The 41,185-nt window shown below is 69.4% G+C and carries 35 protein-coding genes and 1 pseudogene; 21 read left to right on the forward strand and 15 right to left on the reverse strand.

Annotation, left to right across the window (positions count from 1 at the left end):
- Window positions 1-125: 125 nt before the first annotated feature.
- From HCC78_RS23120 to HCC78_RS23145, 6 genes and pseudogenes are all read right to left on the reverse strand, one after another.
- Window positions 126-719, reverse strand: a pseudogene (locus HCC78_RS23120) (IS5 family transposase); the annotation flags it as partial.
- A 107-nt stretch (window positions 720-826) separates the two neighbouring features.
- The gene (locus tag HCC78_RS23125) at window positions 827-2,113 is read right to left on the reverse strand and encodes an NAD(P)-binding protein (protein WP_172331155.1); all 1,287 of its coding nucleotides are present in this window, start codon (window positions 2,111-2,113) and stop codon (window positions 827-829) included.
- Window positions 2,106-3,419: a radical SAM/SPASM domain-containing protein gene (locus tag HCC78_RS23130; protein WP_172331156.1), complete on the reverse strand. Its 1,314-nt coding sequence runs from the start codon at window positions 3,417-3,419 to the stop codon at window positions 2,106-2,108. The genes HCC78_RS23125 and HCC78_RS23130 overlap by 8 nt, the downstream gene beginning before the upstream one ends.
- Window positions 3,412-5,280, reverse strand: coding sequence for a ferritin-like domain-containing protein (locus HCC78_RS23135; protein WP_172331157.1), 1,869 nt, complete (start codon window positions 5,278-5,280; stop codon window positions 3,412-3,414). The genes HCC78_RS23130 and HCC78_RS23135 overlap by 8 nt, the downstream gene beginning before the upstream one ends.
- A complete protein-coding gene (locus tag HCC78_RS23140) occupies window positions 5,277-7,067 on the reverse strand; it encodes a hypothetical protein (protein WP_172331158.1) in 1,791 nt (596 codons plus the stop codon). Before HCC78_RS23140 ends, HCC78_RS23135 begins: the two co-directional genes overlap by 4 nt.
- Window positions 7,064-8,590: an FAD-binding oxidoreductase gene (locus tag HCC78_RS23145; protein ID WP_172331159.1), complete on the reverse strand. Its 1,527-nt coding sequence runs from the start codon at window positions 8,588-8,590 to the stop codon at window positions 7,064-7,066. The genes HCC78_RS23140 and HCC78_RS23145 overlap by 4 nt, the downstream gene beginning before the upstream one ends.
- Before the next feature lie 251 nt (window positions 8,591-8,841).
- On the opposite strand from HCC78_RS23145, the gene HCC78_RS23150 reads away from it, so the two are divergent.
- Window positions 8,842-9,834, forward strand: coding sequence for an MDR family oxidoreductase (locus HCC78_RS23150; RefSeq protein ID WP_172331160.1), 993 nt, complete (start codon window positions 8,842-8,844; stop codon window positions 9,832-9,834).
- A gap of 48 nt (window positions 9,835-9,882) precedes the next feature.
- Window positions 9,883-10,551: a dimethylsulfonioproprionate lyase family protein gene (locus tag HCC78_RS23155; RefSeq protein ID WP_172331161.1), complete on the forward strand. Its 669-nt coding sequence runs from the start codon at window positions 9,883-9,885 to the stop codon at window positions 10,549-10,551.
- Window positions 10,552-10,589: 38 nt separating this feature from the next.
- Here the strand turns inward: HCC78_RS23155 and HCC78_RS23160 are convergent, their stop codons facing one another.
- Window positions 10,590-12,029, reverse strand: a complete 1,440-nt coding sequence (locus HCC78_RS23160; RefSeq protein WP_172331162.1) for an acetamidase/formamidase family protein — start codon at window positions 12,027-12,029, stop codon at window positions 10,590-10,592.
- Window positions 12,030-12,340: 311 nt separating this feature from the next.
- Between HCC78_RS23160 and HCC78_RS23165 the strand changes: the two genes are divergently transcribed.
- Window positions 12,341-14,668, forward strand: coding sequence for an acetamidase/formamidase family protein (locus HCC78_RS23165; protein WP_172331163.1), 2,328 nt, complete (start codon window positions 12,341-12,343; stop codon window positions 14,666-14,668).
- Here HCC78_RS23165 and HCC78_RS23170 read toward each other — a convergent pair.
- On the reverse strand, window positions 14,659-15,561 hold the full coding sequence (locus HCC78_RS23170; protein ID WP_172331164.1) for a LysR family transcriptional regulator: 903 nt from the start codon (window positions 15,559-15,561) through the stop codon (window positions 14,659-14,661). The two genes, HCC78_RS23165 and HCC78_RS23170, sit on opposite strands and share 10 nt — an antisense overlap.
- 133 nt (window positions 15,562-15,694) lie before the next feature.
- Here HCC78_RS23170 and HCC78_RS23175 point away from each other — a divergent pair, with 133 nt between their 5' ends.
- Genes HCC78_RS23175 through HCC78_RS23210 form a run of 8 tightly spaced genes read left to right on the forward strand, consistent with a single transcriptional unit; the run spans window position 15,695 to window position 23,081 of the window.
- Window positions 15,695-16,807, forward strand: coding sequence for a BMP family ABC transporter substrate-binding protein (locus HCC78_RS23175; RefSeq protein ID WP_172331165.1), 1,113 nt, complete (start codon window positions 15,695-15,697; stop codon window positions 16,805-16,807).
- Between the two features lie 21 nt (window positions 16,808-16,828).
- Window positions 16,829-17,938, forward strand: a complete 1,110-nt coding sequence (locus HCC78_RS23180; protein WP_172331166.1) for an ABC transporter permease — start codon at window positions 16,829-16,831, stop codon at window positions 17,936-17,938.
- Window positions 17,938-18,861: an ABC transporter permease gene (locus HCC78_RS23185; protein WP_216671269.1), complete on the forward strand. Its 924-nt coding sequence runs from the start codon at window positions 17,938-17,940 to the stop codon at window positions 18,859-18,861. Before HCC78_RS23180 ends, HCC78_RS23185 begins: the two co-directional genes overlap by 1 nt.
- Before the next feature lie 12 nt (window positions 18,862-18,873).
- A complete protein-coding gene (locus HCC78_RS23190; protein ID WP_172331167.1) occupies window positions 18,874-19,890 on the forward strand; it encodes a formamidase in 1,017 nt (338 codons plus the stop codon).
- Window positions 19,887-20,564 carry a cysteine hydrolase family protein gene (locus HCC78_RS23195; RefSeq protein WP_172331168.1) on the forward strand — a complete coding sequence of 226 codons (678 nt, stop codon included), beginning with the start codon at window positions 19,887-19,889 and terminating at the stop codon, window positions 20,562-20,564. Before HCC78_RS23190 ends, HCC78_RS23195 begins: the two co-directional genes overlap by 4 nt.
- Window positions 20,561-22,084: an ABC transporter ATP-binding protein gene (locus HCC78_RS23200; protein ID WP_172331169.1), complete on the forward strand. Its 1,524-nt coding sequence runs from the start codon at window positions 20,561-20,563 to the stop codon at window positions 22,082-22,084. Before HCC78_RS23195 ends, HCC78_RS23200 begins: the two co-directional genes overlap by 4 nt.
- Window positions 22,081-22,749 carry a cysteine hydrolase family protein gene (locus HCC78_RS23205; protein WP_371743915.1) on the forward strand — a complete coding sequence of 223 codons (669 nt, stop codon included), beginning with the start codon at window positions 22,081-22,083 and terminating at the stop codon, window positions 22,747-22,749. Before HCC78_RS23200 ends, HCC78_RS23205 begins: the two co-directional genes overlap by 4 nt.
- Window positions 22,746-23,081 carry a cupin domain-containing protein gene (locus HCC78_RS23210; protein ID WP_172331170.1) on the forward strand — a complete coding sequence of 112 codons (336 nt, stop codon included), beginning with the start codon at window positions 22,746-22,748 and terminating at the stop codon, window positions 23,079-23,081. The genes HCC78_RS23205 and HCC78_RS23210 overlap by 4 nt, the downstream gene beginning before the upstream one ends.
- Before the next feature lie 14 nt (window positions 23,082-23,095).
- Here the strand turns inward: HCC78_RS23210 and HCC78_RS23215 are convergent, their stop codons facing one another.
- Complete coding sequence (locus tag HCC78_RS23215; RefSeq protein ID WP_172331171.1) at window positions 23,096-23,986, reverse strand: delta-class carbonic anhydrase; 891 nt, start codon at window positions 23,984-23,986, stop codon at window positions 23,096-23,098.
- Between the two features lie 149 nt (window positions 23,987-24,135).
- On the reverse strand, window positions 24,136-24,591 hold the full coding sequence (gene msrB / locus HCC78_RS23220) for a peptide-methionine (R)-S-oxide reductase MsrB (protein WP_172331172.1): 456 nt from the start codon (window positions 24,589-24,591) through the stop codon (window positions 24,136-24,138).
- A gap of 167 nt (window positions 24,592-24,758) precedes the next feature.
- Between msrB and HCC78_RS23225 the strand changes: the two genes are divergently transcribed.
- The 3 genes from HCC78_RS23225 (at window position 24,759) to HCC78_RS23235 (ending at window position 28,810) form a co-directional block, all read left to right on the forward strand.
- Window positions 24,759-25,940, forward strand: a complete 1,182-nt coding sequence (locus HCC78_RS23225) for a sodium:proton antiporter (protein WP_172331173.1) — start codon at window positions 24,759-24,761, stop codon at window positions 25,938-25,940.
- Complete coding sequence (locus HCC78_RS23230) at window positions 25,937-26,974, forward strand: AraC family transcriptional regulator (protein WP_172331174.1); 1,038 nt, start codon at window positions 25,937-25,939, stop codon at window positions 26,972-26,974. Before HCC78_RS23225 ends, HCC78_RS23230 begins: the two co-directional genes overlap by 4 nt.
- A 264-nt stretch (window positions 26,975-27,238) precedes the next feature.
- On the forward strand, window positions 27,239-28,810 hold the full coding sequence (locus HCC78_RS23235; RefSeq protein WP_172331175.1) for a hypothetical protein: 1,572 nt from the start codon (window positions 27,239-27,241) through the stop codon (window positions 28,808-28,810).
- A gap of 13 nt (window positions 28,811-28,823) precedes the next feature.
- Here HCC78_RS23235 and HCC78_RS23240 read toward each other — a convergent pair whose 3' ends face one another.
- Window positions 28,824-29,957 carry an alkylphosphonate utilization protein gene (locus HCC78_RS23240; RefSeq protein ID WP_172331176.1) on the reverse strand — a complete coding sequence of 378 codons (1,134 nt, stop codon included), beginning with the start codon at window positions 29,955-29,957 and terminating at the stop codon, window positions 28,824-28,826.
- A gap of 185 nt (window positions 29,958-30,142) precedes the next feature.
- Between HCC78_RS23240 and HCC78_RS23245 the strand changes: the two genes are divergently transcribed.
- Both HCC78_RS23245 and HCC78_RS23250 read left to right on the forward strand, forming a co-directional pair.
- On the forward strand, window positions 30,143-30,436 hold the full coding sequence (locus HCC78_RS23245) for a 4a-hydroxytetrahydrobiopterin dehydratase (RefSeq protein ID WP_172331177.1): 294 nt from the start codon (window positions 30,143-30,145) through the stop codon (window positions 30,434-30,436).
- A 75-nt stretch (window positions 30,437-30,511) separates the two neighbouring features.
- A complete protein-coding gene (locus tag HCC78_RS23250; RefSeq protein WP_172331178.1) occupies window positions 30,512-31,306 on the forward strand; it encodes an SseB family protein in 795 nt (264 codons plus the stop codon).
- A gap of 49 nt (window positions 31,307-31,355) precedes the next feature.
- Here HCC78_RS23250 and HCC78_RS23255 read toward each other — a convergent pair whose 3' ends face one another.
- The 3 genes from HCC78_RS23255 to HCC78_RS23265 form a co-directional block, all read right to left on the reverse strand.
- Complete coding sequence (locus tag HCC78_RS23255; RefSeq protein ID WP_172331179.1) at window positions 31,356-33,125, reverse strand: acyl-CoA dehydrogenase C-terminal domain-containing protein; 1,770 nt, start codon at window positions 33,123-33,125, stop codon at window positions 31,356-31,358.
- A gap of 88 nt (window positions 33,126-33,213) precedes the next feature.
- The gene (locus HCC78_RS23260; protein WP_172331180.1) at window positions 33,214-33,612 is read right to left on the reverse strand and encodes a MerR family DNA-binding transcriptional regulator; all 399 of its coding nucleotides are present in this window, start codon (window positions 33,610-33,612) and stop codon (window positions 33,214-33,216) included.
- A 155-nt stretch (window positions 33,613-33,767) separates the two neighbouring features.
- Window positions 33,768-34,169, reverse strand: coding sequence for a MerR family DNA-binding transcriptional regulator (locus HCC78_RS23265; RefSeq protein ID WP_172331181.1), 402 nt, complete (start codon window positions 34,167-34,169; stop codon window positions 33,768-33,770).
- A gap of 133 nt (window positions 34,170-34,302) precedes the next feature.
- Between HCC78_RS23265 and HCC78_RS23270 the strand changes: the two genes are divergently transcribed.
- The 3 genes from HCC78_RS23270 to HCC78_RS23280 are packed head-to-tail and all read left to right on the forward strand — an operon-like array spanning window position 34,303 to window position 36,564.
- The gene (locus tag HCC78_RS23270) at window positions 34,303-34,746 is read left to right on the forward strand and encodes a PaaI family thioesterase (protein WP_172331182.1); all 444 of its coding nucleotides are present in this window, start codon (window positions 34,303-34,305) and stop codon (window positions 34,744-34,746) included.
- Entirely contained in the window at window positions 34,743-35,243 is a 501-nt protein-coding gene (locus tag HCC78_RS23275; protein ID WP_172331183.1) for a PaaI family thioesterase, read from the forward strand. The genes HCC78_RS23270 and HCC78_RS23275 overlap by 4 nt, the downstream gene beginning before the upstream one ends.
- Complete coding sequence (locus tag HCC78_RS23280) at window positions 35,236-36,564, forward strand: MATE family efflux transporter (RefSeq protein ID WP_172331184.1); 1,329 nt, start codon at window positions 35,236-35,238, stop codon at window positions 36,562-36,564. Before HCC78_RS23275 ends, HCC78_RS23280 begins: the two co-directional genes overlap by 8 nt.
- 108 nt (window positions 36,565-36,672) lie before the next feature.
- Here the strand turns inward: HCC78_RS23280 and zapE are convergent, their stop codons facing one another.
- Window positions 36,673-37,812: a cell division protein ZapE gene (gene zapE, locus HCC78_RS23285; protein ID WP_172331185.1), complete on the reverse strand. Its 1,140-nt coding sequence runs from the start codon at window positions 37,810-37,812 to the stop codon at window positions 36,673-36,675.
- A 313-nt stretch (window positions 37,813-38,125) separates the two neighbouring features.
- Between zapE and lon the strand changes: the two genes are divergently transcribed.
- Window positions 38,126-40,534 carry an endopeptidase La gene (lon, locus tag HCC78_RS23290; protein ID WP_172331186.1) on the forward strand — a complete coding sequence of 803 codons (2,409 nt, stop codon included), beginning with the start codon at window positions 38,126-38,128 and terminating at the stop codon, window positions 40,532-40,534.
- A gap of 323 nt (window positions 40,535-40,857) precedes the next feature.
- On the forward strand, window positions 40,858-41,067 hold the full coding sequence (locus HCC78_RS23295; protein ID WP_172331187.1) for a hypothetical protein: 210 nt from the start codon (window positions 40,858-40,860) through the stop codon (window positions 41,065-41,067).
- Window positions 41,068-41,185 lie beyond the last annotated feature (118 nt).

The following is a 41,185-nucleotide window of genomic DNA, read 5'->3' on the forward strand; positions in this document are numbered from 1 at the left end:
ATGCCGCACGCCCGGGCAGGCAAGGATCGACATGTCCGCAAAGATGGGCGCATAGTGAACATCCGCCCAGTCCGGGAGCCGGGGGCAAGGTCATCGTGCTTTGTGCCAGTGTAACAGTCTGTCAGCTTGCGGCCCGGGATGCACGCGCGCATCCCCTGCCTCCAAGGCTTCCCGGAACCAATCAGCGTCGTAGCCGCGTTCCCCGGGCAGCCATTCGACATTGGGCAGGCGACGCGCCCGCGCTCCGATGCCGTCGCTGACCTGGCCGACCGCAATGATTAATTTGAGCGGTCGCCCCTCGCTGCCACAAGCGGCATGCAGCTTGGTGTTCATGCCGCCCTTGGTTCGAGAAATCAGTCGTCCACGACCGCAGTTAGATGTGCCTTCAGGTAGGTCGCGTCGATCATCGCAGTCTTCCCTCGCCGTGTCCGGCGGTCAATCCCGCCATGATCCGGGCCAAGACGGCCTTGCCGCTCCAACGTTTCCAACGGTTGCAGAGCGTCTCCGGGGATGTCGCGGCACCACTTGCGCCACGGTCCCCTTCAGCCATCAGGACCGTATTGCTGTGGAGCATCCCGCCAGCGCAATCCGCTGCGATTGATGAAGATAATGCGGTTCGGCACAGGGCGGTCATCGACCCGCGGCTTGCCATGGGACTTGGGGAAGCAGGGCTTCAGACGCGCCAACTGCGCATCGCTGAGCCCGAATAGATAAGACATGCCACCGGTACGGCGTTCGATCTTCAGCCGGAGAATCCTGGCACTTGGCTGACATCAATGGGTCCAGACCCAGGCTTCCGGGGGGCAATCCCGAACCGGCGGCCGCTTCAGGCCGGAACCAGCGCGCCCAGCCGCGCCAGCTCCGCAACTGCCGGAGCGGCGGCCTGCGACGGACCCAGCCGCGCCAGCCGGGCGGCAAACTCGTCCGCCGTGCCGGGCTGTGCCAGCGCGGCCAGCAGCGCCGCCGCCGGATACGGGCCGAGCCGCGCCAGTTGCGTCCCGTCCGTCCGAAGCTCCATGCCACGCGCCCATTGGATATGCCCGCCGGCCATCAGCGGGACCTGCGCCGCGACAGCGGCCAGGCGCAGCCGGCCGGGCGGCGGCGATGACGGCAGGGCAGGAGTCGCCGGCATCTCCTGCCAGAATGCCGTGCGGTGCCGCCCCTGCTCGGCATGGGAGGCTGCGGTTGCCGCCCGTGCCGCCGTGCAATCCGTCCGGTGCCGCAGCCGCAGGAACTGTTCTGCCGCGCCGCGCTCTGCCGGATGGCGCAGCCATGTGGCCGCCGCGGCTGCCCCCTGCGCGGCGCTGCGCAGCGCGTGGACCAGCCCGTGCGCCCCGACCGGATCGCGGGCCAGCGCCGCGTCGCCGATCCGGATGATCCCGGGCACGGCCAGCGGGTCCGCCGCCGCAAGCCCGGCCGGGACCGGCGTTCCTGTCTCGCAGGTTTCGGTTATTGGATGGCCGGATGCCCTGAGCCAGCCTTGCCGTCCGGCGGCATCCATCCCGGCCAGCGTGCCGGGCGCGGCAACGCGGAGTCCCTGCAGCTCTCCGGCGGCTGCGGCCCACCAGAGCCAGCCATCGGCCAGCGCGGCAAGTCCCATGCTGGGCTGCTCTCGGCGGGCGTTCCCTCGGAAGGGCAGGGCGGCGCGCGGCGGCCCTAGCGGCGCCAGGCCGCCTGCGGCGCGTCCCCTGGCGTCGAGGATGACCGCGGCCACGAGGACGGCACCGCTGCGGCAGGCGGCGCGGCCCGGCTCGAGCCTGTCGATGCGTTCCGCCGCGAGTTCCGCACCGGCGGCGAAGGCGGCGCGGCGCAGCGCGGCATGAAGGCGCGGCCGGGACAGCAGCAGCGGACCGGCATGGCCGAAACTGCGGATCTCGCTGTCGGGCCGCCAGGCAAGTTCGATGCGTTCCGCGGTCCCGAGGATGGCGTCCGACAGCGCCGGGGCCAGTCCCAGCTCGGCGGCCAGCCTCTGACCGGCGGCGGGCAGGCTCTCAATCCGCGGCGGGACGGGCGGGCAGGGATCGGCGAGCGTGACGCGGAAGCCCTGCCGCGCGAGGATTGCCGCCGCGGCGCAGCCGGCCGGCCCGGCCCCGGCGACCAGGATCTCAGCCATCGGCGAACCAGCCGGGCCGCGCCGCCATCAGCCGCCCATAGGCGCCGATCGCGAAATCCAGCCAGCCGCGCACGAAATCGCATGCCGGGCGCCCGGCATGCAGCACCTCGTGGTGGCAGCCGCCGCCGCAGAGCCGCCGGGCCCAGCAGGACGCGCAGTCCGCCTGTGCCTCGACCTGCCGCTCGGCGAGGAAGCGCTGCCGTGCCGCAACGTCCGGACCGCCCGAAAGATCGCCCATCCCGCCCAGCGGATCGTTCACGAACCGGTGGCAGGCGGCGTAGTTTCCCTCGGCATCGACCGCCAGGTAGTCGCGCACCGCGCCGCAGGAATGGCTGCGCGGGCGGCCGCGGTGCAGCTCGCCGAGCGCTGTGGCGAGATTGGCGAAGGCGTGGGGGCGGCCCGCGATCGTGGCTGCCAGCCAATCCTCCCCCGCGGCGGTCATGGCCTCGAGCAGCAGCGGGAATTCGGCTGCGCCGAGCGCGCCCGAGCCGGTGGGCGAGGCCAGCATCGGCGAGACCCCGACCGAGCCGAAGCCCAGATCCGACAAGGCCGCCACCGTGGCGGGGATGTCCAGGTTTTCCGGCGTCACCGTCACCCGTGCCGACAGCTTGATCCGGTCGGACCGTGCCGAGAGCGGACCCAGCCGCGCCGCCACCCGGTCGAAGCTGCCCGCCCCGCCGGCCATCGGCCGCAGCCTGTCATTTGCCGCCCGATCTCCGTCGAGGCTGACCGTCACGGCAAAGCGCTGTTCGGCCAGGAACTCGGCATCGGCCTCCCGCAGCAGCGTCGCATTGGTGGTCATGGCGAAGCCGACCTTCACCGCCCGCGCCCCGGCGCGGCGCCGGGCGAAGGCGACCGTGTCGCGGATCAGCCCGCTGGCCATCCAGGGCTCTCCGCCCATGAAGGCGATCTGGACCGTGCCGCCCGGAGGCGCATCGGCGACCAGCCGCTCCACCGCAGCCTTCGCGACCCCGGACGGCATCTGCCGCTGCGGCCCGCCGAAGGCGCCGCCTGCGGCATAGCAGTAGCCGCAGGCCATGTTGCACGCCTGGGACACGGTCAGCGCCAGCGCCCGGACCGGCGGCGGGGCGCCCTGTTCCGGCAGGGCAGGTTCCGCCGCATCGAGGCCGAGACGCGCCAGCATCGCCGCGGCGGCCCGGTCGCCCGACCGCAGGGCAGTTTCCATCTCCTCCGCCTGCGCGGGGGACAGCGCGTAGAGCGCGGCGCTTTCGGCATGCAGCAGGAGTGTCCCGGACAGATGTGCCAGGCGGCTCTGCAGGCGGGGAGGGGGGGCGCCGTCAGCCACCGCAGCCGCCCCGGAACGGCGCGAAGAACGGGATGCCGATGCGCTGCTTCGCCAGTTCCTCGCCCTTTTCCCAGAGCAGGTGCATGATGTCGCGCGCCTCGACGATCAGCGCCTCGGACGCCGCCCGGTCGGCATTGCTGCGGGCGGTTTCCGCCTCGGCGCGGTAGCCGTCCTGCAGTGCCGCCACCGCCGCTTCGAGCAGCTTGAGCGCGGGCGCCACCGCCGCGTCGCTTGGATCGGCAAGCGTCACCCCGCGCAGGTAGAGATGCTCCAGCTCCGAATAGGGGGCGAGGATCGCGTGGACATCGCGGAACTTGTGGTAGTGCTGCAGCCCGTCGCTGTCGATCCGCACCGCCAGCTGGAACAGCCCCGGCGGATAGCCGTCCTCCTCGCGCAGGTGCTTCACCAGCTGGGCATATTCGGTGTCGATGTCGCCGCCCGGCCGCTCCAGCGCGACGAACTGCTCGATGATCCCCGGCGTGGCCGGGTCGAGGCTCAGGCTGTGCTCCGGGTCGGCATGGCCGGATGTGGGACCGACCACGGGCCGGTAGGCCGGCAGCACGTCCGGGCGCAGGGCTGTCAGCGACCACAGCATCTGGTTGACCCAGCGCAGGTGGGTCATCTCGCTGATGGCAACCGACAGCAGGATCTGCCGCGCCGCGCGCAGGTCGTCGGCAAGACCCGGCCAGGCGGCGGCTTCGGCGGCGGTCACCTCCTCGGGCGCGCGGATCGAGAAGGTCGCGTAGAGATAGCGCAGCGCCAGGATGAATTCGAGCGGGCCCAGATTGTCCCGCAGGTCCGCGCAGATCGCCGGCAGCGAAGGACCGGCAACGTCCGGATCCGCGGCGGGAAGCTCGCCGTCGGGGGTGACATTCGCTTCCTGGCCCTGCAGCACGAAGTCGAGCTCCTGCCAGTGCAGGTTGATTTCGTAGGGGTCGTAGCGGTAGGGCCGCGCGCCGTCGATCGTGGTGGCTGCCTGCACGTCGGCGGCCGGATCCGTGCGGCGGCGCATCCAGTCCAGGAAGCTCACCGGCTGCAGCGGATCGGTCTCCGACGTGCGGTCGGGGATTTCCTGCCCGGATTGCATCCGGCCGCGGTCGTTCGGGTCGGGCACCTCGCCCAGCACGACGTCGGGGTGGTTCGAGGCCCAGTACTGGCAGGCGCAGTCGCGGAAATCATGCGTCCAGGGACTGCACATCGAGGCGGTCAGCTCGCCGGGATGGTAGACATCCGGGATCATCCCCTCGCCGTCCAGATAGGCGCGCCGCTTGCCGGTCAGCACCACCGGCACGCCCATGGGCTGGCCCTGCGGGTCGCGCTGGGTCAGCGCGATGGCCAGGTCGGCCTCGGCCGGATCGGCGCTGCGCTCGATCAGGCGGATGATCCACCAGGCGATCTCGCCCTCGTAGGGGGTGTAGAGCAGCGCGTTCTGCCAGACCGAGATGTCGTAGAGCTCGATCCGGCGGCCCTTCTGCTCGACATAGTGCAGGTACCACTGGCCGCTGCCCAGAGCCGAGCCCTCCGGTCCGTTCAGCTTCTGCGCGAGGTCCTGCACCCAGGGCCAGGCCTCGTCGAAAACCGGGTCGCCGGTGGTGTCGGCATAGACGAGCTGCGCCCCCTGCGTGCCGTCCGGCCCGTCCGGCGTCACGCCCGGAAAGGCGAAGACGAGGCCGGGGAAGAAGCGCACGTCGAGCTGGCGCAGGTCGAATTCCAGCCCCGGAAAGCAGTTGCCGACGCCGGAATCCATCAAGGTGGCGACGGAATTTCCCAGCACCGGCTCGGGATAGGCGGGCAGGTCCGGCTCGGCCTGGCGCGCGGCCATGTTCAGGGGGCGGATCTTGCGGTCGGGCGTGTCGGTCATGCCTCGTCTCCGGTCGGGGCTTCGGGCGCCGCGCGCCAGTCGGGATCGTGTTCGAGCTTGTCGAGATAGGCCATCAGCAGGTCGTATTGCCGCCGCGTGATGGACAGGGGCACGCCCATCGAGTGGCGCATGAAGGGCGGCATCCGCATGTCGTAGGAGGTGTCGGGCAGGGTGCGCGGATCGCGGAAGCGCAGAGGTTCCTTGCCGGCGCGGCCGGTTGCGGCCGGCACCTCGGCGGGCTTGGTCACGCCGGGCCGTGCGGGCAGTTCCGACACCCAGCCGAAGGGCGGGCGGACGATCTCGCGCACCCGGTCGGGACGGCGCGACAGGAAGGCGCGCAGCACCGGGCTGTCTGCCATCCGGACATGGACCTGCTGCACCACGGTCGTGTAGGGCAGCCGCTCCGACGCGCCGGACGCGGGGGCCAGCGTTGCGCCCTGTCCGGGCGTGTAGTCCGGCGTCAGATCGGCATAGGGCTTGTCGGCGCGGCGCATGCTTTCCGGACCGAGCCGCGGGCTGATGCCCTCGTCCCAGTTCGGATCGTTCTTGTTCCTCGCGCCGTGCATCCAGGCATTGCCCGACAGCGCCCAGTGCCGCCGCTGGTCCAGGTTGACGAGGCTCGCGGTCTCGAAGACGCGGCGGAAGAGGTCGAGGATCTCCAGCGGCGTGGTCTCGATGTCGAGCTTGGCGGGCGGTAGCTCGCGGTCCTCCAACTCGTCGCGGATCGAATACATCGGGCGGCGGTCCGGGGCGAAATCCGGCGGCCCGGCAAAGGCGCGGGCCTGCGCGACATGGAGCTGCCCGGCCACGGCCAGGCGCGCCTCCACCACCAGGTCGCATGTGTCGTCGATCAGCCCCCAGCTCTGGCCGGGATCGATCCGCGCACCGTCATAGCTGTCCATCGGCGTCGGCCATTTCGGCTTGCTGTCCGCGCCGAAGCTGTAGCCGAGCCAGGGCGAGCCGCTCGACAGGATGCGGTTCTCCGGCCGGGTCATGCGGTGGATGCGGCCGTACTCGGTGACATGCGGCACGAAATCTCCGGGGGCCAGCGGCGAGGCGACGGCCTCGGAGGCCTCGGGCGGGCCGAAGCTGTCCCCCTTGCCCGGGGTGAAGCGCAGCCGCACCTGGTCGAGCCGCGTGCGGCAGGACCAGTCCTCGTGGTTGGGCGCGAAGGTCTGGACATGGCCCAGCGGCAGCGGCGCGTCGGGGCGCACCAGCGGAACCTCGCCCTCGACATGCGGGCTGACCGCATCGAGCGGCTGCGGGTCGTAGTCGGTGGCGCGGAACACCGTGCGGGCGATGGCGGCATCGGCTGCCCGCTTGGTGCGCGCCTGCGCCTTGCGGTTCGCGGCGGTCACGGTGAATTGCAGCGCGCCGGGATCGGTCCGGTGCTCTGCCAGAAGCGCGGCAGTGACGGGCACGGCGGTGACCTTGCCCGAGCGCGCCTGCATCCGCGCCCAGAGCTCGAAGAACGGCGCGACCGGCTTCACCCGGTTCTCTCTGTCCTTGAAGGCGATCCGCTCCGGCAGCCGCACCTCCAGCTTCATCGGCGGATAGCCGGTGGTTTCCGTCGATACCGGCACCAGCGTCGGCGCGGGCTCGACCATGGTCTGCACGCCGCGATGCGGGTTCTCGTCGGTCTTCCAGCGGTAGGCGTCCAGCGGTTCCGGCGAAGCGCCCACGCGGGCGATGGCCATCGGCGGGTCGAAGAACAGTCCGATCATCCGCTCGCCCTCGGCGTCGCGGCTGCGCCAGGGCGCGCAGGGGCCGTCATGCGTGCAGGTCATGCCAATTCTCCGCAGGGCAGGTCGAGCGGAATGGACTGCTCGTATTCGAAGAGGTTGCCGGGATCGTGGCGGCGCTTTATCTCCACCAGCCGTTCGAGGTTCTCCCCGAAATACTGGCGCAGGAAGCCCGGATTTCCGCGGCGCGGATAGTTCTGGTAGCGGTGCCCGTCCGACATTGCCCCGGCGATCCGGCCGAATTCGTCGAGCCAGGCCGTGCTGGCCCCGCGGTGCGCGTCGAAGGTCCAGAACGCCCAGGAGAACAGGTCGAGGCTGGCATCGCGGTGGCGGTAGGCCATCTCGTCCGGGGCCGGCTCGTTGATTTCGCCGCCGTAGAATTCCGCGGCGATGAAGCAGGTCAGGTCGGGCGCCTTGAGGAAATGGTCGAGCATCTCGCGCCAGCGCTCGGCCGGATGCGATTTCGCGATGATCCGTCCGTCGACCAGCGGCTTGGTGTTCATCGAGACATTCGGCATGTCGATCCCCGGCGGGTCGACCGTGGCCAGCAGCGCCTCGTTGACCTCCAGGTAGCGTCCGGCGCGCCAGATCTCCAGCTGGCTCTTGCGGTCCTCCAGCTGTTCCAGGAGCGGCCCGATCGCCGCGGCGCATTCGGCCTCGGTGCCGTCATAGAGCCCGCGGATCAGCAGGAAGGGGAGCTGCGCGCCCGGCTGCTCCTTGGTCGGCAGGTACATCATCAGCGCCTGGTGGCCCATCTTCGCCGGTCCGGTGACCGCGTAATCGGCCTGCAGCTGCGCCATGACCCGCGCGGCGCGGGCGATCCCTGCCTCGTCGGAAAGCGGGAACTTCAGCCCGAAGGCCCAGACCTCCTCCAACGGGACAAGCCGGTACTCGATCTCGGTGAGCACGCCGAACTGGTTGCCGGTGCCGCCGCGCGCCGCCCAGAAGAGGTCGGCGTTTTCCTCCCGGTTGCAGCGCCGGATCTGCCCGTCGGGCGTCACCATGCGCAGCGACAGGACATTGTCGCAGTTCAGCCCGAAGATCCGCGAGGTGAAGCCGTAGCCGCCGCCCTGCATGTAGCCCGCGACCGCCACAGTTTCGCAGCCGCCGCCCGGAACGTGCAGCGAGTAGTGGTCGAGCACCCGGTTGAGCTTGTGGAAGATCGTCCCGGCGCCGACCCGTGCGGTGCGGTGCACCGGGTCGACCAGCACATGGTCGATCCGGCTGGTGTCGATCACGATCTGGTCGTTCGAGGAATAGCCGGCGGTGGAATGCCCGCCCGAGCGGGCGGTGACCTTCAGCTTCTGCGCCTGCGCGAAGTCGAGCGCGGCGATCACGTCGGTCTCGCAGGCGGCATGGATGATCAGCTGCGGATAGGCCTGGTAGCTGTGCATGAAGACCATGCGGTCGTCATTGTAGCCCGGATAGCCCGGCTGCTGCACGTCGCCGGCGAGCTTGGTTTCCAGCTCGGCAAGCGCTTCGGCGGAATAGGACAGGAGCCCGGTCTCCGTCCGCTGGTATTCGGTCCAGGGGGAGGGCCGTAGTTTTTTCTTTCGAAATCTGGTCATTGTCCTGCCAAGCGTCTCACGTCGGTCAATCAATGACCGGGACCCTAGCAGCGGGATCTTGGTTAATGAAAGGATAATTGACGTCCGGTCGCCGGGATTGTCGTCCGGGCCCGCCGCGCGGCGCCGGCCCGGCCACATTCCGGACGGCAGGGATCGACATCGCCGGAGGCAAGGTTCCATACTGCGCGCGGGGCAGGCCGGGGAAGGCGGGATTTTCCGGCGGCCCGTAGGAGCAAACGAAGGACGTCCAAATGTTCGATGCCATCCTGGTGGAGAAACCCGGCGACACCCAGACCGTGTCGCTGACGCAGGCGGAGGAGGCCCAGCTGCCCGAGGGCGACGTGACGGTCGACGTGGCCTGGTCGACCCTGAACTACAAGGACGCACTGGCGATCACCGGGCGCGCGCCGGTGGTGCGCAAGTTCCCGATGGTGCCGGGGATCGATTTCGCGGGCGTGGTCGCCGAAAGCTCCCATCCGGACTGGAAACCGGGCGACCGGGTCGTGCTGAACGGCTGGGGCGTGGGCGAGACCCATTGGGGCGGGCTGGCAACGAAGGCCCGCGTCAAGGGCGACTGGCTGGTGGCGCTGCCCGAAGGCTTGAGCATGCGCCAGGCGATGGAAATCGGCACGGCCGGCTACACCGCGATGCTCTGCGTGATGGCGCTGGAACGCCACGGTGTGCTGCCGGAGTCGGGCGAGATTGCGGTGACCGGCGCCGCGGGCGGGGTCGGCAGCGTCGCGACCGCGCTGCTTTCGAAGCGCGGCTACCAGGTGGCGGCCGTCACGGGGCGGGCCTCGGAGGCGGAGTACCTCAAGGGGCTGGGCGCCGCCTCCATCGTCGGCCGCGAGGAACTGTCGGGCAAGCCGCGGCCGCTGGGCAAGGAACGCTGGGCCGGCGGGGTGGATGTCGCGGGCAGCACGGTTCTGGCGAACCTGCTGTCGATGATCCGCTACGGCGGCACGGTGGCGGCCTGCGGCCTGGCGGCGGGGATGGATCTGCCCGCGACGGTGGCGCCCTTCATCCTGCGCGGCGTGACGCTGGCGGGCGTCGACAGCGTGATGTGCCCGATCGCCCGGCGCCGCGAGGCCTGGAGCCTGCTGGCGGCAGAACTGGACCTGGACAAGCTCTCGGCGCTGTCGGTGGAACTGCCCTTCGAGGCGGTGATCGAAACCGCGCCGAAATTCCTCGACGGCCAGATCCGCGGGCGCGTGGTCGTGCCCGTGGCGCCGGATCTCGGCTGAGGGCACGCGGTGGCGATCGCGGTTGCCGGCCCGGAGGAGATCGGGCAGATGCATCTCCAGGACTGTCCCGGCTGGTTCTACCTGCTGCGGGAATACGACATGCTCTACCGGCACGGCTCGTCGGGGGGCAGCCGGCTGATCCGGTCGCACCGCAAGCGGGTGCGCGACCGGCTGTCCCATGTCATCGACGCCAATCCCGCGATCCTGCCGCGGGCGCCGCAGGAAAAGCCGGTGACCGCGCATCTGCCGCGGGCGCTGGATCTGGGCGAACGCGGCGCGGTTGCGGGCATGGCACGCGCGCTGTCCCGCGTCGCGCCGCTGCTGACATGGGAATACGGCTACGAGAAGGTGCCGAAGGCGCTGGCCCGGAAATACGCCTACTGCGAAATCCTCGGCCCGCGCGGCCCGGTATTCTGCGACGGGCTGATCCTCGGCTTCGTGCTCTTCGCGCCGAAGACCACCTATCCGCAGCACAGCCACCGGGAGATCGAGGAAAGCTACGTCTCGGTCGCGGGCGCCTGGTCGGAGAACGATGCGGCCGTGCATGCGCCCGGATCGCTGATCCTCAACCGTCCGGACCAGGAGCACCGCATCACCACCGACGACCTCGCGCCCTGCCTCCTGGCCTATGCCTGGACCGGGCCCGAGACGCGGCTGCATGCGCCGGGGATGAAGCTGAGCGCGACCCGCAAGGCGCGGATCGCACAGGGCATCTGACAGCCGCCCCGGCGGCCGGACCGCCGTGGCGGCCATTCTCAGGCGCGGCCCGAGAACAGCTCCTTCTTGACGATGGCATGGACGCCCCAGTTGCCGTCCACCACCTGGGTGATGCCGAAATCGACGCCGACGGACATCAGCGAATGGGTCTCGTCCTCGGTCAGCCCCTTGGTGGTCATCAGGAACTTGCGCATCTTGCGGAAGGCGTCGCGCATGGCGTCGTCGATCGAGCTCTTGCCGTAGATGTCGGACTGCGCCGTCGCGCCGAGGGTCCCGAGGTAGTTCGGCACCGAGAAGCCGTGTACGACCCATTCCGACTGGGTTTCCAGCATCGGGTGGTCCATTTCCTCCAGCGGCGTGCCGGCGAGGTCAGCCTTCTTGTGCAGGATCAGCTGGAACGTGCCGGTCAGCGAGCATTCGATCGCGGTGCCGCAGAGCTCGCTGTCGCCCTGGCTGGCATGGGGGTCGCCGACCGACAGCAGCGCACCCTCGACCGAGACCGGGTAGTACATCACCGCGCCCTTGCCGATCCGCCAGTTGTCGACATTCCCCCCGGTATAGCTCGGCGGCACGGAATCGACGAAATCCGCCTCGGCGGGCGCGACGCCCAGCGTGCCGAAATGCGGCCGGATCGGGATGCGCACGCCCTTGAGCACGTCGTAGTTGCGGCTGGTGAGCCCATGGTCCACCGGCACGCCGGGATAGTCGATGGTCGGATGGGTCACGCCGAACGGATCGGTCTGCGGCACCCACTTGAAGTTGTAGACGGCTTCCGCCCAGTTGCGGTCGCCGCTGGCATCGACTTCGTAGATGGTGATGACCTCGCGCTTCGCGCCGTTCAGCATGTCATTGTAGTGGTATCCCCACCAGGCCGCCGCGTTCGAGCCGAAGCTCTTGCCGGTGAATTCGGGATTGGCGCAGGGGCGCGGCTTGCAGTCGAGGATGCGCACCTCCAGCACGTCGCCGGGCTCCGCGCCGCGGACGTAGACCGGGCCGGTGAGGATGTGCACGCCCTGGCCGTCGCCGGACCCGACCTTGTATACGGCCGGATCGGTCGAGCCCGCGCCGCGGCGGTCGACGCCTTTCTCGGTCGCGGTCCATTTGTAGACGCTCTCGGCCCCCTCGTCGCCCTGCACCATGCGCTCCAGGTCGTCGGCGGCATGGTGGGTCAGCGTTTCGATCGTCACGTAGTCGCCGCTGTCGACCTCGACCTTCGGGGCCAGCGTCTTCGAGAAATAGCCCCAGTGCACCGTGTCGGAATTTGCGGGCAGGTAGTGGTAGGACGGCGCCGCGGGCGCCTTGGCCGCGCTGGTCTGGGCCAGTGCCGGGGTCACCAGCGACAGCCCGCCCGCGGCGAAGCTGCCCGCGCCGATCAGTCCTGCCCCCAGGAAGCCGCGGCGGCCCGGGTTGATCTCCTCCTTGAACTGCCGGAAATGCGCCTCGAAATCGGGGCAGTTGACGTCGTCTCCCATGCACATGGCTGTCTCTCCTGTCGGTTTTTTCTGCTGTTGTTCCGCCAGTAGCGGGCCGCCGCGGCCGCGGGGCAAGCTTTGCCGCGGATGCCGGAATCGCCGGTGTCCGGGGCAGAAAGCTGCGCGGTGGCAAGGGCTTGCGCTGCGTCTCCGGGGCGGTGCCGGACAGGCGCTGCGTCCCGGGGCAAGGCTTTGTGCATCTGGCGGCAAGGCGCGGACCCGCCGCTGCACAAGAAAGCGGCAGGCCCGGCGGGGCAGGGCGCCAGGGCCACGATTGCAGGCGCGGGGCGGCGGATTCCGCGCTAGGCTCGGCTCCCATGGAGATGCTGACCGGCACCGATCACCTCGACCTCTCGACTCTTCCCGCAGCCGCACGGGCCGAGGGATGGCGGCTGCGCCTCGGTGCGCTCGGCCTCGCGCCCGCGGGCGAGGCGCCGCCAAGCGGCACGCTCAGCGTGCTGCGCGCCGCCAGCGGACTGCGGCTCGCCCGTCTGGTCGCGCCGCCCCAGGCCCTGCGCCCGCTGGCGCCGCGGCCGCGCCCGGCGCCCTTCCTGGTCATCCTGACGCTGCGCAGCCGCGGCGTGCTCTCGGCCGGGGAACATGTGCAGTACCTCGCGCAGAACGACCTGAGCGTCGCCGACCAGGCTTCCGCCTGGCAGATCGCCTGGGACTCCGACGTCAAGGCGATACTGCTGGAGCTGCCCCGCCCGCTGGTCGCCGCGCGGCTCGGCGCGCACCGGCCGCACCTGCCGCAGGTGCTGGGCGCCTCGGTGGAGGCCGACATGCTGCGCGCCATGGCGGGGGTGCTGGGCGCCCAGATGGACAGCCTCGCGCCCGAGGATCTGGCCGGCAGCGAGGGTGCGCTCTTGGACCTGCTGTGCAACGCGCTGATCCGCGAGGCGCTGCCCGAGGACGGCGCGATGACGCCGGTGCAGGCCGCGCAGTTCCGGCGGGTCTCGGCGGCGGTGGAGACCGGGCTGTCGCGGACCGACCTGTCGCTGCCGGACGTGGCCGGGGCGGCGGGACTGTCGGCGCGCTACGTGCAGCGGCTGTTCGAGCTTTCGGGCGAAAGCTTCTCGGCGCATCTGCGGCGGCGGCGGCTGGAAAGCAGCCGCGCCGACCTGCTCGACGCCGGTCAGGCGGGCGTGTCCATCGCCCAGATCGCCCATCGCCGCGGCTTCGCCAGCGCGCCGCATTTCAGCCGGTCCTTCCGAGACGCCTACGGCCTGTCGCCGAAGGAGTTCCGCGAGGCGCAGCGCACCGCCCCCTTGCCCTATGCCTTCCGCGGCAATCCCGGCCAGGGTGTCCGTCCGCCCGCGCCGCGCAGCGCCCCCGCGGCCGGCCCCTGCGCCGGTGCGTCGCCGCCGTTGCCGATGCAGGCGGAGGACGCGGATTTCGTGCTGCCCGCCCATGCCGGAACGGTGCATTGGGGCCATCTCAGCCGCTCCCTGCCGCCCGCGCTGTTCGTGCCCTCGGGCGCAACCGTGCGGGTCGAGACCCTGACCCAGCATGGCGGCGACGACCCGGCCCGCTTCATCGAGGGCGATCCGGGCGCCGAGAGCGTGTTCCGCTGGACCGCCGAGGGCAAGGCGGTGGACCGGCGCGGAGCGGGGCCGATGGATGCCTCGATCTTCGGCCGCGGCGCGGGCGAGGGGTTCGGCGTGCATATCTGCACCGGCCCGATCCATGTCGCGGGCGCGCGGCCAGGGGACGTGCTGGAGGTGGAAATCCTCGGCATCGCGCCGCGGCCCTGCGCCAATCCCGAATTCGCCGGCAAGGCCTTCGGCTCGAATGCTTCGGCCTGGTGGGGCTACCAGTACGGCGATCCGCTGGCAGGCACGCAGCGCCACGAGACTGTGACGCTCTTCGAGGTCGACCTGGCGCAGCCGCACATTGCGCGGGCGATCTGCCAGTATGACTGGGTGCCCCAGACCGATCCGTCGGGCGTGCGCCACGATACGATGGACTATCCCGGCATCCCGGTCGATCCGGACAGCGTCACCCGCCGGCCGGCCCTGCCCGGGATCGCGGTGCCTGCGCGTCCGCATTTCGGCTTCGTCGGCGTCGCGCCGCGCGAGGCGGAGATCGTGGACACCATTCCGCCGGGATATTTCGGCGGCAATGTCGACAACTGGCGCGCGGGGCCGGGGGCCAAGATCTACCTGCCCGTGGCGGTCGAGGGTGCGCTGCTGTCGATCGGCGACGGCCATTTCAGCCAGGGCGACGGCGAGATCAACGGGACCGGGCTGGAGATGTCGCTGACCGGCACGGTGCGGATCGTGCTGCACCGCCAGGGAGAAAGCGCGCTGCCGCAGATCCGCGGCCTGTCCGCGCCGCTGATCGAGACCCCGGAGGAATGGGTGATCCAGAGCTTCGCCTTCGAGAACCACCTGCGCGATCTCGGCCGTTCCGCGCAGACCGACGTCTATACCCGCTCCACCGTCGACATGGCGCTGCGCAATGCCTTCCGCCAGGCGCGGCGCTTCCTGATGGATGTCTACGCCCTGGGAGAGGACGAGGCGCATGCGCTGCTGTCCGTCGCGGCCGATTTCAGCGTCACCCAGGTGGCCGACGGCAATATCGGCGTCCATGCCTGCCTGCGCCGGTCGCTGTTCGAACCGGGCACCGGAGCCGGTCAGCGGTAGCGCGCGTCGAGCGCCCGCTCGATCTGCCCCGCGAATTTCGCCGCCGCCACCGGCAGCGCGCGGTTGCGCAGCTGGCAGAGATAGAGCCGCCCCGAGGGCAGGTCGCGCGGGTCCACCGGACGCGCGGCGATGCCGGAGCCGGGCTCGCCCTGCGGCAGGCCGATCGGGATCTGGAAGCCGATGACCTGTTCATGCCGCGGATAGTTGCGTAGGAACTCGAAACTGTCGGCCTCCAGTGCCACGTCGAGCGGCAGCGAGCTGTTGAGCACCGCGCTGTCCCACAGGTGCCGCACGCCGAAGCGCTGCGAGGGCAGGGCCAGCGGATAGTCGGCGCAGTCGCGCAGGCGGAGGACGTCGCAGCCCGCCAGCGGATGGTCCCGCGACATCACCCCGTAGACCGGCTGCGGCACGGCGGCGATCACCTGCACCTCGCGCAGCCGCACCGGCTCGAAGATCAGCGCGATGTCGGCGGAGAGATCGACCAGCGCCTCCTCGGCGACCTCGCGGTCGCGCACCGAGACGCCGAAGGTCACGCGCGGATGCTCGGCGCGGTATTCGGCGATCTGCTCGGGAAGGAAATAGGGCACCAGCGCCTGGCTGCAGGCGATGTTCACATGGCCGCGCCTTTCGCCCGCCAGGTCGGCGAGCTGGCTCTTCAGCTTCTCGAATTCCGATTGCTGGGCACGGACATGCGCGATCAGAAGCTCTCCGGCGGTCGACAGCCGCACGCCCCTCGGCAGCCGCTCGAAGACCGGCACGCCCAGCTCCGCCTCCAGCGCCAGCACGCGGCGGTTCAGCGCCGTCGAGGTGATCGCCAGCGTTTCCGCCGCCTTGCGGATCGAGCCCGCCTTCACGATCGCCTCGACATATCCCAGCTGCTCAAGGTGCCGCATCGGCGCGCTCCTCCACCGCTGCATAATTTGCAGCACTCAGATGCAAACTTAGCAGGAGACATCAGCAGTGCAAAGGTTAACCCTTGGCCCGAGATTTCCCGCAGCCCTAGCCGCATCAGACCCGGAGCCTGCCATGACGCTTCCCAAGTTCTCCCGCCGCACCTTCCTGTCGACCTCGGCCGCGCTGGCGGCCGGCGCCGCGTTCGGCCCGCTTCCGGCCCGCGCCGCGGGCGGCATGACCGTCGGCTTCATCTATGTCGGGCCGAAGGACGATTTCGGCTACAACCAGGCCCATGCCGAAGGCGCGGCCGCCGTGGCTGCCATGGACGGCGTGACCATCGTCGAGGAAGAGAACGTCGCCGAGACCACCGACGTGCAGAAGTCGATGGAATCGATGATCAACTTCGACGGCGCCTCGCTGATCTTCCCGACCTCCTTCGGCTATTTCGACCCCCATGTCCTGGAAGTCGCGCCGAAGTATCCGGATGTCCGCTTCGAGCATGCTGCCGGGCTCTGGACCGAGGGCATGCCCTCGAACATCGGCAGCTACTTCGGCTATATCGGCATGGGCCAGTACCTCAACGGCATCACTGCGGGCCACATGACGGCTTCGAAGAAGATCGGCTTCGTCGCCGCCAAGCCGATCCCGCAGGTGCTGCTGAACATCAACTCCTTCCTGCTCGGCGCCCGCGCGGTCGATCCCTCGATCACCTGCCAGGTGATCTTCACCGGCGAATGGTCGCTGGCCGTGAAGGAGGCCGAGGCCACCAACGCGCTCGCGGATGCGGGCTGCGACGTGATCACCTGCCATGTCGACGGGCCGAAGGTGGTGATGGAGACGGCTGCGGGACGCGGCTGCTACATCTGCGGCTACCATGCCGACCAATCGCCGCTGGCGCCCGAGAAATACCTGACCGGGGCAGAGTGGAACTGGGCCGGGGTCTATCCGAAGATGGTGCAGACCATGCTCGACGGCGGGACGATCCCGAACTTCCTGCGCGGCGGTCTGGCCGACGGCTTCGTCAAGATGTCGCCGCTGGGCCCGGCGGTCACCGACGCGGCGCGCACCCAGTTCGAGGCCACGAAGGCCGAGATCATGAAGGGCGGCTTCCAGGTCATCAAGGGACCGCTGAAGGACAACAAGGGCAACGAGATCGCGGGCGCCGGCGAAGGCTTTGCCGAGGACGACATCCGCCTGGAAAGCATGGACTACCTCGTCGAGGGCGTGATCGGCGCCACTTCCTGACCTTCCTGGGGGATCCCCGCCATGAGTGACCGTACCATTGCCGCCCCCGCAGGGGGCGGGCTCTCCCCTGACGGCCTGCTTGCCGGGATCGCGCGGCGCTCCGAGGCGGTTCTGATCCCGCTGGGCGCGCTGCTGATCGGGCTGGCGATCTTCTCGCTGTTCCTGCTGACCCAGGGAAAGAGCCCGGCGGAGTATTTCGCCCTCGTCTACAAGGCGGGCTTCGGCACCGCCTTCTCCTGGCAGAACACGCTGAGCCGCACCGCGCCCCTGCTGCTGGCCGCGCTCTGCGTCGCGCTGCCCGCCCGGCTCGGCCTGACCGTGATCGGCGGCGAGGGGGCGATCGTGCTGGGCGGCGTCGCCGTCGGCGCGCTGGCCCTGCCGCTCTCGGGCTTTCCTGCCGTCATCGCCATCCCGGTCTTCCTGGCCGCGGGCGCGCTGGCAGGCGGCCTCTGGATCGGCGCAGTCGGCGCCCTGCGCCACTGGCGCGGGGTGAATGAGACAATCGCCTCGCTCCTGATGGCCTATATCGCCATCGCGCTGATGAACCACCTCGTCGAGGGCCCGCTGCGCGACCCCGCCTCTCTCAACAAGCCCTCCACCCATCCGCTGCCCGATGCCCTGCGGATCGGCAACATCCCCGGCTGGGACGTGCATTGGGGACTGGTCGCCGGGATCGTCGCCTGCATCGTCTCCTGGGTGCTGATCGACCGCACCACGCTGGGCTTCGCCGCGCGGGTCGCGGGCGGCAATGTCCGCGCCGCGCAGGTGCAGGGGCTGCCGGTGGGCAAGCTGATCGTCGGCTTCACCGCCTTGGGCGGCGCCTTTGCCGGGCTGGCCGGCGCGTTCGAGGTCGCTGCCGTGCAGGGCAGCGCCAATGCCTCGCTCGCCGCGGGCTACGGCTATACCGGCATTCTCATCGCCTTCCTCGCCCGTCACAACCCGCTGGCCATCATTCCGGTGGCGATCCTGCTGGCCGGGTTCGAGGCCTCCTCCGGTCTCGTGCAGCGCCGTATGGGCCTGCCGGACGCCTCCACGCTGGTGCTGCAGGGCATCGTCTTCACCGTCATCCTGATCAGCGACACCGCCTACGGCCGGTGGAAGCTCTTCTCCCCCGAACGCTGGAGGTCCTGATGGAAACCGATCTCGGTCTCTGGGCCGTTCCCATCGCCATGCTGGGCGGCGCGATCCGCGTCTCCACCCCGATCCTCTTCGTCTCGCTCGGCGAGACCCTGACCGAGCGGTCGGGCCGCATCAATCTCGGGCTCGAAGGCACGCTGGTCTTCGGCGCCATGTCGGGCTATGCGCTCGCGGTCATGACCGGCTCGCCCTGGCTCGGCGTCATCGCCGCGGCGATCACCGGCGCGCTCTTCGGTCTGGTCCACGGGCTGATCTGCTCGCTGCCCAAGGTCAACGACATCGCCATCGGCATCGCGATGATGCTGCTCGGCATGGGGCTCGCCTTCTATTTCGGCAAGCCCTTCATCCAGCCGGTCGCCCCCGACCTGCCGGCCATCCCGCTCGGCTGGTGGTCCGACCTGCCGCAGGTCCGGGCCGCGCTGCAGGTCAACGTGCTGTTCCTGATCGGGCTGGTCGCGGCGGGCGTGCTGTGGTGGATGCTGAAGGCCACCAAGATCGGCCTGACCCTGCGCGTCGTCGGCGACAGCACCGATGCCGCCCGCGCCCTCGGCCTGACCCCCTCGCTCGTGCGCACGCTGGCCACTGCGGCGGGCGGGGCCTTCGCCGGGATCGGCGGCGCCTACCTGTCGCTCTACTATCCGGGCAGCTGGAACGAGGGCATCTCCTCGGGGCAGGGCCTGATGGCGGTGGCGCTGGTGATCTTCGCGCGCTGGAACCCGATCGCCTGCGTCGGCGCGGCGATGCTGTTCGGCGCGGCGGGCGCGCTCGGCCCGGCGCTGCAGACCATCGGCGTCAGCTCCGGCTACTACCTCTTCTATGCCGCGCCCTACGTGCTGACGCTCGGGGTGCTGATCGCCACCTCCTCGCCCACGCAGGCGCTGTCGGGCGCGCCCGGCGAACTGTCCATCAACAAGTAAGGAGCCAATCCCATGAACGGACTCGGCGGACTGAACAAATCCCCGAACGGCGTGGTCATCGGTCTCGTGCAGCTGCAGCTTCCCGTCGTGGAAACGCCGGACGACCTGGCGCGCCAAACCGCGAAGATCGTGGACATGGTCGGCAAGGCGCGGCGCAACATGGGGACGATGGATCTGGTCGTCTTCCCCGAATATTCGCTGCACGGCCTGTCGATGGACACCAATCCCGAGATCATGTGCCGGCTCGACGGTCCCGAGGTCGCGGCCTTCAAGGCAGCCTGCATCGGGAACCGGATCTGGGGCTGCTTCTCCATCATGGAGCTGAACCCTGGCGGCATGCCCTACAATTCCGGCCTGATCATCGACGACCAGGGCGAGATCAAGCTCTACTACCGCAAGATGCACCCCTGGGTGCCGGTGGAGCCGTGGGAGCCCGGCGACCAGGGCATCCCGGTCTGCGACGGTCCGAACGGATCGAAGATCGGGCTGATCATCTGCCATGACGGCATGTTCCCGGAAATGGCACGCGAGACCGCCTACAAGGGCGCCGAGATCATGATCCGCACCGCGGGCTACACCGCGCCGATCCGCGGCAGCTGGCGCTTCACCAACCAGTCCAACGCCTTCTGCAACCTGATGGCGACGGCGAATGTCTGCATGTCGGGATCGGACGGGACCTTCGACTCGATGGGCGAGGCGATGATCTGCAATTTCGACGGCTCGGTGATCGCCCACGGCACCTCGGGCCGTCCCGACGAGATCATCACCGCCGAGCTGCGTCCCGACCTGATCCGCGAGGCCCGCAACGGCTGGGGGGTGGAGAACAACATCTACCAGTTCGGCCATCGCGGCTATGTCGCGGTCAAGGGCGGCGCGCAGGACTGCCCCTATACCTACATGACCGATCTCGCCGCCGGGCAGTACCGCCTGCCCTGGGAGGACGAGGTCCGCATCACCGACGGCACGGGCGAAGGCTTCGCCGCGCCCACCCGCGTTTACGGCCAGCCAGCAAAGGATGCCGCGGAATGACGACGCTTGCCTCGACCCCCTATGCCTGGCCCTGGAACGGCGACCTGCGGCCCGAGAACACCTGCCTGATCATCATCGACATGCAGACCGATTTCTGCGGCGAGGGCGGCTATGTCGACAAGATGGGCTATGACCTGTCGATGACCCAGGCGCCGATCGGGCCCATCAAGTCCGTCCTGACCGCGATGCGCGAAAAGGGCTACCACATCATCCACACCCGCGAGGGGCACCGGCCAGACCTGGCCGACCTGCCGCCGAACAAGCGCTGGCGCAGCCAGCAGATCGGCGCGGGCATCGGCGATGCGGGCCCCTGCGGGCGCATCCTGGTGCGCGGCGAGCCCGGCTGGGACATCATCCCGGAGCTCTATCCCGAGCCCGGCGAGCCGATCATCGACAAGCCCGGCAAGGGATCGTTCTGCGCCACCGACCTGGAGCTGATCCTCAACACCCGCGGCATCCGGAACATCATCCTGACCGGCATCACCACCGATGTCTGCGTCTCGACCACGATGCGCGAGGCCAATGACCGCGGCTTCGAATGCCTGATCCTGTCGGATTGCTGCGGCGCGACGGACAAGGGCAACCACGAGGCGGCGCTGAAGATGGTGACCATGCAGGGCGGGGTCTTCGGCGCGGTCTCCGACAGCGAAACCCTGATCGCGGCGCTGCCATGAAGACGGAGCACGAGAACGGCGCGATCGGCGTCGAGACCCTTGGCATGACGATGCGCTTCGGCGGCTTCACCGCGCTCGACAATGCTTCCATCGCCATACCGGCGGGCACGTTCCACGCGCTTCTGGGCGAGAACGGCGCGGGCAAGTCGACGCTGGTGAAATGCATGATGGGCTTCTACCACGCGACATCGGGACAGATGCTGGTCGCGGGGCGCGAGGCGAAGATCGCCGATCCGAAAGCCGCCCATGCGCTGGGGCTGGGGATGGTCTACCAGCATTTCACGCTGGTCCCGTCGCTGAGTGCCGCCGAAAACCTGGTGATCTCGCGCGAGGATGCGCCGAAGATCATCGACTGGCGCAAGGAACGCGCCGATCTGGGCGCCTTCATGGAGAGGATGCCCTTCGCCGTGCCGCTCGACCGGCCGGTGCGGACGCTCTCCGCGGGCGAGAAGCAGAAGCTGGAGATCCTCAAGCAGCTCTATCTCGGGCGCCGCTTCCTGATCCTCGACGAACCGACCTCGGTGCTGACCCCGGACGAGGCCGACGAGGTCCTGGGCCATGTGCGCGGTCTCTGCGAGGCCGGCGAGATCTCGGTGCTGATGATCAGCCACAAGTTCCGCGAGGTGACCGCCTATGCCGACGACGTCTCGGTGCTGCGCCGGGGCCGGCTGGTCGGGCAGGGGCGGGTCGCCGACCTGTCGCACCAGGCCATGGCCGACATGATGATGGGCGGGCAGAGCCTGGCCAAGCCTGCCGCCCGCTCGGGGCAGAGGGGCGAAACCGTGCTGGCGCTCGACGGCGCCAAGGCGCGCGACCGCTCGGGCCTGAAGGACATCCTGATCGAGCGGCTGGAGGTCGCCAAGGGCGAGATCGTCGGCATCGCGGGCATTTCCGGCAACGGCCAGACCGAGCTGATGGAGATGCTGACAGGCCAGCGTCCGCTGGAGGCCGGGACGATGACGGTCGAGAGCACGCCCTATACCGCGACGCGGTCCGAGACCCGGACGCTCGGCGTGCGCGTCCTGCCGGAGGAGCCGCTGCACAATGCCTGCGCGCCGAAGATGAGCGTGGCCGAGAACATCGCGCTCAGGAGCTTCGACGCGAATGGCGAGGGCACCCGCTTCTGGCTGAAGCCCTCCGCCATGAAGGCGCTCGCCGACCGGCTGGTGGGCGAGTACAAGGTCAAGACCGCCTCTCTGGAAAGCCCGATCGCCTCGCTGTCGGGCGGCAATGTCCAGCGCGCGGTGCTGGCGCGGGAACTGACCGGACGGGTGGACCTGCTGATCGTTGCGAACCCCTGCTTCGGCCTCGATTTCACCGCCGTGGCCGAGATACGCGCGCGGATCATGGATGCGCGCAACCGCGGTGCCGCCGTGCTGCTGATCTCGGAGGACCTCGACGAGATCCTGGAGCTGGCGGACCGGGTGCTGGTCATGTCCGAAGGGCGCATCGCCTACGAGACGCCGATCGCCGGGGCCGACACCGCCACGATCGGCCATTACATGGCGGGGCACCAATGATGGCCGTCATCCCCTCCGCAGAGCCCTTCGCCTTCGAGTTCGATCCCGAGAAGACGGCGCTGGTCGTCATCGACATGCAGCGCGACTTCCTGGAGCCGGGCGGCTTCGGCGAGACGCTGGGCAACGACATCGCCCCCTGCGCCGCCATCGTGCCGACCGTGGCCGCGCTGATCGCGGCCTTCCGCGATGCAGGGCTGCCGGTGATCCATACCCGCGAATGCCACGCGCCGGACCTGTCGGACTGTCCGCCCGCAAAGCGGACCCGCGGCAGGCCGTCCCTGCGGATCGGCGACGAAGGCCCGATGGGCCGCATCCTGATCGCAGGCGAGCCGGGCGCCGACATCGTGCCCGAGCTCTATCCCGCCGAGGGCGAGATCGTCATCGACAAGCCCGGCAAGGGCGCCTTCTACGCGACCTCGCTGCCGGACGACCTCGCCCGTCTCGGCATCGACACGCTGGTCTTCGCCGGCGTCACCACCGAGGTCTGCGTCCAGACCACGATGCGCGAGGCCAATGACCGCGGCTTCCTCTGCCTGCTCGCCGAGGATGCCACCGCCAGCTATTTCCCGGAATTCAAGGCGGCTGCCCTTGCCATGATCCGCGCCCAGGGCGCGATCGTCGGCTGGACCGCCCCCACCGCCAAGATCGCGGAGGCCCTGCAATGACCGAGAAGACCGCCTTTCCCGGCCTCGCCACCGGCTATGCCGCGCAGGAGTTCGAATTCTTCCGCGAGGGCGTCGAGATATGCCATCTCCGGCGCGAAGATCCGGCCGTTGCGCTCCTGCGCTACGCTCCCGGCGCGCGGGTGCCGCGCCACCGCCATGCCGGGCTGGAGACCATCCTCGTGCTCGAAGGCACCCAGTCGGACGAGCGCGGCAGCTACGGCACGGGCAGCCTTATCCTGAACCCGGAAGGCACGGAGCATTCGGTCTGGTCGGAACCCGGCTGCGTCGTGCTGATCCAGTGGGAACGCCCGGTGGAGATCCTCGGGGACTGACCGTCGGCCTCGCGTCAGGGGATCGGCGCGAGCAGCTCCTCGGAGGTCACCAGCTCCCGCACGCCGTGGCTGTGATCCTCCTCGAAGGCATTGCCCCCCGCGGCCCAGGCATGCAGCGACAGCAGGTTCAGCTTCATGCAGGCGGGGCGCACGCTCCAGGTCACCTGGTAGGGCGAGCATGCGGCCCCGGTATAGCTCGGGCCGGTGGTGGAGCCGTGATAGACCACCGGTTCTCCGGTTCCGGCCGGCAGCGCGTTCGGCTGGTGGAACCCGCCGCGCTGCGTCCCGGCATAGGCGAAGGCGGAGAAGCTGGTGGCCTCGGGGTCGTTCACCAGCATGAACACCTGGGCCTCCACCCGCAGCTGCGGGTTCACGCAGGCATCGCTGACGCAGGCGCCCAGGCTCTTGCCCGGCGCCACGTCGCAGGAGGTGAAGACCCAGTGCACCTCGACCGTGTCGCCCGGCGCGACATTGCCGAAAGGACCGACGCCGGCCCAGGGGTCTGAGCGTTCCGCCGTCGAAAGCATGGCGGCTTCGTTGCACATCCAGCCGGCCTTCGGCTCGGCATGGGCAGCCGCTGCGGCGGGCGCCGCGCCATGGCCGTCGCTGCCATGGCTGCTGGCGGCCATCTCCACCGCGCCTTGGGCGGCATCGGCCATTTCCGGCGGCGGGGCGGGCAGGCTGAAACCCGGTCCCTTGTGCTCCGCATAGGTATGGGTGTGGATGTTGCACAGGTTCATCGCCCAAGGCTGCGGCGCGAGGTTGAAGACCCGCTGGTTCGCGCCCGCCTTCTGCGAGATGTCGCGCGGCGATTGCGGTCCGAAGCCCTGGCAGAGCTCCGCCCCCCCTGCCGCAAGGGGGGCTGCGGCCAGCAGAGCTGCCGCCGCGATCTTCCGTCTCCGCATGATGTCCCGTCCTCCTGCGCCCGCGCGGTTGCCCGCGGAAATGTGGCAGCATCGTGGCGGACGGAGCCTTTCCGGGAGGTTGCCGGGGCCATGGGCCGGGACCGCTGAATCCGCGGGGTTTTACGCGAATCCAGCGGACCGGGGCAGGATCAGGGCTCCGCGCCGCCGAAGAGCTCGGCGAAGGCGCCGTAGCCCTCGGCCTCCAGTTCGGCGAGGGGCACGAAGCGCAGAGCGGCGGAATTGATGCAGTAGCGCATGCCGCCCGCCTCGCGCGGCCCGTCCGGGAAGACGTGGCCCAGATGGCTGTCCGCCCCGGCGGAGCGCGCCTCGACCCGGACCATGCCGTGGCTGGCATCGCGGTGCTCGGTCACGGCATCGCCGAAGACCGGGCGGGTGAAGCTCGGCCAGCCGGTGCCGCTGTCGAACTTGTCGACCGAGGCGAAGAGCGGCTCGCCCGAGACCACGTCGACATAGAGCCCGGGCTCCTTCAGATCCCAGTAGGGATTGGCGAAGGGCCGCTCGGTGCCGTTCTGCTGGGTCACGCGGTACTGTTCCGGGGTCAGGCGGGACAGCGCGTCGTCCTTTTCCTTCGTCGCGTCGGTCATGCTTGCGTCTCCTGTGGTTCCCGCAGGGATCTCGGGTCTCGGGAACGAAACATCAAGCCCCGGCGCGCATGCTGGCCGCATTGCTGCCCTTGCGGCAGACAGGACGCTTACCTCAGCCGCGGAGCTGTCCTATCCTGCGGCAGAGACTGGAAGATCCGGAGACCCGCATGACTGCCACGCTCATCATCGCGATCGTCACGGCCGGCTACTGCCTGATGGCGCGCCGCCTGTCGCGGACCATCGTGACCGCCCCGATCGTGTTCATCCTGATGGGATACCTGCTGGCGCAGGCGGGGGGCTCCGGCGAAGCAGAGGTAGTCCATGTGCTGCATGCCGTGGCCGAGGTGGCGCTGGTCGTGCTGCTTTTCCTCGACGCGGCGCGCACCGACCTGCGCAAGCTGCGCAGCCACCGGCAATGGCCGGTGCGGATGCTGCTGGTGGGCATGCCGCTGGCGATCCTGTTCGGCACGGGGATGATCGCCGCGCTGGCGCCGAACTGGCCGCTGGCGGCGGCGGCGCTTTCGGCGGCGATCCTGGCGCCGACCGATGCCGCGCTGGGACAGGCGGTGGTATCGAACCCGGAGGTGCCCGAGCGCCAGCGCCAGGCGCTGACCGTGGAAAGCGGGCTGAATGACGGGCTGGCGCTGCCGGTCGTGCTGATGCTGGCCAGCCTTGCCGCCGGGGTGGAGACGCAGGAGACCGGCTACTGGCTGCGCTTCGCGGCCGCTCAGGTGCTGCTGGGACCGGCGGCCGGGATCGCGGTCGGCTGGATCGGCGCGCGGCTGCTGAACCTCGCCTCTGCGAAAGGCACCACCTCGGAAGCCTTCGAGGGCATCGCCACGCTGGCCATGGCCGCGGCCTGCTACGTTCTGGCCGACCTGATCGGCGGCAACGGCTTCATCGCCGCCTTCACCGGCGGGCTGGTCTTCGGCCATGTCGCCACCGCGCGCTCCGACTTCATCTTCGAATTTGCCGAGGGGGAGGGGCAGATCCTGGCCTGGGCGGCCTTCCTGCTGATCGGGCTGGGCCTGATGCCCGAGGCGGTGGCCTATCTGGACTGGCGGATGCTGGCGGTGATCCTGCTCAGCCTCTTCGTGGTGCGGCCGCTGGCGATCTGGCTGTCGCTGGCGGGCACCGATGCCGATCCGGGGACGCGGATCTTCTTCGGCTGGTTCGGGCCGCGCGGGCTGGCCACGGCGCTCTTCGCGCTCCTGGTGGTGCCCGACATCGATCCGCTGCAGGCGGTGCCGATCCTGCATCTGGCGGTCAACGCGGTCTGGATCAGCGCGCTGCTGCACGGGGTGACGGCGGCGCCGGGGGCGCGGCGCTTCGCGAGGGCGCGGCGATGATCGCGGCCGGGGCAGGGACCGGCGATTTCACCGTTCCGGCCGACTGGGTGCGCAGCGCGATCCAGGTCTCCGGCGCGGGTCCGAACCTGCTGGCGCGGGTGCTGGCCGCCGCCGGGCTGGAGGAGGCGGACATCGAGGGCGAGGATGCCGCCATCGGCCAGCGGCAGGAGGCGCTGTTCTTCCACGCCTTCGCCGAGCAGATGGGCAATCCCTATTTCGCCGCCGAGCTGGGGCTGCGCATGCCGGGGCGGACCAGCACCATCGTCAGCTATGTCTTCCATGGCTCGCGCAGCCTCGGCGACGCGATGGCGGCGACGGCGCGGCTGCTGCGGCTGACCCGGCCGGGGCTGCAGATGGACTTCTCGCGCGAGGGCGAGACCGGGCGCTGGATCCTCCGCAGCATCGACCCCTGGGTGCTTCAGCTCGCCGCCTACCAGGAATTCGCGGTCTCCTCGGTGATCGCCGATTTCCGCAACGCGACCGGGACCGCGCTGGTCCCGGATGCCGTGCAGCTGCCCTCGGCGGCGCGCGGCCACGAGGCGCGGCTGGCGCGGCTCTGGGGCTGCCCGGTGGATACCGGCGGCGAGCGGCTGGTCCTGACCTTCGGCGCGGCGGCGCTGGCGCTGCCCCTGCGGCGGCACGATCCCGACCTGCTGAAGCACCTGCAGCGCTACGGCGAACTGCTGCTGCGCGACGCGCCCGAACCCGAGGAGGGGCTGCTGCACCGGGTCGAAAGCGCAGTGCTGGAGCATCTTCCCGAGGGTGGCGCGCCGCCGGTCGCGCTGATCGCCGAGGACCTGGGGCTGAGCGTGCGGACGCTGACCCGCCGCCTGGCCGAGGAGGGGCAGGGCTACCGCGAGCTGGTCGAGGACGTGCGGCGGCGCAAGGCGCAGCTGATGCTGTCGGACCGCACGCTGAGCCTCGCCGAGATCGCCTTCCTGCTGGGCTATTCCGAGCAGAGCAGCTTCACCAACGCCTTCCGCCGCTGGACCGGACGGGCGCCGGGGGCCTATCGCAGCGACCTTCTGCGCTGACGGATGCCCTCCGGCAGGGCCCGCTGCCCGGAGCTGCGATGAGTCGCACTCCGCCCTGTCTGGGCAAGCCTGCCCGATTCCTGTGCGATTTCATCGTGCAACGCCTTTCCGGCAACCCTTAATGCCACGGTCACCATTGCAGTGGCAGGCTATCGGGCAGGTGAGAGCGTCCGGATGCCGGCTGGATGATTTCCCGCATGGACGTCACAGGTGCGTGATGCTGATATGATCAATGCAGAAGCTGGGGAGCTGGAAAGTTCTGTCATGGCGAGTTCTGACTTGGGCACATATCGCGACGGCGGCTGGAGCCGCCGCCACGGCGCGTTCCTTCCGCGGCCGCAGGCTTGGCTGGTCCGGTCGCGCGACGGCGGGGACGGCACCGGTTTCGCCCTGCTGGACAGCGAGCCGGGGGCCTGGCTGAGGCCGTCGCGCTCGGGCTACGCCGTCCGGCTGTCGGATATGCCGCCGGAGCCGTTGGCGATGCCGCTGCCGCCGCTCGGGAAAACCTCCTTCGGCCGCGCGGGGTGGAGCTGCTGGAAGGCCGTGCCGCGGGACGTGCCGCTGCTGCTGTCCGTAGCGGCCGGACGGGCGGGGCGCGGTCCGGTGCGCAGGCTTCAGGTGCCGCTGGCCGCGGAAGGCGGCGCGCGGGCCTGGCTCGATGCCGGGCGGATCTCGGGACCGTTCCCGGCCGCGGGCGGTCCCGCGCATTGGACTCTCGGCTGGCAGCTTCCCCCCGGCATCGGCGGAGAGATGGCCGGCGCGCTGATCCTGCTGGGGCTGCAGGGCGTCATGGAGGCGCTGTCGCGCCCGCTCTGCGAACGGCCCTTCCTGCTGCAGCTCGATCTCGCCGGGCTCGGCCTCGACCGCAACGCCATCCGGCGGCTGGAATGCGCGCTCTCGGAAGAGATGAAGCGCTTCTCGATGATCACCGGGCGCGGCGCGCTGCTGGTCGGCGAGCTCGGCTTCGTCCAGGAATATGCCGATGCCAGCGTCATCCTGCAGCCCGGCCGGGCGGTGCGGATGGACCTGCTCCTGCCAAAGAAGCGCAGCGCGCCGGTTTTCCTCGACCTGCAGCAATCCGCCGGATCCGGCGCTTGCGGGCCGCTCGCGCTGTCGCTTCAGGCGCAGTCGGGAGAGCGGCTCGACATCGTAACCGGCCGACAGCAGGAGGAGGGCTGCAGCGAAATCCGGACCGGCAATGGCGGGCTTGCCGCCAAGGTCTGCGCCGATCCGCGCAGCGGCACGGCGGCAGCGCGCCTGTCGCATGTCATCGGCTTCGCGCCGACCTTCGCGCTGTCCGCCTTCGGCCGCAACCGTGCCGAGCCGGGCGAATGGAACCTGATTTTGCGCAACATCGGCAGGGAAACCGCGCGGCTGACCTTCGACCTGGACAACGCCATGCCGCTCCTGCCGGATTGGCAGATGCCGCGCGCCAGCCTGCAGATGAGCCGGTCGCAGGAATGGGATGCCGAGATGCTGGACTATGTCCGGCCGGAATTCTTCGGCTATCGCGGCCGGTTCGAGGCGCTGGTCAAGCGCGCCGATGCCGTGCCGCCGCTGGTGATGCGCCGCTATGTCGAGGTCGGGTCCTGGCCGGTCGCCTCGGTCTCCGCCGGCACGGAGATCCATCCCATGCCGGTGCTGGGGGCCAGGACCCGGGCTGGCTTTCCCGCCATGTCCCTGCCGGTCCCGGTCCGCGAGGCCATGGCGCAGGAGCTGTCGCCCGCGCCGCAGGAGGACCGCCTTCTGGGCCTGTGCATCGAATTGCTGGCAAACGTGCCGCCGCGCGGCCTGGCGCAGCGCCTGGCCGAAGCCGTGGCCTCCGCCCGGGGCTGAGGCCGGGGCGCAGCTACTCGGCCGCCATCTGCCGCGGCCGGGCATTGCCGAGGAAACGGACAGCGGCCGCGCCGCAGAGATGCGACAGCCGTCCGCCGCAGACCGTCGCCTCCACCTTTCCCGTCGCCTCGTTGACGAAGGCCAGATCCGCCCGCGCGCCCAGATCGAGCCGCCCGCGGCCGGGCAGGCGCAGCAGCCGTGCCGGGTGGTCGGAAACCAGCGCCCAGGCCCGCGGCAGCGGCAGGATACCGGTTTCGGCGAGGTGGAGGGCCAGATCTGCCAGCGGCATCCGCGCCCCGTCGGAGACGATGGCGTCGCAGCGCGCCAGCTGCTCGGGGTCGAGCGTGCGGGTCTGCAGCTGCTCGGTCAGCTCGCGCGCCGATATGGCCACCGGATCGCAGACCGCCCGCGCCGCCGCCGCCGCGCGGTAGCTGGACGGCGTCATGCAGAGCCCGGCGCCGATCATCGAATGGTGTTCGCGGGCCTCGCCGCTCTCGTCCTCGGCGGAGCCGTAGATCACCCCGGCGGTGTCGAACTGCTCGGCCAGGTCGCAGAGCGCCCGCGGCACCGACGGCGCGCCTGCGGCCAGCCCGTCGAGCACCTCCGACAGCGCCGCAGCATCCCGGCCGGTGCGCGCGGCCAGCGCCGCGAAGCCCGGCGGATCGGCATCGCGCAGGTCGCGGGCCGTCGCGGCGCGGTTGGAAAACAGCACCAGCTCGATCCCGCTGCCGCGCACCAGCTCGAGGATGCGCATCGTGCTGCGGGCCATTGCGTGCTCGATCCGCAGTGCCAGCCGCAGGTCGGTCAGCGTCTTCCCGGCCATCCCGGCAAGCGCAGCGGCTAGTTCCTCCGCCGCTTCGGGCGATTCCGAGGGGCCCTCCCAGGACCATCCCTGCTGCAGGCACTGGGTGGTCACGCCATGGGCGGCGCCGGTCCTGTCGGCGGCTTCGAGAAGTTGCGTGCAGCTGTCCCAGCCGCCGCGGCGCAGCGGGCGGGCGGCCATCATGTCGATCACGCCCGGCAGGATCAGGTAGCCGCTCATGTCGACGGCCGGCAGCGGACCCTTGGTGATCCGCCCCTCGGCAATCGCGATGGAGCGTTCCTGCAGGGCGCCGTCGCGCAGGATGCGCGCGCCCGTGAACCGCATGGGGGGAAGCTGGCCTGACATGTCCTCGCTCGCATGGTTTCAGCCAGAGGTAGCGATTCTCTGTGTCGCCGGTGTGACAGCGGCGCGGCCTGTTGCATTCTGGCCGCGCCGCGGCATCGACGGGGGCGGGCTGGCGCGCGCGGCTGCGGGCGCTAGGTCGTCCAGCAGGACAGGAGGGACATGACATGACCGAACTGATTGCGCCGGAAACGCCGCTGGCGGAGATCGCCCCGGACCTCGCCGAGGCGGGCTGGAGCCGGATCGGAGACGCCGGCGCCATTGCCAAGAGTTTCAGATTCCGTGGATTTCCAGAGGCTTTCGCCTTCATGACCCGGGTGGCCTTCGCCGCCGAGGCGGCCAACCACCATCCCGACTGGCGCAATGTCTGGAACCGGGTCGAGGTCGAGCTGAGCACCCATGACGCCGGCGGGCTGACGGAGAAGGACATCGCGCTGGCCCGCGCGATGGAGGCGCTCTAGCCCGCTTCATCGGGTCCGCTTGCATGCTGCATGGCAGCAAAGTACGTTCTGCGAAGTCTCCGGAGGACCCCTGCCATGACCGATGCCGCCGAACTGACCCCGCTCGACCTGGCCCATGCGAAGATGGAGGCCGCACCCGAAGAGGATGCGGCGAGGCTTGGATTCTACGGCACGCTCGGCGCGTCCGAGCTGTTCCTGCTGCTCGACCGCGAGGCCGAGGGCGACAGGATCACCCCGCGGGTCTTCGACGTGGAATCGGGGCAGATCGTGCTGGTCTTCGACCGCGAGGCGCGGCTGGCCGAGTTCGCCGGCGAGATCGCGCCCTATGCCGGCATGTCCGGCCGCGTGCTGGTCGAGATGCTGGCCGGGCAGGGGATCGGGCTGGGGGTCAATCTCGACGTGGCGCCCTCGGCGATCATCCTGATGCCCGAGGCGGTCGACTGGCTCAACGAGCAGCTGCAGCACCGTCCCGAGGAGGGCGAGGCGCGCCCGTCGGAAGTGCGTGCGCCGAAGGGGCTGCCGGAAGCGCTGGTCGAGGGGCTCGACGGCAAGCTGGCATCGGCTGGCGGGCTGGCCGATCTGGCCTATCTGGTGGGCGTCACCTATGCCGACGGCCGCAACGGCCACCTGCTGGCCTTCGTCGATGCGGTGCCCGGTGCGGAGCCCGCGCTGGCACGCGCCGTGCACGAGGCGCTGATCTTCTCCGGGCTTGCGGCGGGCGAACTGGACGTGGCCTTCTTCCCGGCATCGGACGGGATCGCGCCGCAGCTGGCCAAGGTCGGTCTGCGCTTCGACCTGCCGAAACCTGCCGAGCGGGTGCAGCGCGCCGCGCCCGGCATGAATCCGGACGCGCCGCCGATCCTGCGCTGAGCCTCGAGGACCGGAGAAGGTGCCGACGCGGCGGCCGGGACGGGGCGGCTCAGAACGCCTCCGCCTCCAGCGCCATGACCGGTTCCGCCCCCGACTGGATGCGCGCAAGATGCATGGCCGTCGCGGGCAGCTGGCGCGCCATGTAGAAGCGGGCGGTTGCCAGCTTGGCCTGCCAGAAGGCCGGATCGCCGTCATCGGCCGCGAGCTTCTCCAGCGCCACCTTCGCCATCCGCGCCCACATCAGGCCGAGCGCGACATGGCCGAAGAGATGCATGAAGTCGTAGCTGCCGGACAGCGCCGCGTTCGGATCCTTCATGCCCGACTGCATGAAGAACATGCCCGCCGCCTGCAGGTCCTTCGACGCGGCCTTGAGCGGGCCGGTGAAGGCGGCCATCTCCTCGCCGTCATTCTCCCTGCAGAAGGCCTTGACCATCTCGAAGAAGGCCATCAGCGCCTTGCCGCCCTGCGCGGGCAGCTTGCGCGCCACGAGGTCGAGCGACTGCACCCCGTTGGTGCCCTCGTAGATCATGGTGATGCGGGCGTCGCGGACGAACTGCTCCAGCCCCCACTCGCGGGTGAAGCCCGAGCCGCCCAGAGTCTGCTGCGCCAGCACCGCGGTCTCGAAGCCCTTGTCGGTCAGGAAGCCCTTGATCACCGGGGTCAGCAGCGAGATCAGCGCCTCGGCGTCGTCGTCGCCCGAATGGGCCGCATCGATCAGCGTCGCCCCCCAGAGGACGAGCGCGCGGCCGCCCTCGACGAAGCTCTTCTGCATCATAAGCCCGCGCCGAACGTCAGGGTGGACGATGATCGGATCGGCCGGACCGCCCGGGTTCTTGGCGCCGGTCACGTCGCGGCCCTGCAGCCTGTCCTTCGCGAAGGCGGCAGCGTTCTGGTAGGCGACCGCGCCCTGCGCCAGTCCCTGCAGCCCGACGCCCAGCCTTGCCTCGTTCATCATGGTGAACATGGCGCGCATGCCCTTGTGCATCTCGCCGATCAGGAAGCCCTTGGCCCCGTCGTAATGCATCACGCAGGTGGCGTTGCCGTGGATCCCCATCTTCTCTTCGAGCCCGCCGCAGGTCACGCCGTTGCGGTCGCCGAGGGAGCCGTCCTCGTTGACGAGGAATTTCGGCACGATGAAGAGGCTGATCCCCTTCACGCCCTCGGGTCCGCCGGGGATCTTGGCCAGCACCAGATGGATGATGTTGTCCGTGAGGTCGTGCTCGCCCGCCGAAATCCAGATCTTCTGGCCGGTGATCGAATAGCTGCCGTCCGCCTGCGGTTCCGCCCTGGTGCGGATCAGCCCCAGATCGGTGCCGCAATGCGGCTCGGTCAGGTTCATCGTGCCCGACCAGCTGCCCTCGACCATCTTCGGCAGGTAGGTGGCCTTCTGCTCGTCCGAGCCATGGGCATGGATCGCCGAGATCGCGCCGTGGCTGAGGCCCTGGTACATGTTGAAGGCCATGTTGGCGGAGACGAACATCTCGCCCACCGCGCAGTTCAGCACGTAGGGCATGCCCTGGCCGCCGTAATCCGGGTCGCAGTCGAGGCCGATCCAGCCGCCGTCGCAGATCGCGCGGTAGGCCTCCTTGAAGCCGTCCGGCGTGCGCACCACGCCGTTTTCCAGCCGGCAGCCCTGCCGGTCGCCGACCGGGTTCAGCGGCGCCAGCACCTCGACGGCGAGGCGGCCGGCCTCTTCCAGGACCTGGGCGGTGAAGTCCGCATCCAGATCGGCATGGCCCGGCAGCGGGCTCTCGCCCAGCCGCAGCACGTCCTGCAGCACGAACTGGATGTCCCGGGTGGGCGCCGCATAGCTCGGCATGGTCTCTCTCCCTGCTATCCGGACCGCTCGGTCCGGCCTCCGAAAAAGCGGCGCGCCCCCTCTTGGACGGGGGGCTGCGCCAAGCGGCTCAGGCCGCCTCAGTCTTTCCCAGATCCGCGATCTGCTCCTCGCCCCAGTCGAGCTGTTGCTGCAGGTCGTTGATTGCCTGGTTCAGCGCGTCGCGCTGCTCGGTCATCTCCGCCAGGTGCACCCGGCCGAGGCGCATGGCCTCGCGCATCTGGATGCCGTGGCGGTCGTTCGGATCGTAGAGGTCGAGGAGCTGGCGGATCTCTTCGAGGCTGAAGCCGAAGCGCTTGCCGCGCAGGATCAGTTTCAGCCGAGCGCGGTCGCGCTTCGTGTAGAGCCGCTTCTGGCCGATGCGGATCGGTCCGAGCAGTTCCTTCGACTCGTAAAACCGCAGCGCACGCGCGGTCACGCCGAAGGCGTCGCACATGGCACGGATGGTCATCGTTTCTTCTTGCGTCATTGCTTTTTCTCTTGTTTCCGCCAGTAGACACGGCGGCACATGTACTCTGCGTAAGGCGGTTACAACACCACTTGACCCCTACGTAAGCGGAACGTCACGTCACGGCAAAGAATTGGCGTGTCAAAACAAGTTGCAGGTAAGTGACCAAGGGTAAGCTATGCATCCAGGTCATGGCGGGACAGCCGCGCGGCGGCCTGGTCGCGGAGTTCGCGCAGCTCTTCGATGGTCTCGCCCAGCTGGCGGCGCTGCTCCTCCAGGGTCTCCAGCTGGCGAGTCGCAAGCTCGGCCCAGGCCTGCATCTGGGCATCGGTGCCCTTCTCCTCGTAGATGAGCAGCCACTGCCGGATCTCCTCGAGCGCGAAGCCGAAGCGGCGGCCGCGGAGGATCAGCGTCATGCGGGCAAGTTCGCGCGGCCCGTAGAACCGGGCCGATCCCTCGCGTTCGGGGAACAGCAGCTCGATGGACTCGTAATAGCGCAGCGTGCGCGGCGTCACGTCGAATTTCGCGCACATCTCCTTGAAGTTGAGTCGCGGACTCCCGCCGCAATCGGCTGTCATGTCGGTCCTCCCTTGTCTGGACGCTATCCGGGCGGTCCGGCTGAGGCAATTCGGCACGCTGCGTCACGGACCCTACGTCATGGATATGGACCTGACGCCTCTTTGCCACAATATCTGGCACAGGAGAATCGCCATGGGCCCTGATGCTTTCGAAGAAATGAAGAGCTTCACCGAGGAGCTGCCGCAGGCGCGCGCGCTGGGGCTGAAGGTGGAGCATGTCGAGCCGGGCGTGGCGGTGCTGTCCATGCCCTGGTCCGCAGAGCTGGTCGGCGATCCCGAGACCGGGGTGATCCATGGCGGCGCGGTCTCGACCCTGATGGACACCTGTTGCGGCGGGGCGGTGATCACCCATCCCGACATGCTGGAGGCGACGACGGCGACGCTGGATCTGAGGATCGACTACATGCGCCCCGCCCAGCCCGGCAGGACCATCTTCGCCCGCGCCGAATGCTATCACGTGACCCGCACGGTCGCCTTCGTGCGCGCCCAGGCCTGGACCGAGGGTGACGGGGACCGCCCGGTCGCGGCCGCCACCGGGGCCTTCACCGCCAGCGGACGCAGGGGGGCAGGACAATGAGCCCGGAACCGATGCAAGTCGTCAAGGAACGCCGCGACGCCGCGCTGAAGGCGCTGGAGGCGCGGATCCCCTACATGCGCTTCATCGGCGCGACCATGGAGCGGCGCGGCGACGAGCTGACCGGCCTGCTGAACTACGCGCCGCACCTGATCGGCAATCCGCAGGGCCCGGCGCTGCATGGCGGCGTCACCTCGGCCTTCCTGGAGGTCACCGCGCTGATCGAGCTGGCCTGGGGGCCGCTCTGGCAGCAGATCGAGACCGGCGAGGTCACGGTCGAGGCGCTGCGCGATCCCGGCTTCCGGCTGCGCATGCCCAAGACGATCGACTTCACCACCGATTTCCTGCGGCCGGGCCTGCCGCGCGATGCCTATGCGCGGGCGCGGGTGAACCGGTCGGGCCGCCGCTATGCCTCGGTCCATGTCGAGGCCTGGCAGGACAACCGCAGCCGCCTCTTTGCCCAGGCCACCGGGCATTTCCTGATGCCGCAGGATGAGTGACGCGGTCGCGGCGGCGCCGTTGACCCATGCACGGGTCTGGCGGATCGCCGGCCCGATGGTCCTGTCGAACGCCACCGTGCCGCTGGTCGGCGCGGTCGACACCGCCGTCGTCGGCCAGCTCGGCGCGGCCGCCCCGATCGGCGCCGTCGCAGTGGGCGCGGCGCTGCTCAACGCCTTCTACTGGATCTTCGGCTTCCTCCGGATGGGCACGACCGGCATGGCCGCGCAGGCGCTCGGCGCGGGCGACCGCGGCGAACTGGTGGCGCTGCTCGTCCGGGCGCTGCTGATCGGCGGCGCGGCGGGGCTGGCGCTGATCGCGCTGCAGCTGCCTCTGTTCCATCTTGCCTTCGGGCTGTCCACAGCGACGCCGGACGTGCAGGAGATGGCCCGCGCCTATTGCGCGATCCGCATCTGGTCGGCCCCGGCGATCATCGCCAGCTACGGCATCATCGGCTGGCTGATCGCAAACGAGCGCGCGGGCGCCGTGCTGGTCGGGCAGGTGGCGATCAACGGCGTCAACATCCTGCTGGACCTGTGGTTCGTGCTGGGCCTCGGCTGGGGCGTCGAGGGCGTGGCCTGGGCGACTTTCGCCGCCGAATGGGCCGGGCTGGCGGTGGGCCTGTGGTTCTGCCGCGACGCCTTCCGCGGCGCTGCCTGGCGCGGGCGGGCGCGGATCTTCGACCGCGCGCGGCTGGCCAACATGGCCTCGGTCAATGCCGACATCATGATCCGCTCGGTGCTGCTGCTGTCGGTGGTGATCAGCTTCGTCTTCTTCTTCTCGCCGGCCTTCGGCGAGGTGCCGCTGGCAGCGAACCAGATCCTGATGCAGTTCATCTCGATCACCGCCTTCGCGCTGGACGGGCTGGCCTTCTCGGTGGAGACGCTGGTCGGCCAGGCGATGGGTGCGCGCGACCGCTGGCGGCTGCGCCGCGCCGCGGTGATGTGCAGCCAGTGGGGGCTGGCCGTCGGCGCGCTGCTGACGCTGGGCTTCGCGATGGCGGGCGGGACGCTGATCGACCTGATGACCACCGCGCCGCTGGTGCGCGAGGAGGCACGCGAATACCTGCCATGGATGGCGCTGGTGCCCGTTCTCGGCGTGGCGCCCTGGATGCTCGACGGCATCTTCATCGGCGCGACCCGCGGGCGCGACATGCGCAACATGATGTTGGTGGCCACGGCCGTCTATTTCGGCGCCGCCTTCGCGCTGATCCCGGTCTTCGGCAATCACGGGCTCTGGGCGGCGCAATGCGTGTCCTACATCGCCCGCGGCGCGGCGCTCGGCTTCCGCTATCCGGCGCTGGAGCGCGCCGCAGGGCGTTAGGGCTGCATTAGCGATGCTGCCGGTTTCCGGCGGATCCCTTCCCGGATTTCCGGTACGTCCGTCGTCAGCCCCGGCCAGCGCCGGGGCAGGGAGGCGGAACCGGGGGCGTCAACCCGGATCCGTCGCCCAATCCTTGTCCTGCATCTCGCGCAGGCGGCTGGCGGAGCGCTCGAACTCGAAGCTGCCGGTGCCGTCCATGTAGAGCCGCTCCGGTTCGTCGGCGGCCGAGACGATCAGCTTGACCTTCGCCTCGTAGAGCGCGTCGACCAGCGTGACGAAGCGCTTCGCCTCGTTGAACTTCTCCATGCCCAGCCGGGGCACGTCCTCGAGGATCAGCACCCGCACGGCGCCCGCGATCGCCAGGTAGTCGCCCGGGCCCAGCATGGCGCTGCACAGATCCCAGAAGGAGGCGCGGCCGACGCCGTTGCGGAACCGCGGGATCACGACGTCGCGGCCCTTGATCTTCAGCACCAGCTCCTCGCCGCTGCGGTGGCGCTGCTCGGCCATCCGCGTTCCCTTGGTGGGCGCGTCGCCGCGCACCCGCGGCGCGCCGGTCATCTCGTGCCAGATCGCGTCGATCTTCTCGCGCGCGGCGGCGTTGGCGGGATGGAAATAGACCTGCTCGCCCGCCAGCCTGTCCTGGCGGTAATCGGTGGGAGAGACCAGTTCCCAGACCACTAGCCGTTCCTTGATCTCCTGGATGAAGGGCAGGAAGAGCTGGCGGTTCAGCCCGTCCTTATAGAGATCGTCGGGATGGCGGTTGGAGGTCGTCACCACGGTCACGCCGCGCTCGAACAGCCGCTCGAACAGGCGTCCGACGATCATTGCGTCGGTGATGTCGGTGATGGTCATCTCGTCGAAGGCCAGCAGCCGCACGTCGTCGGCGATCTTGTCGGCGACCGGCACGACCGCGTCGGAGGCGCCCGCCTTGCGCGCCTCGTTCAGCCCGGCGTGGATTTCCTGCATGAAGGCATGGAAATGCACGCGGCGCTTGGGCACCTGCACGTGGCTGACGAAGAGGTCCATCAGGAAGGACTTGCCGCGGCCGACGCCGCCCCAGAGATACAGCCCCTTGACCGGCTCGGGCGCCTTCTTCGATCCCAGACCGAACAGCCCGCGCTTCGGCGGCGGCGCGTTCAGCCCCGCGCGGATTCGCTCGAACTCCGGCAGGACCGCCTCCTGCGCGGAGTCCGGACGGATGGTGCCCTCTGCGGCACGGGTCGAATAGATGTACTTGAGCTCGGTCATGCGCCGCATTTAGCGCGGAAGCGCCGCAGGGGGAACCGCCATTGTGCCGCGCTGCCGCATCCGCGGGACGCGCGGGAAAGGGGCGCTGCGGCTAAATTTCAGCCGCTTCGCAAGGCCCTGTTAACCTTGTCCCGAAGGCTCCGGAAATGTCTCCGGGGCCATCTTGCCAGCGCCCTGCATTCCATCCATGGTGGTGGGCAGGCTCTGGCGATGCTTGAAAGACCGGGAGCTTCGTACCATGTACGAAACCTTACCGGAGAGGAGGGAGTTGCCTAGCCTAGGGACTCCCGTCCGCTGCCACGAAGGATGAACCATGACAGATACCCTCAGCCCGTCCTATCCCGTCCTGCCGCTGCGCGATATCGTGGTCTTCCCCCACATGATCGTGCCGCTCTTCGTGGGGCGCGAGAAATCGGTCAAGGCGCTGGAAGAGGTGATGCGCGAGGACAAGCAGATCCTGCTGGCCTCGCAGATCGATGCCAGCGAGGACGATCCGTCTACCGACGCGATCTACCGCATCGGCGTGCTGGCCAACGTGCTGCAGCTCCTGAAGCTGCCCGACGGCACCGTGAAGGTGCTGGTCGAGGGCCGCAAGCGTGTGAAGATCACCGCCTATCTCGACAACCCCGACTATTTCGAGGCCTCCGCCGAGGTGCTCGACGAGACCCATGGCGACACCGCCGCGGTCGAGGCGCTGCTGCGCTCGGTCTCGGGCGAGTTCGAGAAATACGCCAAGGTCAAGAAGAACATCCCCGAAGAGGCGCTGACCGCCGTCGCCGAGACCCATGACCCGGCGAAGCTGGTCGACCTGGTCGCGGGGCATCTGGGCGTCGACGTCCAGCAGAAGCAGGAGCTTCTGGAGACGCTGGTGATCGCCGAGCGGCTGGAGAAGGTCTACGGCCTGATGCAGGGCGAGATCTCGGTCCTGCAGGTCGAGAAGCAGATCAAGACCCGCGTGAAGTCCCAGATGGAGCGCACCCAGCGGGAATACTACCTGAATGAGCAGATGAAGGCCATTCAGAAGGAGCTGGGCGACGGCGAGGACGGCGCGAACGAGATCGCCGAACTCGAGGAGCGCATCGAGGCGACCAAGCTGTCGAAGGAAGCCCGCGAGAAGGCGGATGCCGAGCTGAAGAAGCTGCGGCAGATGTCTCCGATGTCGGCCGAAGCGACCGTCGTGCGCAACTATCTCGACTGGATGCTGTCGATCCCGTGGGGCGTGAAATCCCGCGTCAAGAAGGACCTCGCCAAGGCGCAGGACATCCTGGACGACGATCACTACGGCCTGGAGAAGGTCAAGGAACGCATCGTCGAGTATCTCGCGGTTCAGCAGCGCTCGAAGAAGCTGAAGGGGCCGATCCTCTGCCTCGTCGGCCCGCCCGGCGTCGGCAAGACCTCGCTGGGCAAGTCGGTGGCCAAGGCCACCGGGCGCGAATTCATCCGCATCTCGCTGGGCGGCGTGCGCGATGAATCCGAGATCCGCGGCCACCGCCGGACCTATATCGGCTCCATGCCCGGCAAGATCATCCAGGCGCTGAAGAAGGCCAAGACCACCAACCCGCTGATCCTGCTCGACGAGATCGACAAGATGGGCCAGGATTTCCGCGGCGATCCCGCCTCGGCGATGCTGGAGGTGCTCGATCCGGAACAGAACGGCACCTTCGTCGACCACTACCTTGAGGTCGAATACGACCTGTCGGACGTGATGTTCCTGACCACGGCCAACAGCTACAACATGCCGGGGCCGCTGCTCGACCGGATGGAGATCATCTCCGTCGCGGGCTACACCGAGGACGAGAAGCGCGAGATCGCGACCCGCCATCTGGTGCCCAAGCAGGTCAAGAATCACGGGCTGAAGGCGAAGGAGTTCAAGCTCGAGCCCGAGGCGCTGACCGACGTGATCCGCTACTACACCCGCGAGGCGGGCGTGCGGAACCTGGAACGCGAAGTCGCCAAGATCGCGCGGAAGTCGCTGACACGGATCGTCAAGAAAGAGGTCGAGACGGTCGACGTCACGCCCGAGTCGCTCGAAGAGTATCTCGGCGTGAAGAAGTTCCGCTACGGCCTGGCGGAGAAGGAAGACCAGGTGGGCGTCGTGACCGGCCTTGCCTGGACTTCGGTGGGCGGCGACCTGCTGTCGATCGAGGCGCTGAAGCTGCCCGGCAAGGGCCGCATGAAGACCACCGGCAAGCTCGGCGACGTCATGAAGGAGTCGATCGAGGCGGCGTCCAGCTATGTGCGCTCCATCTCGACCGCCATCGGGGTGAAGCCGCCGCGCTTCGACAAGGTGGACATCCACGTCCACGTGCCCGAGGGCGCGACGCCGAAGGACGGTCCCTCGGCAGGCGTGGCGATGGTGACCTCCATCGTCTCGGTCCTGACCGGCATCCCGGTCCGCAAGGACATCGCGATGACCGGCGAGGTGACGCTGCGCGGCAACGTTCTGGCGATCGGCGGTCTGAAGGAGAAACTCCTGGCGGCGCTCCGCGGCGGCATCAAGACGGTGCTGATCCCCGAGGAGAACGCCAAGGACCTGCCGGAGATTCCGGACAACGTGAAGGAGGGGCTGAAGATCATCCCCGTCGCGCATGTGACCGAAGTCCTGAGGCACGCGCTGGTCAGCCAGCCCGAGCCGATCGAATGGGACGAGGAGGCCGAAGAGGCCGCCGCCCAGGCGCTGGCCCAGGCAGGCGCGGCGGCGGCAGCGACCACCGCCCACTGATCGAGGCGCGGCCTGCTGCGCCCCGGACACGGACATCCAGCGCCCCCGCCTTTCCGGCGGGGGCGTTTCCGCATCGGCGGGATGCTTGGCGGCGGACGGGTCCAGGCTGCCATCCTTGGGCATTGGAGCACCGAGAGAGTTGACGCGGCTGGCGAAAGGCTGGCGGCGGGCAGCATTGCCCAGGGCGACAGGTCGATGCACCCGGCTATCGCGATGCCGCGGGCCTGCACGACCGCGGGCGACAGATTTTGGTGGAAATCCCACGCATGCCCGCGTCGCCGCTCCCGTGGAAACGGCTCCGAGCCTGCGCGATGGCGCTCCGAATGCTCCAGCGTTCCTGGCGCCATGCGGAACAACGTTCCAACTTTGGGTCCTTTTCGTCTGCTGCGCGGTTTTTCGACGGCATCGGCATGCTGCGGACACTGGAGCGGCCCGTCACCGAGCTCGAGCGGCAGGTCGGCGAAGCCGAGCGCAACCGCCGGGCAGAGAGGGTCCCGAACCGCCGCCTGCTTGCGGCTTTGGCTCAGCATTGAAAAGTCCCCCGGCATCCGGGCGATAGGCTCTGAAAGGGGGCTCTGACTCAATTTTGATGCAGGCCGCGCATTCGGGGCACCTATCTTTCTGACGTAAGTTCAGGAGGATAAGCGAGAT

Source organism: Mangrovicoccus sp. HB161399 (assembly GCF_013184745.1).
Taxonomy (GTDB): domain Bacteria; phylum Pseudomonadota; class Alphaproteobacteria; order Rhodobacterales; family Rhodobacteraceae; genus Mangrovicoccus.

Excerpts from the sequence above, each read along its gene's own strand:
- HCC78_RS23125 (WP_172331155.1), bottom strand. The coding sequence starts at position 2,113 with ATGGCTGAGATCCTGGTCGCCGGGGCCGGGCCGGCCGGCTGCGCCGCG.
- HCC78_RS23135 (WP_172331157.1), bottom strand. The coding sequence starts at position 5,280 with ATGACCGACACGCCCGACCGCAAGATCCGCCCCCTGAACATGGCCGCG.
- HCC78_RS23140 (WP_172331158.1), bottom strand. The coding sequence starts at position 7,067 with ATGACCTGCACGCATGACGGCCCCTGCGCGCCCTGGCGCAGCCGCGAC.
- HCC78_RS23145 (WP_172331159.1), bottom strand. The coding sequence starts at position 8,590 with ATGACCAGATTTCGAAAGAAAAAACTACGGCCCTCCCCCTGGACCGAA.
- HCC78_RS23150 (WP_172331160.1), top strand. The coding sequence starts at position 8,842 with ATGTTCGATGCCATCCTGGTGGAGAAACCCGGCGACACCCAGACCGTG.
- HCC78_RS23155 (WP_172331161.1), top strand. The coding sequence starts at position 9,883 with ATGCATCTCCAGGACTGTCCCGGCTGGTTCTACCTGCTGCGGGAATAC.
- HCC78_RS23160 (WP_172331162.1), bottom strand. The coding sequence starts at position 12,029 with ATGTGCATGGGAGACGACGTCAACTGCCCCGATTTCGAGGCGCATTTC.
- HCC78_RS23165 (WP_172331163.1), top strand. The coding sequence starts at position 12,341 with ATGGAGATGCTGACCGGCACCGATCACCTCGACCTCTCGACTCTTCCC.
- HCC78_RS23170 (WP_172331164.1), bottom strand. The coding sequence starts at position 15,561 with ATGCGGCACCTTGAGCAGCTGGGATATGTCGAGGCGATCGTGAAGGCG.
- HCC78_RS23175 (WP_172331165.1), top strand. The coding sequence starts at position 15,695 with ATGACGCTTCCCAAGTTCTCCCGCCGCACCTTCCTGTCGACCTCGGCC.
- HCC78_RS23180 (WP_172331166.1), top strand. The coding sequence starts at position 16,829 with ATGAGTGACCGTACCATTGCCGCCCCCGCAGGGGGCGGGCTCTCCCCT.
- HCC78_RS23185 (WP_216671269.1), top strand. The coding sequence starts at position 17,938 with ATGGAAACCGATCTCGGTCTCTGGGCCGTTCCCATCGCCATGCTGGGC.
- HCC78_RS23190 (WP_172331167.1), top strand. The coding sequence starts at position 18,874 with ATGAACGGACTCGGCGGACTGAACAAATCCCCGAACGGCGTGGTCATC.
- HCC78_RS23195 (WP_172331168.1), top strand. The coding sequence starts at position 19,887 with ATGACGACGCTTGCCTCGACCCCCTATGCCTGGCCCTGGAACGGCGAC.
- HCC78_RS23200 (WP_172331169.1), top strand. The coding sequence starts at position 20,561 with ATGAAGACGGAGCACGAGAACGGCGCGATCGGCGTCGAGACCCTTGGC.
- HCC78_RS23205 (WP_371743915.1), top strand. The coding sequence starts at position 22,081 with ATGATGGCCGTCATCCCCTCCGCAGAGCCCTTCGCCTTCGAGTTCGAT.
- HCC78_RS23210 (WP_172331170.1), top strand. The coding sequence starts at position 22,746 with ATGACCGAGAAGACCGCCTTTCCCGGCCTCGCCACCGGCTATGCCGCG.
- HCC78_RS23215 (WP_172331171.1), bottom strand. The coding sequence starts at position 23,986 with ATGCGGAGACGGAAGATCGCGGCGGCAGCTCTGCTGGCCGCAGCCCCC.
- msrB (WP_172331172.1), bottom strand. The coding sequence starts at position 24,591 with ATGACCGACGCGACGAAGGAAAAGGACGACGCGCTGTCCCGCCTGACC.
- HCC78_RS23225 (WP_172331173.1), top strand. The coding sequence starts at position 24,759 with ATGACTGCCACGCTCATCATCGCGATCGTCACGGCCGGCTACTGCCTG.
- HCC78_RS23230 (WP_172331174.1), top strand. The coding sequence starts at position 25,937 with ATGATCGCGGCCGGGGCAGGGACCGGCGATTTCACCGTTCCGGCCGAC.
- HCC78_RS23235 (WP_172331175.1), top strand. The coding sequence starts at position 27,239 with ATGGCGAGTTCTGACTTGGGCACATATCGCGACGGCGGCTGGAGCCGC.
- HCC78_RS23240 (WP_172331176.1), bottom strand. The coding sequence starts at position 29,957 with ATGCGGTTCACGGGCGCGCGCATCCTGCGCGACGGCGCCCTGCAGGAA.
- HCC78_RS23245 (WP_172331177.1), top strand. The coding sequence starts at position 30,143 with ATGACCGAACTGATTGCGCCGGAAACGCCGCTGGCGGAGATCGCCCCG.
- HCC78_RS23250 (WP_172331178.1), top strand. The coding sequence starts at position 30,512 with ATGACCGATGCCGCCGAACTGACCCCGCTCGACCTGGCCCATGCGAAG.
- HCC78_RS23255 (WP_172331179.1), bottom strand. The coding sequence starts at position 33,125 with ATGCCGAGCTATGCGGCGCCCACCCGGGACATCCAGTTCGTGCTGCAG.
- HCC78_RS23260 (WP_172331180.1), bottom strand. The coding sequence starts at position 33,612 with ATGACGCAAGAAGAAACGATGACCATCCGTGCCATGTGCGACGCCTTC.
- HCC78_RS23265 (WP_172331181.1), bottom strand. The coding sequence starts at position 34,169 with ATGACAGCCGATTGCGGCGGGAGTCCGCGACTCAACTTCAAGGAGATG.
- HCC78_RS23270 (WP_172331182.1), top strand. The coding sequence starts at position 34,303 with ATGGGCCCTGATGCTTTCGAAGAAATGAAGAGCTTCACCGAGGAGCTG.
- HCC78_RS23275 (WP_172331183.1), top strand. The coding sequence starts at position 34,743 with ATGAGCCCGGAACCGATGCAAGTCGTCAAGGAACGCCGCGACGCCGCG.
- HCC78_RS23280 (WP_172331184.1), top strand. The coding sequence starts at position 35,236 with ATGAGTGACGCGGTCGCGGCGGCGCCGTTGACCCATGCACGGGTCTGG.
- zapE (WP_172331185.1), bottom strand. The coding sequence starts at position 37,812 with ATGACCGAGCTCAAGTACATCTATTCGACCCGTGCCGCAGAGGGCACC.
- lon (WP_172331186.1), top strand. The coding sequence starts at position 38,126 with ATGACAGATACCCTCAGCCCGTCCTATCCCGTCCTGCCGCTGCGCGAT.
- HCC78_RS23295 (WP_172331187.1), top strand. The coding sequence starts at position 40,858 with ATGCTCCAGCGTTCCTGGCGCCATGCGGAACAACGTTCCAACTTTGGG.